The sequence below is a fragment of the Hyphomicrobium sp. LHD-15 genome (assembly GCF_031157355.1).
Classification (GTDB): Bacteria; Pseudomonadota; Alphaproteobacteria; order Rhizobiales; family Hyphomicrobiaceae; genus Hyphomicrobium_C.
On the sequence record NZ_JAVIFT010000002.1, the window covers coordinates 1 to 56,522 of the forward strand.

Sequence of the window (56,522 nt, forward strand, 5' to 3'; positions counted from 1 at the left end):
GGCAAGGTCGGCTCGGGCGCGGCGGCCGGCGCGGCCTGAGACGGCGCGGCGCTTTCGGTGGCGGCGGGCGGGGCGACTTCCTGCGCGGCCATCGGCGCTGCGTGGGCCGAAATCATCGCGGCAACCGTAATGATACGAAGAACAGTACCCGCCCGATTACGGCGCCAGACTGGAACCATTGTAGAATACATCGTCATGATCTCAGGTAACCCGCTTGTTCTCGTTCGTTGTGTCCGCGTGTCGGGCACATAAATAAAACTATACTACTCGCGTCAATATTAAGTCGCAATCTTGCCCACCGACCGGGAACTTCCCGCCTGCGCAATAGTGTCGCGCACGGCCTTATCCGTACTCCGGTCATTTCGCACCTGGCTCGCCGATCCGGCGGAACCTTAACGCCCAGTTGCGTATTCGGCTTCAGGTGCCCTTGAACGACATCGAACCTGAGCCCGAGCTGCCCATACCATGACAGCCCTGCACGATTGGCCCCGCAACAGGCTTCTTCTCGCGTTACCGAGCCGAATCCGTGGGCAGCTTCTTCCCAGTCTCGAACCGATCAAGTGCGAGCGCGAACAAGTGCTGATGGACGCGGATTCGGCCCTCGATCACGTGTACTTCCCGGATAGCGGAGTGATTTCGGTGGTCGCAGTCTATCCTGACGGCGCTATTATAGAAATGGCTACGATCGGACGGGAGGGCGGAACCGGTTTTCAGGCCGTGTTCGGCGCAAAAACCTCGTCCGCCCGGCTCCTTGTGCAGCTTCCCGGCACCGCCGCCAAGATGCCACGTTCAGTTTTCGTGAACGCGATGGATACGATCCCGGCGTTCCGCACGCTGATGTACTGCCATGTTCATGCCTTTCTCGAGCAGGTGATGATTTCGGCGGGTTGTAACGGAGCCCACAATCTCACTCAGCGGCTTGCGCGCTGGCTCCTGATGATGCGCGACCGGGCCGACGACGACACGATGCTGCTTACCCAGGATCTGCTGGCGGAAATGCTCGGCGTGCAGAGGCCTTCGATCACCAACGCCATGCATGGACTGCTGAAAGCCGGACTGATCGACAGCGGGCGCAAGCGGGTGACGATCCTCGATCGCGATGGCCTCATGCGCGTCTCGTGCGAGTGCTATTCGCTGACGCGCACGCGCATTGCTCAACACCTGCCGAAAACTTATCCGGAATGATCCATTCCGTCATATAGATGACCGACAGCGCATTGGTGCTTGCCGCATATCAATCGAGCACTTGATTGATCCCGCCGCGAGAAGTCTTCCCATGCCCGTTCGCAAACTCATCGAAAACGCGTCGTTCGCGCCTGAAGCCCTCGAAGTTCTCTATGCCGCGTTCGATTTGGCGTGGGAGGAAGTCGCGTCTCACGTCGGACCCGATCCGACCGCGATCACGTTCGCGCGTGAGCGGCTCGCCCAGGCCGTGCTGAGTGCTGCCAGGCTCAATGCGACGGACCCGACGCAGATCAAGACAGATGCGGTGGCGGCGTTTCTATCGTCCGATCCGACCGAACGTTAGCTTGGCCAAAGCACGTCGCGATCGATGTCATCGATCGTAGCGCAGCCGGTCATGGCCATCGCGGCCTCGAACTCGGCGCGGAGGATCGTCAGCAGATGCAGGACACCCACCGCGCCTGCGACGGCGAGGGCATGCATGATCGGCTGGCCGATCATGACGGCGCTGGCACCAACGGCGAGCGCCTTCAGAACATCGGTGCCACGCCGCACGCCGCCATCGAGCAGCAACGGGACACGCCCTTCGACACGCGCGGCCACCGCTTCGAGCGCATCGAGGCTCGCGGGCAGCGTGTCGAGCGTGCGGCCGCCGTGGTTCGAAACGATGATGCCGTTCATGCCGGCTGCGATGGCGAGCTCGGCGTCTTTCGGAGACACGACGCCTTTGATCAAGATCGGCAGGTCGGTCTCGCTGCGCAACCAATCGATATCTGCCCAGGTCGGCGCGCTATCGAGCAGGCCCTTGAACACCGGACTTTCGCCTGGCCCCGCGCGCGATACCGGCGCTTTAAATCCCTCGACGTTGACGGGGCGAACGTGCGGGGGCATCCGAAAGCCCGCGCGCTGCTCGTCATTGCGTACGCCATTGATCGACGCATCGACCGTCACGACGAGCGCCTTATATCCGGCTGCCTCGGCGCGCCGAACCAGACCCAGCGTCGCCGCTCTTTCGGCCTGCATGTAAAGCTGAAACCACAGCGTCGTTTGGGACGCCTCCGCGATGTCTTCGATGGTCGCGCTCGCGAGCGTGCTGACGGTCATCCAGGCGGCGCAGGCCGACGCAGCAATGACGGTGGCCAACTCACCGTCGGGATGAGCGAGCTTCTGATGCGCCACCGGCGCCAGAAGAATTGGAAACGGCAGGTGCGCGCCGAGCAGCGTGGTTGCGGTCGAAGCCCCCGACATATCCGCCAGCACGCGACCTGAAAGCCTGCGGCTGTCGAAGGCCTCCCGGTTCCACCGCCTGGTCAGTCCATCGGCGCCTGCTCCCGCAATGTACGCCCACACGTCAGCGGGAAGGCGCTGGCGCGCGTGGCGCTCATAGTCGAGCGCGGCGACGACGTCTTCGGGAACGGGGCTAGCTGCAGGATCGACCCTCACGGCGCCTCGCGCTTCAGCAGGCGAGCGGGGCGTGCGCCGCTCATACCTCGGACCATTGGCGGATCAGGTTGTGATAGTGCGCGGTCAAACCAACGACGGCTGCATCGTCATCCGGCAGCCGCTCGCGGATGCTCATGATCGAGCGGTCGAGATCATAGAGCATGTGACGCTGCCAGTCGTCCTTGATCATCGACTGGGTCCAGAAGAACGAAGCCCATCGGCTGCCACGCGTGACCGGCGTCACGCTGTGCATGCTGGTCGCCGGATAGACGACCATATGGCCAGCGGGCAGCTTCACGGCGTGCGTGCCGTAGGTGTCGTGCACCACGAGTTCGCCGCCGTCGTAATCCTCGGGCGGCGTGAGGAACAGCGTTGAGGACACATCGGTCCGCATCCGCTGGCCGCCCGGCAGCGCGCGGATCGACCCATCGACGTGGGCGCCGAAGGTCATGCCAACATCGTAGCGGTTGAACATCGGCGGCAGCACGCGCAGCGGCAACGCGGCGCTCATGAAGGTTGGATTGCTGCCGAGCGCCTTGAGCACGATCTGGCCAAGCTCCAGCGCGATTTGGCTCTCGATCGGCACCTGCAGGTTGTTCTTGACCTTGATCGCCTGATCGCCCGCGGTGACGCGTCCATCCACCCAGTCGGTGCTTTCGAGCACGCGGCGGATCTCCGCCACCTCCTCCGCATTCAGCACATCGGGGATCGTGACGAGCATTTTCGAGTTCCTCAAAAACGCCAATTGCCGGGGCGAGCCCGGCAACGGCGTGTTTAGGTGATTTACCGGCGGGGCGGAACCCGTCCCGCCGGATTTTCTATGCTTCGCTTGTCAGAAATCAAACTTGGTGCCGAGGCGGAATGTGCGCGGCGCACCAAGCGTTGCACGCGAGCCGTTCCAGTTGGTCGATAGCGCGTATTCCTCGTCGAAAAGGTTGTCGACGTTGAACTGCAAGGCAACGTTGTCGGTCAGATCGTAAGACGCCATAACGTTGACCAGGAAGTAGCTCGGAAGCTCACCCGGTACGCCGTTCTTGATGACGCGGAAGGCATCGTCCGGGCGGCCGAGGAAGGACTCGCCGGTGTACTGCACGCCGCCGCCGATCGTGAACGCGGTCGTCACGTCGTAGGTCATCCACAGCGTCGCCGAGAAGTTCGGCGTAAAGGCCAGTTCGTCGCCGTTGGTCGTAACGCCGGCCGTCGCACACTGGCCCGCCGCCCCTAGACCAAAATCGCCCGGCCGATCGCGGCACTGAAGATAATTGTACTCGGCGCTGTTCTTGCGCTCCGAGTCGAGCAACAGCAATCCGCCGAATACCTTCCAGCGGTCGGTCAGACTGCCTGCGACGCCCAACTCGATGCCCTGCACGACTTGATCTTCATAGAACACTCCGTCTTCAAAGAATGTCGCAGCATTGCTTCGTACCTTGTGCGGCACGTCATTCTTCACGGTGCGGAAAGCGGCAGCCGTCGTGGAGAGCTTGCCACCGAACCAATCCCATTTTACGCCGACCTCGTAGTTGTCGATCATCACAGGATCGGCCTCCGGCGCGAACCCAGGCAGAGCGTCGTCACCAGATCGCGAAATATCCGGGTTGGAAAGGTAGGAGCCAGGAGGCAGAGCCGAAGCGCCGTACGATGCGTAGAGCGTGCCGTTCGGAACCGGCTTGTATACCAGACCGATCTTGCCGCCGAGGGTGGTCTCGCTTCCCTCTACGCCATCGAACGTACCCGGCACCCCGCTCGGAAGCGCTTTGCTCGCGATTTCATATTTGTAATGCTCGACGCGGAGGCCGCCAACCAAGTCGAGTTTTTTCGTCAGTTCGATCGTATCGTAGAAATAGGCTGCGATGGTATCGATCTCGACGTCATTGCGACCGTCCGGGGCCGGCGACGCAGCGTTGTAGCGATCTGGATTGGGATCGAACAAGCTGGTGTTGCCGGGGTTCTGCGCAGCGAACTGATTGGCGCCGGATCTTTCATTGGTGTACTCGATGCCGGTCGAAATCGTGTGCTTGAAGCCGCTCGCGACGAATGTGCCGGCGAGATTGGTTTGGTTGCTCCATAGCTCGTTGACGCGGTCATAGAACTGTCTCTGCGTCGTTGCCTGCACCGGCGGGCCGGCGACGATCCCAGTCGGGACAGTATAGCGCGCGTCGCGATCGACCCGGTCCCAAACGGTCTGGTTGGTCAAAGTGAAATTGCTCGACAGATCGTGTTCGAAGCGAGCCGTCACACGATCACCAACGAGATCATCGTAATCGCTCTTCAAGCCATAGAAGCTATCGCGCGAAGCGCCAGCGGTGACAGGATTGAACGTTTTCAATCCGCTTATCGTTGCTCCCGGCACGCCCCAGTCAGGCAGATCGTTCCGCTGCAGGCGCTCATAGGAGAAGATTGCGCGCGTGTCCGTACCGAGGCCGAACGCGATCGACGGCGCAAGACCGTAGGCTTCTGCCTCGGCGACATCGCGGCCCATCACGCCGCCGTTCTCGTACATGCCGTTCATCCGGACCGCGACCGTGCCGATCCGCTGGTTGACGTCGATGGTGGACCGGAACAAAGGATCGGTTCCGTGCTCGTCGAAGGTGATGCTGGATTCGCTGCGAATGAAGTTTTCAGTGGTTGGCACCTTGGTCACAAGGTTGATGTAGCCGGCAGCAGCGCCACGGCCATTGTCCGCAGCTGCACCTTTGACGACTTCCACCTGCTCGATGTTGAACATGTCTCGCGCAAAACTTCCGGAATTGCGCACGCCGTCGACAAAGATGTTGCCGCTGGTGTCGAAGCCCCGGAGCTTGAAGTTGTTGGTCGACGTCGAGAATCCGTTTTCACCCGCATCGAAGGTGATGCCCGGGGTGTTGCGCAGCGCCTGCGTCAGGTTTGGCGCGCCGCGCTCGCTGAGAATGGTGCCGGGGATCACGGTCACGGTCTGCGGCGTGTTGAGCAGCGGTCCGGTGATCTTTGCCGACGTTACGTAGTCGGCCTTGTATTCGCCCGGTGCGACGGGGCCAGCCTGTCCCGGCAGCGGCGGCGCTTGGGGGCGCTCGGCCACAGGCTCGACAGCCGGCGGAGCAACGGGCGTGGGGCTCGAGGGTGCAGCCTTCTTCTTGGCGACCGCCTGCTTCTTCTTGCCTTTGGTCTCGACGACCAGCGGCGGCAGCTCGGCTGCCGGCGCGGCGGCCTGCTGGGCCAGAGCGGCGCCAGAGAACGGCGCGGAAAACGTCACGAGCGGCAGCAGTCCGAGCGTGGTTGCGATTGCGGCAGACGACCTTGGCTCCGCGCGATCCGGCGGGCACTCCGATGCCCCTACGGCCGACTTCTCGTTCTCACTCGCCCTCATTACGCATTCCCCCATCAGCATCGGCGCTTCGAAAAGCGCGCTCGAAATCCCCGTTCGGACGGCGAAAAACTCGGCGTCCGATCCAACCTTCATCGGGTGAGATGAGAGCAAGTTGCGAAATCTATACGCTGTGCGTCAACTATCGTGGCGCCGCTCGGCGGAGTGTTCCGAAAGGCGCCGTATTTATGACACCTTGAGTATTCTTTTCCCTTGACACACTTTGTTACAAATGGGAGCAATCGCTGTTGTGCCCATTGGCATCAATCCTTTTCAACAATCTGATTTTATTGAATTTTGTCGCTCTCCCCAACGAGAGCTGTGCGGCAGATATCGGCTTATCCGAAACGATCGACGACACCCTTCACGCTGCGGTTTTGCGCGACTGCCATCACGTCCTTCCGAGGCCGTGAAGCGGCTCCGGCCGGCTTGCATGATCATCCCGCGCCGGCGGTCAAGTTGCTGCTCCGATAGTGGTTGTTCCGCACTTGCGAGAAGGCGCGAAGCACTTTTGCATGGGGGTGCACAACAGCACGGAGCCTTCCATGTCCAAGAACACGGGCAGCTTCTATGTGTACGGCGCACCTGTCAGCTTTCTCGTCGCGTGTTACCGGCATCGGCTGAACCAGCGCCTGCTGGTTCTCTCTCTTCCCCAGGGGCACACCGCCGAGATCATCCAACTCGCGGATTGGAAAGCCTCAAGGGCCATGCCGAACTGACGAAGCGGCACCCGGGCAGGCTCAAGCCACCGGGAACGGCATCGACGCAATGGAAAGGCACGCGCTCGCGCGTTCCGGCCTTCGGCTCAATGTTTTTCTGATTTTGGTGGTACCGCCTCCCTGGCTTGAACAGGGGACCTCTAGATCCACAATCTAGCGCTCTAACCAACTGAGCTAAGGCGGCTTACCTGCGTCGACTGGAACGCAAGGTGACGGTTACTCCGTCACGGCGTCCGCTCTGTCAACTGCGAACTCTCGTCCCAGATTCAGCTCGAAACAAAATTAATCTGTTTCATCAACGCTTTAAACGGACCATCGGGTGCCCGAAAAAGCCGACCGATGGATACCGGGACGCGTATCGCTGGAGCTTATAGAAGGGGGGCGAACTTCCCGCAACATCAATGATCAAGGCGGCGATGTCGAATTGGCCGGCGCCGAGCGGCCTCCTGCTGTTCGCCGAACCGGCACCTGCGAGGGCCGTGCCGCGCCAAGGGGTGAGCGATCCCCCCTACGAAATCTTGCTTCTCATCATTACTTTAAGCCATGCTCCTCTGACCGCCTGACAAGACTTCGTACAACAGTGGTCCCGTGCTTCAGCCCATGAACCGCCGCGTGCTCGTGCTGTTCGGAGAAGATCTGCCCGCTGTCGCTCTCGCTCAGCTCGATGCGAGCGGATCGTCGGCGGCCTGGCTGATCGATGTCGACGCGGGACGCATCATCGCCGCCAACGGAAACGGCGCTGCTTTGCTCGGGCTCAACGGCGTCCGTGTGGTCGCCGACGCGGATCTCTCGCCACCTCTGCTCGACGCCTCGATGCCGGCGCTGGTCCGGTTGCGGGCGCTGGCGGCTTCATCAGACCAAGACACCAGCACCGAAGCCTTGGTTTTCTGGACCCGCAACGGCGCCCTGCGATTGCCGTGCCGTATTCATCTCTCACGCGCCCGTCTCCCACGCTCAGGCGCGCGTACGGTCGCAGCCATCATCGTTCAGGATCCGTCGCACGACCTCCACGATGCGTCCGACGCGGCAAATTCTTCCTTTGCCGGGAATGACGCGGCGAAGCTCAAGGAAATCGCGCGGCGCATCCACGAGGGGCAGGCCGCAAGAGGGCTCACTGAGGAGCGGGCCGGGCCGCGAACGCCGTCGGCTGCCGCTCTCTCAGACGGTGGCGCGTCTCCATCAGATCGCGAATTTTCGCCGACGCTTCGCGCGCGCCTTGCGCATGAACTCAAAACGCCGCTCAGCGCCATCGCGGCAGCTGCCGAAATCATGAAGGAACAACGCTTCGGCCCCCTCGGAAGCGCGCGCTATCTCGGATACGCCTCCGATATCTTCGGAAGTGCGCAGCATATGATCGGCGTTATCGAGCGTATGCTGGCGGAGGGGACCGACCACGATCCGCTCTCGCTCGTTGCCGCGCTCGAGTTTGCGGAGATCGACGCGGGCGCGGTGCTCGCGGCTTCTGTTTCGCAGGTGGCACCACTCGCCGAGCGCGCCGGCATCGCGCTTGCGTTCGAGCTTGCCCCTCGCCTTCCGCACATCGTGGCCGATGCCACAAGCCTCCGGCAAATCGTGTTCAACCTCCTGACCAATGCCATCAAGTTCACGGAAAGCGGCGGATCGGTGAGGGCGGTTGCGCACTACGAAGTCGACGGCCCGTTCACGATCGCAATCTCGGATACGGGGTCTGGAATGACGCCGCGCGAACTCAGCAATGTTTCGGATGCAATGAAGGCATCTCGTACGAAGCGCAAAGGCAAGGGGGCGGGACTTGGCCTCGGACTTCCGATGGTGCAAATGCTCGCCGAAGCGAACGGCGCCAGCCTCATCATCGAGAGCGTGCCAGGGCAGGGAACCTCGGCCTCGGTCGTGTTCCGGAAGGAGCGCGTGGTTCCGGTGTGATCCTGGGCTCGGCCTCTATCGTCGCCCTTGGACATTAGACAATTTCTAAACTGTCGGAATCGCCTTTTCTCTATCCTCATCCTCGGACATTGTTGACTTTCTTGACGCACTTCTCGGCCGCTGCTCTATGGTCGACGCGGCTTGCAGGCCCGTCGCGGCGCCATTTTCCATACGTCCGACGGTAAGCCGATAGCGGGACCTTGAACCCCGAATATTGGAGAGTTGACCAATGACGTTTTCACGACCCCATCTTCGTACGGCCGCACGCGCGCTCTCCGCGCCGATCCTCGCGCTGGCCGCACTTGCCGCCTACGGCACCGACGTGCGCGCCGAGGAAGAGGTGAACATCTATTCCTATCGCGAGCCGGGACTGATCGAACCGGTCCTCAAGGAATTCACGAAAGAGACCGGCATCAAGGCCAACGTCGTCTTCTCCAAAGATGGTCTCATCGAGCGCATGACCGCCGAGGGCCGCAACAGCCCGGCCGATGTCCTGCTCGTCAACGAGTCGGGCCTGCTGTTCAAAGCCAAGGAAGCGGGCGTCACGCAGCCACTCGACTCGAAGGTCATCTCAGAGAAGGTCGATGCAAAGCTGCGCGATCCCGAACGCCATTGGTTCGCCGTCACACAGCGCGCCCGCGTCGTCTATGCCTCGAAGGACCGCGTGAAGCAGGACGCGATCAGCTACGAAGAGCTTGCGGACCCGAAGTGGAAGGGCAAGATCTGCACGCGTTCCGGACAGCACACCTACAACATTGCGCTGATCGCTTCGATCATCGCGCACGACGGCGAGGAGAAGGCCGAAGCCTGGCTCACGGGCGTGCGTGACAACCTCGCGCGGAAGCCCGCAGGCGGCGACCGCGAGGGCGTACGCGACGTACAGGCTGGCCTGTGCGATCTCGCGATCGGCAACACCTATTACATGGTGGCGATGCTGAAGAACCCGGAGCAGAAGGCCTGGGCGGACTCGGTCAAGATCCTGTTCCCGAATGCCGCCGATCGCGGCACGCACGTCAACATCTCGGGCGCCGCGCTGGCCGCCAACGCGCCGCACAAGGACAACGCCGCCAAGCTTCTCGAATTCCTGGTTTCGCACAATGCGCAGGAACTCTACGCCGAGCAGACCGGCGAGTACCCGGTGGTCGCGGACGCGCACGCGTCGGATCTCGTGAAGAGCTGGGGTGAACTCAAGGCCGATCCGATCGCGCTTTCCGAGTTGGCGAAGCTGCGCAAGAAGGCATCCGAGCTGGTCGACAAGGTCCGCTTCGACGCCGGCCCGAGCTCCTGACGTCTGACACTTCGTTTGATCGTGCCGCGCGGGAGCTGCCTTTTCAGGGTCGCTCCCGCGCTCACTTTGGTAATCAGCAGGCTTCACGCCTCGCGTACGCAGGCCTTTGCCGATGAGCGTCACTCCATCTTCAGAGACCGAGCCTGGCGGCCCCCTGTCTGTCGCCCGCCGTGTCATTGAAGCGTGGCGCCTACGCTCGGCTTCGGCGCCCGGTTGGACGATGTGTGTGGGCGTGGTGCTGGCCGTAATCGCGCTGCCGGTCGCAGCGGTTCTTTATATCGCCGCGACGCCCGCCGATAACGACTGGCCGCATCTCCTGCAGTCCGTCTTGCCTCATGCGCTGCAGCAGACGCTGCTGCTCGCGTTCGGTACGGGGCTGGTCTCGTTGATCGTCGGCACGAGCACTGCGTGGCTCGTCACCATGTATCGGTTTCCCGGGCGGAGCCTGCTCGATCGCCTGCTGGTGCTGCCGCTCGCCATTCCGACTTACATCGTCGCGTACTGCTATGCGGACCTGCTCGACTATGCCGGGCCGGTTCAAACCGAGCTGCGCTCCCTCTTCGGGTGGGCGACGCCTCGGGACTACTGGTTTCCGCCCGTCCGCTCGCTGGGCGGCGCCGTGTTCGTGATGTCGGCGGTACTCTACCCTTATGTCTACCTTTCGGCGCGGGCGAGCTTCGTCCAGCAATCGGTCTGCGCACTGGAGGTGGCTCGCACGCTCGGGCGATCGCCGATGGGCACGTTCTGGTCGGTTGCATTGCCGCTGTCGCGGCCGGCACTCGCGGCCGGCGTTGCACTGGTGCTGATGGAGACGTTGAGTGACCTCGGCGCCGTGCAACATCTCGGCGTCGAAACGCTTTCGGCCAGCATTTACACGACATGGCTGCAGCGCTCCAACCTCGGCGGGGCGGCGCAGATCGCTACGGTGGCGCTCGGACTCATTCTGCTGCTGCTTGCCGTCGAGCGCATCGCGCGGGGCGATGCCAAAGTCCATCATACGACCGGCCGCTACCGCGCCATTCCGTTCCAGGACATCGAGGGGTGGCGCGGCTATGTCGCCGCCGCGCTCTGCTCGCTGCCGTTCGTGGCGGGTTTCATCGTGCCGTTCCTTCGGCTCGTCGATTTTGCCATCGGACACGCGTCCGTTGCGATCGAAGGCGGTTTTCTCAGCGCGGCATGGAACAGCGTATTCCTCGCGACCACCGCCGCCGCAGCGACCGTCGCGCTCGGTCTTTTGATCAGCTATGCGCCACGCGTCGCCAGAAATCGCTTCACACGGTTTGCGGCTCGCTCAGCGGGACTGGGCTATGCGCTGCCTGGAACGGTGCTCGCGATCGGCGTGCTGATGCCGGTGGCCGCACTCGACAACGGCATCGACGCCCTGTTCCGGAGCACCTTCGGCATCTCGACCGGCCTCATTCTATCCGGCACGGTCGCGGCGCTGGTTTATGCCTATGTCATAAGATTTCTCGCGGTCTCGCTTGGCGGCATCGAGGCCGGTCTCGAACGCATTTCGCCCAATCTCGATGCGGCGGCTCGCGCGCTCGGCGAAACCGCAACCACGGCGCTGTGGCGGATCCATCTTCCGCTGCTGGTGCCCGCGCTTGGCGCCGCAGGGCTTCTGGTATTCGTCGACGCTTTGAAGGAGCTGCCGGCCACGTTGCTCTTGCGACCCTTCAACTTCGAGACTCTGGCGACGCACGTCTATGCGTTTGCAGCGCTCGAGCAGATCGAGAGCGGCGCGCTCGGCGCGTTGACGATCGTGATGGCCGGGCTCGTGCCGCTCGTCGTGCTTCACCATGCGATCGCGGGCGGACGCGCCGGGCGCAGCGGGTCTTGATCTTGCCACGCGCGCATTCGGCTCATCGAAACGCGACGACCCCGGAACGCGCTGTTCCGGGGTCGTTTTGTTTGGCCGGTCTTTCTGTGAAGAACCGAAGCCGAGCCGTTACTGCTTGACGCCTTCGACTTCGAGCGCGAGTTCGACTTCCTTAGAGGCCGGACCGAGGTTGAAGTTGATGCCGTAGTCGGCGAGCGTAATCTTGGTGGTGCCGGTAAAGCCCACGCGCGTGCCGCCCCAGGGATCGGCGCCGCCGCCGACATAGGCCGCGTCGATCTTGACCTCCTTGGTTACGCCGCGAAGCGTCAGATCGCCCGTGATCGTCGCCTTGCCGTCGCCTGCGGGAGTTACGGACTTGCTGACGAAGGTGGCCTTCGGGAACTTCGTGACATCGAGGAAGTCGGCACCGCGCAGATGCTTGTCGCGCTCGGCGTGGTTGGAGTTCACGCTGTTGGTGTCGATCTCGACGTTCACCTTCGAGGCATCGGGTGCCTTATCGTCATAGCTGAAGGTGCCGGAGAACTGGTCGAAGCGCCCGGCGAGCCAGCTGAAGCCCAAATGCTGGATGCGGAAATTGATCGAAGCGTGTGCGCCCTTGGTGTCGATCGCGTAGTCCGCCGCCGAAGCCGCTCCCGGCAACACGAGCGCTGCCATCAGAGCGAGCGAAGTCAAACGAAGTGTCATTGACGTATTCCTTTCGAGGTGAATGAAAACTCAAGTCTTGGGCGGACCGGACCACATGCGGGTCAGCGTGGAATCGCGGTCGACAAAGTGATGCTTCAAAGCGGCGACGGCATGGACGACGGCGAACGCGATCACGACGTAAGCGAGATACGTGTGAACCACACCAGCCGGATCTTCGAGCCCCTTGTTTTCTCCAGGCGAGGGCACGCTGAACCATCCGAAGACATCGACGGCCCGTCCGTCTGCTGTCGAAATCAGATAACCGCTCACGATCAGCGCGAAGATCAGAACATAGAAGCCGGCGTGAGCGATGTGGGAGGACACCCGCTCGAACGGCGTGAAGTGGGCGTCGGACGGCTTCACGTTCGCTACGCGCCAAACGAAACGGGCGGCGAGTGCGATCAGCAGCAAAATGCCGATGGCTTTGTGAACGTAGGGCGCCGAATGGTAGTAGGGGCTGTAATAGTCGAGATCGACCATCCAGAGGCCGAGTCCGAACGTGCCGAATATGGCGAGCGCCATCAGCCAATGAAACAGACGGCTTACGACGCCATAGCCCGCCGTTGTATTTCGGATCAGCATACGAAACGTTCCCCTCCGGACACCCTCACCGCGTAGATAAAGAGCCGACGCGTCAATTCAATGGATGGGGAGACGTGCATGCGTGCTCAGCGGGAAACAATCCGTTGCTCGGCGGGCAACGATCGAGGCCAAACGAAAACGGCCGCGAGCGCTATGCTCGCGGCCGTTACTACCTACGTAAAAATAAATCACTAGAAACCGAAATAGAGCCGGACGCCCGGGCGGCGGTAATAGCGAGGATAATAATAATCCCCGTAGCCGCCGTAGTAGTACGGCCGATAGAAATGCCGATGGTGCCGGTGGCGGTGCCAATGGCGATGATGGCGATGACCGCGCCAATGGCGATGGCGATGACGGCGGCCGACTTCTTCGACGGCGCTATCCACGTTGGCAGCTTGCTTGACCACTCCAGCAGCAGCGTTTCCGGCAGGCATGGCCTGGGCAGGCGCGGTTGCGGAGAAAACGACCGCACCGACGCCGAGCAAGGCCATGGCGATCAGTTTGCGCATGGCAATTTTTTCCTTTCTGCAGTTGATCCCCAGCTACTTGCGGATCTCGAATTCACTAGGACACATCAAATACGCTCGTAGTTTGACAACACGCAACGATCCGACGACGTCCTATTGAACTCGCGTTCCGCATAACAGCACCGGCCCTTGACCGTGCCGGCCCCCTGCAGGCGTGAGTGCAGGATTATTGGCGACAATCTCCAGCCTATATGCCACTTAGTTTAGCCGCCGCTGCTCTTTATGCTTCTTGCTTCGCATCACGATGCAAAAAGGCAATGGCGACCTGCCTATGATGTAGAAATCTTTCGCCAGAGATCAATTCGTCCCGTGCTCACTATGACGTGTCCGCGTACGAATATTCATCCCGCAGTGCCGTTGAGCTACCTTCCGCACGTGGACGGATTACGTGCACTGGCGGTTGTGCTCGTCGTCATTTTTCACGCCTGGCCCGCTGCGGTGCCCGGCGGGTTCATCGGCGTCGACGTCTTTTTCGTCATCTCGGGTTTCATCATCACGCGCCAGCTCGCAGCGGAATTCGAGAGCGGGAGCTTTTCCTACTGGGCGTTTCTCGGCCGAAGAATTCGCAGGCTCGTGCCCGCGGCCTTCGTGTGCTGCCTGTTGGCCACGGTGGTTGCGTCCAAGCTGCTGATGCCGGAAGCGCTCACGGATTTTTCAGAGAGCCTGGCCGCCGTTTGGACGATGACGGCCAACATCTACTTCTATCTCAACACCGGCTACTTCGATGGCGCTTCCGCAGAAGCGCCGCTGCTGCACATGTGGTCTCTCGCCGTCGAGGACCAGTTCTATCTGACCTGGCCGCTTCTGCTCGCGTTGCTGTTCAGCCGACTTGCGACGCGCCGCCGGATCGTGGTGGCCGTGCTCGTGCTTGCCGCGCTCTCACTCGTTCATTCGGACTTCAGCGCCTCGCGTAATCCGAGCCTGGCGTTCTACCTGCCGCTCTCGCGCGCGTTCGAACTCCTGGCTGGATGCGCACTCGCGCTGGCGCTTCCGTTCCTGTCGCTGCCGAAGCGCTCGCTGGCGCCGCTCTCCTTGCTGGGGTTCGCCCTCGTTCTCGGCTCGGCTTTTGTCATCAACGCCGAAACGAAGTTTCCGGGCCTTACGGTCGTGCCGACCGTAGTCGGAACCGTTCTTCTGATAGGCACCGGCTTGTTCGGATCGACGCTCGTGACGCGGCTGTTGTCGCTCACGCCTTCCGTGCTCGTCGGCAAGATGAGCTATTCGATTTATCTCTATCACTGGCCCGTGCTCGCATTCGCCACGTATTGGCTGGGCCGTACGCCGGATGCCGCCGAAGCCGCGTATCTGGTCGCGTTGAGCCTGGCTTTGGCCGTCCTCTCCTGGCTGCTGGTCGAGCAGTGGGCGACGCGACGACTCCAACTCGCCGCACTGCCTGCAGGTACCCTGATGCGCTTGACGGTGGCGGGATCGATTCCGTTCTGCCTGTTCGCCGGCGCCATTGCAGCAACACGCGGCTGGCCACAGCGCCTCGATGCCCCCGCCTACGCGGTCTACAAGGCCGCCTCTTCCGGCAACCCGTTGCGCCCGAGCTGCGACGGCTATGATCTCGCCTTCCGCAACAACGGCACCTGCACATTCGGACGACCGCTCGCCGGACGCTCGTCCTACGACATCGCCATTTTCGGAGATTCCAACGCCGATCAGTTCGTGCCGATGATCGCCAAGCTTTCGCAGTCCGCCGGCCTTTCCGGGCGGCAGATCACGCAGAGTTCGTGCGGGCCGCTGATCGGTGCGTCCCGAGGCGGGGCGGCCTATCTCGAAGAGCAATGCGCGCGCTATCAGGAAACCATCATCAAGTTTCTCGATCGCAATCCCGATCTCAAGATCGCCGTGCTGTCGTCGGTCTGGAGCAACTACTGGACGGCGACACCCAACCGCATCTCGACTGACGCGGAGCCGCCGTCGTTCGGGCACTTTGCGTCCCGGACGATCGAGCTATTCCGCAAGCGCGGCATCAAAGTTCTGGTGATCGGGCAAATTCCGCACTTCACGACGTTCTCGCTGCGTTGCCTCGCGGACGCCCATCGAAAAGACACCGAAGACCGCGACTGCGCGCTCCCGCGTGATGAGGGAATTACGCCGGACATCATCGGCGCCCAGGCCATTCTCGAAGCGATCGACCGCGACGACGCGGGCGTCAGTTTCCTCAGCATGCTCGATCTGTTGTGCACGACGGCCAACTGCAGCGCCTTCAAGGACGATGTGCTGCTTTACCGTGACCGCGGTCATTTGAATGCATTGGGCGCGGAGTATCTGGCGCGCTTTGCGTCGCTGCCGCGGCTGGATCGTTGAGGTTCATGCGGCGGCGAGGCGTACGCATCGCCGCCACATGAATTTGCTAGGCGGCAGCCGCCTGCGGCTTCTTCAGCTCGACGATCAGGTTGTCGTCGAACAGAGACATCCAGTTCATCCAGTGGAACTCGTAGCCGACGCTCTCGGCCAAAGCCTTGAGTGAGCGCGGCGTGAAATAGTTGACATGATCCGGGAAGCGGAAGCCGCACCACTCGGAGCCGCGGATGAAACGGTTCGCCGAGTTGTAGTTCGGCGAGCGCAACAGGATCTTGCCGCCGGGCTTCAGGCGCTTGAAGGCGCGCTCAAGGATGAGGCGCGGCTGCGCTTCGTGCTCGAGGTAGCTGCGCATCAGGATGCTGTCGAAGAAGTTGTCCTCGAAGCGCTCGATGCCGTCGGTCGCCGGCTCGTGATAGACGGCGCCGCCTCGTCCTTCGAAAATCGGTTGCGCCCGCTTGCTCAGGGCCTCGCTGATCTCGATGCCGTAGGGCGTCGGGCCTTCCGGAATGCGCGTCGATGGCCCACAGCCGATTTCAAGCACGCGGCCTGTGGCGGGCACAGCGCGCGTGTGGCGGGCACGGTCGACAAGTTTTCCGAACTTCAGGCGAAAGCGGGTCAGCGCGTCGAAACGCGCAAGCTTGTTCTTCTTACGCCGCTGCTTCTCCTCGGCGGCCTGCTTTTCCCACGCGAGGTTGACGGAGAGATCTTCATAGTCCGGCACGCGGCCCAGATAGACGAACCCGCAGGAATTGCAGGCGACAACCGGCCAGGGGCTACGGGTGTATTTGTCGACGACGGTCGCACCAGTCTTGCTACAGACCTCGCACACCGGCCGCTCATGCGACCTCACTTCGGACATGCGTCCTCCCTCGAAAGAGCGCGCACCGCCCCTTACCGCGGCACACGGCTCTAATGCTCCTGATCGGGCTGAACCTATCGAGGCTCCGGGCTGGCGGCAAGGAGGGGGCTTGGGCAAGAAAGTCGCGCTCGCGGGTAGGCCGATCCCAAAAAGCGGGTAAGCCGAGGGCCTATGATGAGGCCGATGATTCACGCTCCGGGCTTTTCCTGCGCTGCCGATTCACGCCGCGTCCGATAGGGGCCGCGACGATCGGAGCGCGGGGGTCCGAAACGATCATGGCCTAGCCCAACGGGCCACTTCTGAGAGCGGCGATCTCGGCATTCAGCGCATCGCGCAGAAACGTCATGGCGGCCGTGCGCAGGCCATCTTCATCCATCGTTCCCTTAACGGGAATTTCGACGGTGGCTTCCAGCCACTGCCTGGATGCAGACGGATCAGGCTCGTCGCCAATCACCAAATGAACAAGCATGGCACGGCCAACGCCATGCATTTCGAATTGATGCAGCTTCACAGCCCACCCTCCGACAGCCCCGCATGGTCCTTCGCACACGCCCGTCATATGGCGAGGATTGGGCTAACTTGAGGCAAAGCAAAACTTGGCCGCAAATGCGCGGAAGGGGCGAACCGACGGTCCGCCCCCTCCTCATTCCTTTACCCTACAACGCTCAAACGATTTGAGCGGCAACGCCCTTACAGCGGGATGTTGTCGTGCTTCTTCCAGGGGTTCTCGAGGGTCTTGTTGCGCAGCATGTTGAGCGCGCGGCAGATGCGCCGACGCGTGCCATGCGGCAGGATCACCTCGTCGATGTAGCCGCGCTCGGCGGCGACGAACGGGTTGGCGAAGCGGCGCTTATATTCGTCGATGCGCGCCGCGATCTTTTCCGGATCGGCCAACTCGGCGCGGTACAAAATCTCAGCTGCACCCTTAGCACCCATGACGGCGATCTCGGCCGACGGCCAAGCGTAGTTCACGTCGCCGCGAATGTGCTTCGAGCTCATGACGTCGTAAGCGCCGCCGTAGGCCTTGCGCGTGATGAGCGTGACCTTCGGAACGGTCGCCTCGGCATATGCGAAGAGCAGCTTGGCGCCGTGCTTGATCAGGCCGCCGTATTCCTGCGCAGTACCCGGCAGGAAGCCCGGAACGTCGACGAACGTGACGATCGGGATTTCGAAGCAGTCGCAGAAGCGCACGAAGCGCGCTGCCTTGCGCGAGGCATCGCTGTCGAGCACGCCGGCCAGCACCATAGGCTGGTTGGCCACGATGCCGATGGTGCGGCCTTCCATGCGGGCAAAGCCGGTGACGATGTTCTTGGCGTAGGCTTCCTGGATCTCGAAGAAGTCCGCCTCATCGACGACCTTCAGGATCAGCTCCTTGATGTCGTAGGGCTTGTTCGGGTTGTCCGGGATCAGCGTATCGAGCGAATAATCGTGCCGGTCGGGGCTGTCGGACGTCGGCAGGCTGGGAACGCCGGCCTGATTGTTGGAGGGCAGGAAGTCCAACAGGCGGCGCATCTGAAGCAGCGCCTCGACGTCGTTCTCGTAGGCGCGATCGGCGATCGACGACTTGGTGGTGTGAACCTTGGCGCCACCGAGCTCTTCGGCCGTCACGGTTTCGTTGGTCACGGTCTTCACAACGTCCGGGCCGGTCACGAACATGTAGCTCGTGTCCTTCACCATGAAGATGAAGTCGGTCATGGCAGGCGAGTAAACGTCGCCGCCGGCGCAGGGACCCATGATGACGGAGATCTGCGGGATGACGCCAGAAGCCAACACGTTGCGCTGGAACACCTCGCCGTAGCCGCCGAGCGCGTCGACGCCTTCCTGAATGCGGGCGCCGCCAGCGTCGAACACGCCGATGATGGGCGCGCGGTTCTTCAGCGCCATGTCCTGGATCTTGGTAATCTTGCGGGCGTGCGTCTCAGACAGCGAGCCGCCCATTACCGTGAAGTCCTTGGCGAAGACATAGACGACGCGGCCGTTGATGGTGCCCCAGCCGGTGACGACGCCGTCGCCCGGTACCTTGGTCTTCTCCATCCCGAACTCGGTGCAGCGATGCTCGACGAAGGTGTCGAACTCCTCGAACGAGTTCTCGTCCATCAAAAGCTCGATGCGCTCGCGGGCGGTCAGCTTGCCGCGCTTGTGCTGCGCGTCGATGCGGGCAATGCCGCCGCCCAGACGGGCATTATCGCGCCGGCGCTCGAGCTCCTCGATGACTTCCTTCATAAGACCCCATCCCGTATGTAAATGATCGGTGACACAACATGCTCTGCCGTGGGATAGCACAGCCCTCGGCGGCCAGCCAATGGAGCGTGAAGCGGTCGCCATGCGACCTCGCGGCGCCCACGGCCCCAGCGGGGTCATCCCCGTTCACGCCCATACAGTCAACCGAGGAGAGAGACCCCGTGGCAAAGGCAATCCATATGATGGTGCGGGTGCTGGACGAGGCGCGGAGCGTTGCGTTCTATTCCCAGGCCTTCGGGCTCTCGATCGCCGATCGCGTCGATTTCGCCGACTTCACTCTTATTTACCTTCGCAACGCGGAGGCCGATTTCGAGGTGGAACTGACGGTTAACAAGGGCCGCGCCGAGCCCTATGACCTCGGCAACGGGTACGGGCATGTGGCGTTCGTGGTGGACGACCTCGAGGCGGAGCGGGCCAGGATCGCTGCGCTCGGCTATTCCCCTAAAGATATCAAACAGATGACCCACGACGGCAAACCGTTCGGCCGGTTCTTCTTTATCGAGGATCCGGACGGCTACAAGATCGAGGTGCTCGAGAAGGGTGGCCGGTTCAAGTAGCGGCAACAGGTAGGCGGAAGCGGACAGGTGGCGCCTTCCTCTCCCCTTTCGCTTCCATCCCCTGCGTGTCTAGACTCCGACCGTTCATGCGGAGCATGCAGCGGCAGGCTGTGGCCGGGCCCAGATGCGTCTCCGAAGTAAGCCCGCTCTAGGGGGCTCGCAAAGCGCCCTTTCAGAGCGCAAGCTTCGCATCAGCAAATGCCTCTAACCCTTTGACTCTCAGCATCGTTTCATGTCCGGCACTTGCTGATGCAGCTCGCCTGCATCGTCTGGCGCCGAAACCTGGAACGTCTCGTGCCGCGGAAGCGGCTGTCAGAGGGTTCCGTGCATCAAATCGTGCCAAAGGCATCGAACGTTGCAGGCTTGGCGCAGCATCTTGTGCCAGAAGCCGCCGAGGCTCCGCGCGCGGCCGCATCGACGCTCATCTGCGAGCAAACCGGGACACCATGCCCGGCGCTGACCGCCCTTTTCGGCCCGCTCGCGCCGGCCGGAGACCAGGCTCACGCCTGGGTCATGTCGCTGGCGCCCTGCAGCGTGTGCCGCGTCGCCTTCGAAAGTGGGCGCAACAACCTTCGTAAATTGCGCCTCGGGCAGCGGGAGCGGGAAATCCTGATCGCGGCCTCGGCCGCCGGGGTATTCGTCGTGACGGAACCCGGTATGTCGCGGTCTCTCAGCGCGGCCCGGCGGCGGGCGGCGCTTTCGCTCGGCAAGGCCGGGCTCGTCGCCCCGGTCACGATGCCGAAAGGGGAGGGACCGCCCGGCGTCCTGCGTCCGCCGCGGGCGACCATCGCGCTCACCGACCTCGGCCGCTATGTGATGGCGGCCTACGGGCGCTATCTCAAGGCCGGGAAGCCGATCCGCTGGACACGGCCATCACGCGGGATCACGTTTCCGGGACGCGACCCATCGCTACTCCGGGACGAAGCGCTTTGCCGCACGCAATCGGCGCTGCGCGACACGCTTAACGAGCTCAAAGGCGTGCTGGTTGCGGCAATCACCAAGCCCCAGAACGATCCCGGCCGGCTCGATGCCGTCACGCGCCATCTCGAACACAAGGCCACCCTCCTCAAGGCGGTTCTGGATCCTCAGCGCGCCAATCCCACAAGCGCCTGATCCTGCTCGCGGCATTGCCGCCGCACGTATAAGCCCCGCTTGAACGAAAGCGCGATCACCCCATATCTGTTGCATGTCAGAAATCCGGAGCCTGCAAGGGGCCGGAGAGCGGAGATCCAAACGGATGCCGCTGCGTAAAAGAAGTCATGAAGGTCGCTTATCGAAAGGGCTTTCGCGTCCATGAGCAGGTTATCTGTGCTGTCCAATCCGCTACTGCTGGGGTTCGAAGAGATCGAGCGTCTGATCGATCGAACTGGTAAAGGCGGAAATGAGGGCTACCCCCCGTACAACATCGAACGTATCGGCGGCTCGGACGGAGCGCGTGAGAAGCTCCGCATCACGATCGCGCTCGCCGGTTTTACGCGTGATCAGCTCGAAATCCTCGTTGAGGATAATCAGCTAACCGTGCGCGGCCGCCAACAAGATGACAAATCCCGGGAGTATCTCTATCGCGGGATCGCGACGCGGCAGTTTACGCGAACGTTTGTGCTGGCCGACGGCATCGAAGTGCAGTCGGCTGACCTTTCGAACGGGCTTTTGGCGATCGACCTCGTGCGACATGAGCCGCATCGGCTCGTACGAAAAATCGAGATCGGGTCGGCTGCGAAATAGTGCGTCGTTTGGACGCGAAGCCGATGCCGCGGCGAAATGATTCGCTTCGGCCAGGTGACCCATCCGCTACAGCCAAACGTATCGAATCGTAGGAAAGTGGTGAGAGGTGGCGAAGGAAATTTAGCGCCTGCCTCGTTACCATGACGTTGGAATACCTCGAGAGAGGAGGAGTTGCGTCATGAAGGAGAATACCTCTAAGCGGCGCCGCAATCCGCGGCCTGCAGTTGCCCCGGTGATGAGCGAGATCGAGCTGGCTAGGCTCGGTGGCGGGCAAGTGGCTTACATCAAAACCTTGTCCTCCGACGAAGCGCTTCGGATGTTTCCGGCGATCGAAGATCTGCCGCGCGGCATCAATCTCTTTGCGCTACACGCCGCGGACGGAACTCCGATCGCACTGACCGATACGCGTCAGGCGGCGCTCAGCCACGCCATGGATGGCGAGCTCGAGATCGCGAGCGTGCATTGACGCACCAGAATCGGCGCGTCGGGTCGTAGCCGGCCCGGCGCGCTTAGAACGCTGCAATGCTTGAATGTTCGGCGCGCGCTACAGATTTTCTTCGGCACAAATTTCGTCTGCTCGCCTCGCTTAGCAGTGAGGGCAGGTCGTTCAAAACAATCAGGGCGGTTCCTGGATTAGGAGCCGCCCTTTTCATTTTCAGATTTGGTTCGGGTGCTATTTCGCCTTGCAGGCGTCGAGCTGCTGCTTGCGCGTCTGCAGCTGAACCTTCCACTGATCAGGGCCGACGGTGCCGCACCAGGCGACATGCGCTTTGAGATCGGGGCTCCATTCCGGCCCCGTGAAACCGCATTTCGCCGTCACGTTCTCCTGCTGCTGCTGCAAAGCGAGCTTGCCGTAGGTGTCGCAGTTGGCCTGGGCGTTCGCCCCGGATGCGAGCCCTGCCGCGCCCACGAGCGCCGTAAGGCAACCTGCAGCGTACAAACGCCATGGCGGGGTTTGGCGCGGTGTCAGCATCTTCCTACCTCAATCCCTTCTTGCCGATCCTCGGCCTGAGGATCCGGTCTTATTGGGGCGCCAAGACGGCTCCCTCGATCCATGCCCCCAATCTAGAGGCAGCCGCATGAACCGCCTGTGAATGTGGACCAAGGCCGGCCGGCAATTCAACTGGTTTGGGACGTTGACAGAGCAACAGGCGGGCGGCGCTTAGCGGGCCGCCGTCATGCGGGCGGTGATCTCGGCCATGATCTCGCGGTTTGCCGGCGACCAGTCGGCGGCGTTGGACGAGATCAAATTGGCTTCCGAGCGCAGTACGACGCCGTCATCCAAGACGCGCAGGCCGTTCGCGGCGAGCGTGGTGCCGGTGGTGGTGATGTCGACGATCAGCTCGGCCGTACCGGCCGCGGGCGTGCCTTCGGTCGCGCCCAAGCTCTCGACGATCCGATAGTCGGTGAGCCCCTTGGCGGCGAAGAAGCGCCGCGTGATGTTGAGATACTTGGTCGCGACGCGATACCAGCGGCCGTGCGCGCGCCGGAACGGAAGCGCGATTTCGGCAAGCTCTGCCATCGTGCGCACGTCGATCCAGCAGTCCGGCACCGCGACGACCACGTCGGCGCGGCCGAAGCCGAGCTTCTTCAGGAACGTGACGCGGGACGCCGCGTCCGACATCTGCTCGCTGACCAGATCCTCGCCGGTGACGCCAACGTGCACGCGTCCGGTTTTCAGATACCAGGCGATCTCGGACGCGGAAATGAACGCGACGTCGATATCGGGATAGCCCACGACCTCGCCGCGATAGCCGCGCTCGTTGCCGGTTTTGCGCAGCGTGAGACCGGCGGCGGCAAAGGCTTCCGCCGTCTGCTCCATGAGCCGGCCTTTCGAGGGAACGCCGAGGATCATCTTGTCAGACATTGGCGCTGCCCCCGTTCCCGTTGTTGACGGCCGCGAGAAGACGATCGGTGTGCACGGCGGCACCGACCGCTGGGACATCCTGCTCGGCACCAACCGCCTTCAACAGATGATCGTAACGGCCGCCGCCCGCGACGGGGCTCTTGCGACCGAGGCCCGGGTTTATGACCTCGAACACGAAGCCGGTGTAGTATTCGAGAGCGCGGCCGAACTCGGCCGAGAATTCCGCGCGTTCGAGATCGATGCCGGCGCGTGCGAGCAATTCGAGGCGCCATTCGTGTGCGCCGACGGCCGACTCGATGTTGACGCCCATCAGCGTGGCGAGTTCGCGGATGCGCCGGGCCGACGCGCGGGCGGGCGAGACGATCGCAAGGTAGCTCGCGATCAATTGCGCGGTTTTCTCCGACAGCGGTTCCGAGCGTGCATCTTCCACACGACCGAGCAGGTTCTCGGCGATCTCGGCCGTCGAGCGCAGGCCGACCGCCTCGATGCCGTTGCGTTCGAGATAGTTGGCGACGGCTGCTTCGGCGGCCGCGGGATCGTTGGGATCGAGGGCTTCGCGAAGCGCCTTCGGAATCTGCGCGTAGGCCGAGCCCGGCTCCAGCGTGAGGCGACGCAGCTCAGCCTTGAAGGCTGCCGGATGCCAGAAAAGATGCATCAGGCGCTGGCGCCAATGCGACGGCATCTCGGCGGCACGCAGGATCGCGCGCAACAGGCCGAGGTCGCCGAAGCGAAGCGTATAGGACGAGAGCCCGGCCGCTTCGATCCCCGCGACGATGGTCGCTACGATCTCGACTTCCGCACGCTCGCGGTTGGCCTCGCCAAAGGCTTCGATGCCGGTCTGGCGGAATTCGCGCGTGTGGGCGAGGTCGCTGCCCTGGGGTTGAAAGCGGAAAGCGGGTCCGTTGTAGCTGTACTTGGCGGTGACGTTGGCGGGCGAATGGCGCTCGATGTGGAGGCGGCAGGTCGGCACCGTGAGGTCCGGGCGCATGCACAGCTCGTCGCCGTCGGGATCGGTGAACACGTAGGTCCGGGCGCGCAGCGTCTCTCCGACCACATCGAGAAACACGCCCGCCGGCTGGATGATGGCCGGAGACACGGCTTCGTAACCCGCCCGCGTGAACACGGAGAGCAGCGTTTGCGCGTTCGCTTCCAGCGCCTCGAAATGTTTCGCCGTCTCAGCGGGCATCGGATCCTCGGTAGCACCCTCCCTCCAGGATGAGACGCGAGGAGAGGGGTCGGGGGAAAGGGTACGTTTACGCTATGGCCTGGGTTCTGGCTCTCAGCTTAACCTCTCCCCTCGGTACGGGGGAGGAAGCCGTTCATAGGGGTGAAGGCGCGGGAGAGCAAGGACATGGGCTACGCTTGGTTCATGGCCTTCCCGTAAGCGCGGAAAGCTCCGCCTCAGGAATGGCGGGCCAGGATCTCGCGGACGGCCGAAACCAGCTCGGCCTCAGGAACTGTTACCTGGGCGGCGCGGGTTTCTTTCCATTCCTTGTTGTCCTTGATGGCGGCGGCGGCTTGGGCGCCCTCGACCAGGTCTTTCAGGATGACCTGGCCTGCTTCGCGCTCGTTCGAGCCCTGGATCACGACCACGGGCGAGCCGCGCTTGTCGGCGTATTCGAGCTGGCGGCCAAACTTCTTGGGGTTGCCGAGATAGAGTTCAGCGCGGATGCCGGCTTCGCGCAGCGTTTGCACGAACTTCTGGTAGGATGCGATCTGGTCCTTATCCATGACGGTCACGACGACGGGGCCGAGTGTCGGCGCAGGCGCGCGGCCGATTAAGTTCAACGCGGCCTGCAGACGCGAGACGCCGATCGAGAAACCTGTGGCCGGCACCTTCTGGCCGGTGAAGCGGGCGACGAGATCGTCGTAGCGTCCGCCGCCGCCGACCGAGCCGAAGCGGACGGGATTGCCTTTCTCGTCGGTCGCGGGGATTAGCAGCTCGGCCTCGAAGACGGGGCCGGTGTAGTATTCGAGGCCACGGACGACGGAGGGATCGATGCGAATGCGATCCTGTCCGTATCCAGCTTTTCGTATCAGCTCCTCCAAAAATCCGAGTTCATTCCATCCATCTATCGAAGCGTCACCGTAGAAAGATCCTTTCGAAGGGATCAAAAAAGCTTCGTTCACGCCACCTGAAGACCCTACAGCCATCTCTAAAAACTCGGCCAGCCGCGTAATTTGCTCTGTCGAGAGATCTGCTCCTTTAGTGACGTCGCCGCTCTCGTCCTTACGCCCTGGGCCTAGTAGAGCTTTGACTCCGTCAAGCCCCAAGCGATCGAATTTATCGAGCGCTCTGAGCACAGTGGTTCGTTTCGAAGCGTTTTCTTCACCTCCGAGTTCAACTGCCTCCATTATGCCATCAAGCACTTTGCGGTTGTTGACCTTGATGACGTACTGGCCGCGCGGGATGCCGAGGGCTTCCAGCGTATCGGCCGCGAGCATGCACATCTCGGCGTCCGCCGCGACGCTCTCGGCGCCGACTGTATCGGCATCGAACTGCGTGAACTGGCGGAAGCGGCCGGGGCCGGGCTTCTCATTGCGGAACACCGAGCCCGTCGCATAGCGGCGGAACGGCTTCGGCATGTCCTGGAAATTCTCCGCCACGTAGCGGGCGAGCGGTGCAGTCAGATCATAGCGCAGAGAGAGCCACTGTTCGTCTTCGTCTTGAAAACTGAACACGCCCTCGTTCGGGCGGTCGCTATCGGGGAGAAACTTGCCCAGCGCATCGGTGTACTCGAAGGCCGGCGTTTCCAGCGGCTCGAAGCCGTAGCGCTCGTAGACGGCGCGGATCTTGTCGAGCATGGCCTGGGTCTGGCGCAACTCGTCCGGGCCGATGTCGCGCATGCCCTTCGGGAGGCGCGCATCTGGGCGCCTGGGAGCGTTCTTGTCGGGCTTGGCCATGAGAGACGGATCTTCCGGTGAGAAGTTGCTGATGCGGCTAAAATCGCTCGAAAATCGTGCCGCCTTATAGCTGATGACGCCGATGGGTAAAAGATTACCACTTTGCCGCTTAGGCACGGCCTTTCGCGAGGGGCCGGAAATCGTTAGAAGATGCCAGAATGACAGTGGTACTCGATCAGACGCAGCCTCGACCAGCTGCCCCGGCGAACGCAGCCCCAGCCTTCAAGCCGACGCTTGCGGGTATGAGCCGCGATCGCCTGCGCGAAGCGATGGCCGCCGCCGGAGTTCCCGAAAAGCAGCTCCGCATGCGCGTGATCCAGCTGTGGCGCTGGCTCTATATCACCGGCGCGACGTCATTCGACCAGATGACGGACGTCTCGAAGGAGCTGCGCACGGAACTCGAAGCCCGCTACACGCTCGACCGGCCCGAGATCGTGGCCGAGCAGGTGTCGGTGGACGGAACGCGCAAATGGTTGCTGAGGCTGCCGAAGCGCGGCCACGAGGCACGAGCACCCGAGGTCGAGGCCGTCTACATCCCGGAAGCCGATCGCGGCACGCTGTGCATTTCCTCGCAGGTCGGCTGCACGCTCAATTGCAGCTTCTGCCACACCGGCACCCAGCGCCTCGTGCGCAACCTCGAAGCGTCCGAGATCGTCGGGCAGATTCTGCTGGCGCGCGATCGCATCGGCGATTGGCCGGGCGCGAAGCGGCCGGACGACACCGGTCTGCTGCCCTCCGGTGAGCGTAAGATCACCAACGTCGTGCTGATGGGCATGGGCGAGCCGCTCTACAATTTCGACAACGTGCGCGAGGCGATGGACATCGCCTCCGACGGCGAGGGCATCTCGCTTTCGAAGCGCCGCATCACGCTCTCGACCTCGGGCGTGGTGCCGGAGATCGCCCGCTGGGGCGAGCTTTCGGGAACCATGCTCGCGATCTCGCTGCACGCAACCAACGATGCGCTGCGCGACGAGCTGGTTCCGATCAACAAGAAGTATCCGATCAAGGAGCTGCTGGACGCGTGCCGCAGCTATCCCGGCGCGTCCAACGCGAAGCGGATCACCTTCGAATACGTGATGCTCAAGGGCGTCAACGACAGCCCGGCCGACGCCAAGGCGCTGGTTCGTCTGCTCGCCGGAATTCCCGCCAAAATCAATCTCATTCCGTTCAATCCGTGGCCGGGCTCCAAGTACGAGTGCTCGGACTGGGAGACCATCGAAAAGTTCGCGGATGTCGTGAACAAGGCGGGCTACGCGAGCCCGGTGCGCACGCCGCGCGGACGCGACATTCTCGCGGCCTGCGGGCAGCTCAAGAGCGAGAGCGTCAAGCTGCGCGCACGCGAGCGGCAGAGCACAGACGGCGCTTCCGATCCGGCCCCTGCCGCTGAGACGGGAGCCTAGCCGTATGGTTCTCCGCACGCTCGGGCGCCTGATCTGGATTCCGATCGCGTTTCTCTTTGCCGCGGCTGCCGCGATGTTCGTGCTGGTTACTCTTGGGCTCGAGACGGTGACGCATGCGGTTCACAACCTCGACGAAGCCGATACCATCTCGGCCGCCTATGACGTCATCTGGCAGGGCACGATCATCGCCTCGGGTGCGACGCTGATCCCGGCGCTGCTGGTCGTCATCGTGGGGGAAGTCGCGCGGATCAGATCCTGGCTCTACTATCTGATCGGCGGCGGCATCGCGCTCGCCGTCATTCCGCTGCTCGCGAGGATCGACGCCAGTACGATGACCTATTCGCTGCCCGCTCTCTGGCACGTGTTCGCGACGGCGGGTTTCGCCGGCGGCTTCGTGTATTGGCTGCTTGCCGGCCGGAACGCTTGAGCGCGCGCTCAGCCTAGCCTAATTTATCAATCCGTTCCGGGGGCAAGCGTCGGGGAGTGGCCGGATGTTGGTCGCGATCGTCAGGGTCATCTTCGGCTTCATCGCCGCCGTGCTGGTCGCTGGCGCCGTGCAGGTCCTGTTCGTCGCCGGTGCGGGCGATATCCTCTCCGGGATCAACGCGTCCCGCCTCCAGGATCTCGGGTTGCTGACGCTTCTGGCCGCGACGCAATCGGCGGTGTTTTCCGCTCCTTTCGTGTTCCTTGCAGCAGCCGTCGCAGCGTGGCTGCCGATCCGGTCGGGGCTGTTTTTCGTGCTGGTCGGGATCGTGGTCGCGCTTGCCGGATTTTTCGCGCAGTACGTCGGGGAAGGCGGCACCCAGACCATCCTCAACCGCTACGCGCTTGCCGCCTATGTAGCCTCGGGCTTGGCGGCAGGCCTCGTCTATTGGATCGTGGCGGTGCCAAAACCCAAGCTTTCTCAAGCCGGAACACAGGTCTGATCGGGGGCCTGATCGGGTCCGGACCGCTCGTCCTTTAGGTTAATGGCGGCGAATTCGATTGCCAGCCGCAGCCCCTAGGGGTATCTTGCTGCGATGCACAATCGCACATGCGAGATCCGGGAGCGCTTTCCGATTCGATTGCATCGGGTCGACGCTCCAGATTTTTGTTTTCTCGCATTTTCTTGCGACGAACCGGTCTCCACTTCGTCGGAAAATGCTCCAGAGGAGGGCCGGCAATGACCCCCGTCGACACCGAACTCACCACGCGCTTCGCCAAGAGCTACACCACGGCGGCTTTCGGCTATGCGCGCGCGGCCTCGGCCGCCTATGCCGCGTTGGCCGATCAGACGTTGGATTTCTGGGCTCAGGCTACGAAAACGCCGAATCGCCCGAACGACGATTTCCGGCCGTCCAAGCCTTACCTCGTCACCGGACCGCGCCCTTACCGCTCGGCCTATGCGCCGACGCCCGCACCGGTCTCGACACCGCTCGACCTGTTCCGGGTCTCCAACGCGTGGGCGTCGTCGCCGATGTTCGCACCGATGCGCGCGTGGTGGGGGCTTTTTCCGCTGGAAGGAAATCCTTCCAGCTGGCCAATGGCTTACGCGATGATGACCGCGGGAGTTCCGCGCGCCGTTGCGCTTCCGGCCGCAGAAGCCAACCTTGCCGCCATCGATGCAGCCGAAGCGGCTTCCGCCTCCATCGACCGGGCGTTCTCGACCTATCGCTCGGAAAGCGGGTTCGCGGTGGCGCAGATCGTGTCGCCCAAGGCCCTCTACAGCGCTTTGATGCTGGCGCCGTTCACGACCTCGTTCAAACTGCCCTGGGCGTAGGCGCTGGCTTCTATTCCGACGAGCCCGACGGCGGGACCGTAACAACTACGGCGCTGCCACCACCCGGCATGATCGGGGAAACCGAGCCGAACGACGGCATCGGCGCATGGGTGGGCTGCTGCGGCGGCTTGACGACGATCGGAGCCTGGGCGGCTTCCTTTGCCGGCTTTTCTTCCTCGGCAGCCGCTTCTTCCTGTTTCGGGGCTTCTGCGACAGGCGCCTCGACGGGCGCGGCCTTGGCTTCGACGTTCTGAGCCGGAGCCTTCTTCTTGGCCGGCTTTTCCGCCTCTTCGTCCCCAACTCGCGTCACGGAGGCCTTCACGGCCGGAGCAGCGGGGGCTTGCGGCGCGGCGGCGGTGGTCTTTTTCGGCTTGTTCGCGGCAGGCGCCTTGTTAGCGGCTTTCGGAGGCGCTGGCGGGCGGACGGCGCAGCGGGCCGGAACCAACGTTCCATCCTGAAGCGCGATATCGCCAACCCAGGCACAGGTCTTGAGATCCCGGCAAGCAGCTTCGAATAGGCCCGAGCATTGGGCCGCAGCCGCTTGCGCAGCGGCCGGATCTCCGCCGACGGGGGCTTCGGCTATGGGCGCGTTGGGTCTGTTGGTCCAGGGCAGGACTTCTGTCGTCGCCTTTTTGGCACCCGCGGATGGCGTTGCCGGCGCTGCGGCCGCAGGCGGCGGGCTCTGAGCCGGAACCACGACGATCGGCGGCACGGCGCTCTTCGGGCCGCCCCACTCCTCGGACTGTGCAGCGGTCGGGCCAGCTCCGGCGGCGAACCCCGCCAGGGTGAAACCGGCGATCAGCAGCGAGGCCGTTGTTCGTTTCAAGCTCATTCCCCCCGAATGGCGGCTTCTGGATGGCACTTTTCGTTGAGACTAGAGCGTTTGGGGCAAAAAAACACGGCGAGATGATGGAGATTTCCTCAGCTCTGCCCTAAAGCATCGGCGCGGCCGGGCGCGATTGCGCCCTAGCCATTTGATCGGCCGATGTTTCACGCGTTGGGCTTACGGGATCCGACGCGATCACGGTCCGGTTGATTAACTGTGGGAACGTGAGACGGAGTGCGCCTTGCGGAGCCGGTTGCGGCCCCTATAGTGCCGCGCGACTCAACAGCTAAAGCAGAAAAAGGTCGGGCCATGAGCACGAAAGACGGAAAGCCGAACATCAAGAAAGTGGTGCTCGCCTACTCGGGTGGCCTCGATACCTCGATCATTCTCAAGTGGTTGCAGGAAACCTACGGCTGCGAGGTGGTGACCTTCACCGCCGACCTCGGACAGGGCGAGGAGCTCGAGCCTGCGCGCAAGAAGGCCGAGATGCTCGGCATCAAGAAAGAAAACATCTTCATCGAAGACCTGCGCGAGGAGTTCGTCTCCGAGTACGTGTTCCCGATGTTCCGCGCCAACGCACTCTACGAAGGCATCTATCTGCTCGGCACCTCGATCGCGCGACCGCTGATCGGCAAGAAGCAGATCGAGATCGCGCGCAAGACCGGCGCCGACGCCGTCTGCCATGGCGCCACCGGCAAGGGCAACGACCAAGTGCGCTTCGAGCTCACCTATTACGCGCTCGAACCCTCCATCAAGATCATCGCGCCGTGGCGCGAGTGGGCGTTCAAGGGTCGCGAAGACCTGATCGAATTCGCGCGCAAGAACCAGATCCCGGTCGCCAAGGACAAAGAGGGCGAGTCGCCGTTCTCGGTCGACGCCAACCTGCTGCACTCGTCCTCCGAGGGCAAGGTGCTGGAAGATCCGGCGATCAAGGCGCCGGAGATCGTCTACCAGCGCACGATCTCGCCGATGGATGCGCCCGACAAGGTCACAACGATCAAGATCGGCTTCGAGAAGGGCGATGCCGTTTCGCTCAACGGCAAGCGGCTTTCGCCGGCAACGCTGCTCAAGGCCTTGAACGACCTCGGCCGCGACAACGGCATCGGACGCCTCGACCTCGTCGAGAACCGCTTCGTCGGCATGAAGAGCCGCGGCGTGTACGAGACCCCGGGTGGCACCATTCTGCTGCAGGCGCATCGCGCTATCGAGAGCCTGACGCTCGACCGCGGAGCCGCTCACCTCAAGGACGAGCTGATGCCGCGTTATGCGGAACTCGTCTACTTCGGCTTCTGGTTCAGCCCCGAGCGCGAGATGCTGCAGGCGGCGATCGACAAGAGCCAGGAGCACGTGGAAGGCGAAGTGACGCTCGAACTCTACAAGGGTAACGTCATCGTCGTCGGCCGCGAGAGCCCGAAATCTCTCTATGCCCCCAATCTCGTCACCTTCGAAGACGACAAGGGCGCCTACGACCAGAAGGACGCGGCTGGCTTCATCAAGCTCAACGCGCTCAGGCTTCGTACGCTCGGAGCACGGAACAAGGGCAAGTAGTCAACAGTTAGCGGACAGCACGCCGTAACAGGAGTAGACCGGTCATGGACAAGACGAAAATCATCGCAGCGATTGCCATCGGTTTCGGCGTGCTCGCGGCCTCTGGCGCCGCCAACGCCTACAGCGGCCGCGTTAAGTCGGCGTGCAAGACCGATTTCTACAAATTCTGTCCGTCCTACAAGCCGGAAACCCCCGAGCTTCGCGCCTGCATGCGAGCCGTGGGCGGCAACATCTCTCAGCGCTGCCTCGACGCGTTGGCCGATTCAGGAGAAATTCCGCGCAAGTATCACAGCAGCCAGCGCAAGCGGTAAGGCGTCTGAGACATCGTTTCGCGCAAGATCGGGAGCCGGGGCTCGATAGCCTCGGCTTCTTTTTTGCGCGCATCGCTAAGTGCGGTTAGCTTTTCTGGACCGCGGCCGGGTCCATCCAGAAAACCTCCCAGACGTGACCATCTAGGTCCTGGAAGCTTTCGAGATACATGAAGCCGTGATCCTGGGCCGGCATCCATGGCGTGGCGCCGGCCGCCTTCGCCTTGGCCGCGATCTCCTCCACCTCGGCGCGGCTCGCGGCTGACAGCGCGTTCAGCACCTGGGTGGCCTTGAACGCGTCGCCGATCTCTCCGGTGATGAAATCCTTGAAGCGCGCGTGGGTGTGGAGCTGGAAAAAGATCGTCTCATCCACGACGATGCTCGCGGAGGTTTCGTTCGAGAATTGCGGATTGATGCTGAAGCCAAGCGCGGTGAAGAAAGCCTTCGATCTTTCGAGATCTCTGACCGGCAGGTTGACGAAGATCATACGCATAGGCGGCTCCTGTTTTTTATCCTGTGATCAAAGGACGAACCAGGTGCGGTTCCGACAGCGGTGTCGGGAGCCCGCCAGGACGGGCATCGCGCGGAACGCACCGAACATTTTCGGCAAGGCGGCATTAAGACCGATGGGCGTTGTGCGCATTGGCGTTGTTGATATGGATTTCGGATTTGGCTATCGAGCGTAGTATCCAAATCGATAGTCGATGTATGCGGATTACCCGTCGATGCTTTCAGAAGATGATGCACGAGGACTTATAGATCGAGCACACGCGACGTGGTCATCCAGAAATGTAGATAAACTTCTTACCCTTTACGATGACGACTTAACCTATTGGTGCAACGTAGGTGGACCCGGCGGCGGGCCCCATATCCTGCGAGGCAAGGCGGAGTTCAAAGCCGCACTGGACGCTTTTCTTGTCAGCACGGAAAGTGTCTCGAAGGTACAATCGTTCGCCTTGCACGACCCCTTCAGCATCGATCCGGTCGGAAAAGGCACCGTATTCTTCCGCGTGGTGCACCTTCCGACCAAGAATGTCCTAGAGGGGACTTTCCGGCAGATCGTTACGTTTCGGCGCGGCAAAATCCTGCGCCTCGACGAATTCCACGACGAGGCGCGGATGAAGGCATTTTGGCAGCTGGTGGCAGACGCGAACCCGCCGCAGCAGGATCTTTGGAATTTTCCTGCCGGTGCCAAGCGCCCCCGCAACGTGAAATGATTTTGCGGGCGCATCGGGGGCAATTCCCATGCATCGGATAGCCGTAAATCGCCGATCAAGTATTTTCGTGTCCCCGGGACTATCCCGCGATAGCCTGGTGGCGGGTGACATCCTGGTCGTGGGCACCGCAGTCTTCGGCCGCTGCGACAAGCCCGGCGACCGAAGCCGAGGATGAATTTAGCACCTGGACGGTGCAAGACATTCGGTCAGCGGCTTTCTCTTCCGTGGACGCTTGCTCGACGTCACTCGGAAAATATCCGCGCAGCTCGGACGCCGGTTTTGGTTTGCTGAAAAGGAAGCCCTGCATCTCGGTGCAGCCCTCCTTGCGGATGACGTCGAGCTGCTCCTGGGTTTCAACCCCTTCCGCGGTAATGGAGAGATCCAATGCGCGGCCGAGACCACTGATGGCGCGCACGATGGCCAAGCTGCTGTCGCCATCGAACAGGCCAGAGATGAAGCTTTTGTCGATCTTGATTTTGTCGAATGGAAAGCTTCGTAGGTACCTCAGTGAAGAGTAGCCCGTACCGAAATCATCCATCGCAATTCGAACGCCGAAGTCGCTGAGCTTCCGCAATATCGCGAGCGTGTCCTCGCTATCGCTCAACAAAGCAGACTCGGTGATTTCCAACTCCAGCCGGTTCGGGGAAATCCCCGCCGCCGCGACCGCGCTGAAGACAGATTGTACAAGGGTTCGCCCATTAAACTGTACAGGCGAGAGATTGACGGCGACCTTGATGTGATCAGGCCAGGCCGCCGCATCGGAACAGGCTTGCCGCAGGACCCACTCGCCGATGGGAATGATCAGACCGCATTCTTCGGCGACCGGAATGAAATCTGCCGGCGAAACCAAGCCACGCTCGCTATGGCGCCAGCGCAAAAGAGCTTCGAAGCCTGCTATCTCATCTCGCTCGAGGTTCACGAGGGGCTGATAATTGATTTCGAATTCGCCGTTGAGCAGAGCAGACCGCAAGTCTTGCTCCATGCCGCGCCGGCGCCGCGCACTGGTGTCCATTTCCTCTTCGAAAAAGCGATAGGTTCCACGTCCATCGCTCTTGGAGCGGTACAACGCCAGATCAGCCTGAACCACGAGCGCATCGTTGTCGATCTCGCCATTGGAGATCGCGATGCCGACGCTTGTGCCGATCGAACACTTCTGCCCTTCGATTTCGTAGGGTTCGCTCACGGCCTCGATGATGCGCGCCGCAAGGTTTGCGGGCTCGGCTTCCGGATCGGCGGCGCTCAACATCACCACGAATTCGTCGCCGCCCACACGCGCCACCGTGTCTGATTTCCGGACGCAGTTACGCAACCGCTGCGCAACCTCCTTGAGCAAGGCGTCGCCGACGCTATGCCCGAGGGTGTCGTTCACTTCCTTGAACCGGTCGAGATCAAGAAACAGCAGCGCTGTTTTTTCCGTCTCGTTCTCGCATTGGAGAGCCTGCGCAAGCCGCTCGTGCAAAAAGGTTCGGTTGGGCAAACCAGTCAGCATATCGTGCCGCGCCATATGGGCGATCTTGGCGTCCTGCCTGCTTCGCTCGGTGATGTCTTCGTGGACGTCGACCCAGCCGCCGCCCGCGACCGGACCGACGCGTACGAAAATCGTTCTCCCGTCGCTGAGCTGAATCGGATCCGTAAACGCCTTCCCATCGCTCAAGCGGCCCCTAAGCCCCTCGATCCAATCGCTAACGCCTTCCTGGGCATTCTCGACAACAGAATTGGAATCGTTTGCCGCATGATTGCGCATAATACTGTCGAATGACGTGCCAGGACGGGTGGCTTCTTCCGTCAGGCCATACATGGACCTGTAGGAGTCGTTGCACATGATCAGGCGATGTCCGGCGTCGAACATGGACAGCCCGACCGGCAGGTAGTGCACGGCCGCTTCAAAACGGCTGTTCTGTTCACGCAATGCTTTCTCGCAGCGCATATTCGTCCGTTGGATTACGGCTGCCGAGATGGCGGAGAGCAACACCACAAACGTGACGCCCGCCGTCGCCATGGCCAGCAGCGGCCGATCCAACGCGGAAGCCTGAAAGGCAACTGCCGGATCTGGAAGGATGCTCACTGCCCCCATGGACGTGAAATGCATGCCGCAGATCGCGAGGGTCAGAAGCGCGGAGGCCGATACGATCCCAGCTACGCCACGCTGACGATGGAAGGCGTGCAACGACGCGAACCCGGCCGCGATGCCAAGCATCCATGACACGGCGACGAGTGGAGCATCCCAGCCAAGGGTTCCGGGAACCATGAGAGCGCCCATGCCGACGTAGTGCATGCACCCGATCGCGGCGCCAAGCACGGCACCGCCGGCTGCAACCATCCACCGTTCACCTTGCGCAGCCAGCGCAACGCCTGTCGTGGAAAGGACGATCGCAACGAGAAGCGACGCCAGCGTCGCTGCTGGATCGTAAGCCGTGGGAAAGCCGCCGTCGTAGGCGAGCATGGCGACAAAATGGGTCGACCAGATCCCTGTACCGGCGCACACGCCGGTGAGGATCGACCAGCCGACCTTGCGAAGGTCCCTGCTGGCGACCGCCAAAGAATAGGCCACGAATGTCGTCAGCGTCGTGCTGACGCAAACCACCGCTGCGAGGGCGACAAGCCAAAGATCATGTTCCGTCGCAAGGCAGGAGAGAACACGATACATGTTTCTCGCTCCGATATCGGACTAACATAAAAATACGCGTATTTTCCAAAGGAACCATTAAGCCATCAGCTGACGGATCGTTAGTAATCATCGTTTATTTTCAGACGGCTGGCCGGCATTGCTGATGCGAAAATTTCAACGCGCGGCGCTTGGGCCTTTGACGCGGGAGAGTCAATTGGCGGGTGCCGAAGGTGCTGCCAGTCGGCTGCTCGCACTGCGGCGAATACCTCGCCTTTCAGGTCGCGGTTCTACAGGACGGAGCGCCCGAGCAGGCTCGCGATCCTCCGCGCTTGATCACGGTCTCGATAGTTGCCAATGCTAGCGCGGTCTCAAGCAGCTTGTTGAGAGACGGGCTGCGGACGCCTCGATCGACCTGATCAATCAGCCATGGAACTCGCAGACCATATCGTCGATGCCTTCCGGGCCTTCGGTCCGATCCAACTGAAACGCATGTTTTCCGGCTACGGGTTGTTTCGGGGCGGCGTGATGTTCGGCTTGCTCCATGACGACGTTCTGTATCTCAAGGCCGATCTCGATAACGTCGCCGACTTCGTAAGCTTGGGGCTCGCGCAATTCACCTATGTCCGCAACGGAAAAACCGTCGGTCTGTCCTACTATCAAGCCCCGGACTCTGTGATGGACGACGGCGCGGAAGCGGCCAAATGGGCGCAGCGTTCTTTCGAAGCGGCCCTGCGCGGGGGCGCATCCAAAGCGAAGGCCGTCAGGAAACGCACGGCTAAGAGCCGAGACGTCATGCGAAACCGGAAACGCGCGCCTTAACTCCCAAGGAGCGACGCCAGACACTGACGCCAGACACTCCGGCAGATTCCGAAGGAATCTACGCCATCTCTGGGAACCCAGCTTGGCTCATTGCCGTTTCTCCCGAAAACAGGAGGAGAAAACGCCCATGAAACGCGCAATCGGATCTTTGCTGCTTCTGTCGCTGGCGACAGCCGGCGCCATCGCTCAAGACAAAGGCTCGGTCACGGTCGGCAAGCACCCCGGCATGAAGCTGGCGCAGGCCGAGTGCCAGGCGGCTTGGGCTAAGCTGAACCCGACCAAGAAAGAAAAAATCAGTCTCGGGCAGGCGGGGCCTTTCCTTGCCGATGCTAAAGCTGCCAATAGCAACAGCGACGGCTACATCGATCAGGCGGAATTCACCGCAGCCTGCGACAAGGGCCTGATGAAGGACATGTCGGGCGCGAGCACGGGCAGCAGCACGGGTGCCGGTGGCGCCGCTGGCACCGACGGCGCCGGGGCACCTCACCCCGCGGCCCCATAAAAAAGTAAATTAGTGGGCGCGTTCCGCCGCGCTGGTCTTCTGCAGGCCAGCGCGGCGCTTTCGCGCGCGAATTGTCGTCCGTTTGGCAGACGCTGCTCAGCGCCGATACTGCTCGTCGCTGACGTGCTCAAGCCAATCGACGGTTTTGCCGCCGTCGGCTTCCTGGATCGCGATGTGCGTCATGGCGGTCGTCGGTGTGGCGCCGTGCCAATGCCTTTCACCCGGCGGAAACCAGACGACGTCGCCGGGTCGGATCTCCTCGACGGGACCGCCCTCACGCTGGGCCCAGCCGCAGCCGGCGATGACGATCAAAGTCTGTCCCAGCGGATGCGTGTGCCAGGCGGTGCGGGCGCCCGGCTCGAACGTTACGCTGGCGCCGACCGCGCGTGCGGGACCCGGCGCCTGGAACAGAGGATCGATACGCACGGCACCAGAGAAATAGTCCGGAGAGCCTTTGCCAGAAGGCTGCGAGCCGCCTCGCTTGATGTCCATCGTGTTCTCCTTCGTGTTTGCGGGTAGCTCGTTCGCCAAGGCTCGAGGCGGCGCGCGCCCGTCGACTCAGGATCTGAATCAGAGCCGCATCCTCCGCGCGAAAATTTCGGAATTACTCAGATGTGAGAGCAAAAATTGTCTGCGCACGGATTGATCGCACGCAAGGCGAGGTTGACGAAGTCACCCCCAAATCGGATCGGGCCAATTCAAACATTACATTACGAATAGCTCCATCCACGAGCGACGGAAAACGATGCGAGCCACGTTCTCATCATATCAGGGCTGGAACTCCGGCCCTCCGTAAATCGTTCAAGACGCCCGATACTCATAAAGGAGACTCGCTTTGAAAATTGCTGCGTTCGCATGTTCCGCCGCTTTGCTCGGACTTATGAGCATCACGCCGGCCAATGCATTGCCGGCCTCTGCCGCAAACCAGGCGACTGCTACTGCGCCGCAGAGCATTCAGCTCGTCAACCACAAGCCCGGCCATAAAAAGTATGGCAACAAGTACGGGAAGAAGAACTATTTCGGTCCCAAGCCCCATTATCGTTCGGGCGGACGCTACTCGCATGCGCCCAAGGGCTGGCACCGCCATTCCAAGCGTCCGGCTTATTGGCAGACGCGCGGCTGTATCGCAGTCGGCCCGGTCTGGTTCTGCCCGTAACAGATCCAGCGCTTACGCGGGACATTTCGACGTGCCGGAGACACGCTCTCCGGCACGTTTGTTTTGGGCGCCATCTTTGCCCTTGAAATGCCGCGGTCTGCCGATCACGGTTGGGGCCCAGTCGCTCATAGTTGCAGTGCTTGCCCCATGACCCGCGCTTCCCTCAACCGTACGCTCCGCCATGCCTACTTCTGGCTGGGCTTCGTATTGGTGCTTTCGCTCGCCTCGAAGTTTGCCGATCGTATCCCGGGAATTGCCGGAACGGCGATCGAAACCGCGGCGGCGGACCTCTACGAATACTTGAAGGACATGACGCTGGTGTTCGTGACGGTGGTGGCCGCCTATCTCGCCAACGTGTTCCAGAAGCGCTCCAAGTTCGTCGAGAGCCTTGAAGAGGAATGGCGCGGCATCGTGCGCACGAAGTCTGCGCTCTATACCTATTGCGAGAAGCCCTACGTCTCGACCGACGACTACCTCGCCGCGTTCGGGCGCATTTCCGAGACGATCGACAATATGCGGATCGTCTATGCGAACGCCGGCGAAACCGAAAGTCTGGTGGGGCTCTACCCATATGCGCCGCTGCACGACATGCGCCGCGCGCTGCAATCGCTCGATCCCCGAAAGCGGCCGGACATTCCGCCCGAGGACAAGAAGCTCGCGTGCGAGGCGATCCTGCAATCGTTCTTCGCGCTGCGCGAAACCATGCTCGAGGAATTGGACCTCGACGAGCCGACACACCCGCTCCTGATCTCTGGCGGGCGACGGCTCAAGGAGCCAGGCGCCACTTGGCGGGCGCGGTCCCGGCAGGAGCGCCAGCGGAAACGGCAAGATCAGCTGACGGCCACAAAGCCGGAGGTCGATGCGTTTTTGGCCCAGCTCTATGCGGCGGAGCAGACGAGCCCCGGCCCTGGAAGCAACGGGACCAGCCCCCCGCGCGTTTAACCATCCTGGCGCCTGGAAAACAGGCATTTGCGATCGATCCAGCCCTGGGGCGCCGCGGCCGCTGGCGATCAGGCTCGGGGTGTGCTACCTCCGCGCCAGAATTATTGCGGCGCACACGCTCCACAATCTCAGGTTGCGCCCACACCCTTCAGGACACCCATGGACATTCGCAATATCGCGATCATCGCGCACGTCGACCACGGCAAAACGACCCTCGTCGACGAACTTCTGAAACAATCGGGCTCTTTCCGCGAAAACCAAAAGGTTGCGGAACGGGCGATGGACTCGAACGACCTCGAGCGCGAGCGCGGCATCACCATTCTGGCGAAGTGCACCAGCGTCGTCTGGAAAGACACGCGCATCAACATCATCGATACGCCGGGCCACGCCGACTTCGGCGGCGAGGTGGAGCGCATCCTGAACATGGTCGATGGCGTCGTGGTGCTGGTCGACGCTTCGGAAGGTCCGCTGCCGCAGACCAAGTTCGTGGTGTCGAAGGCGCTGAAGCGTGGCATCCGCCCGATCGTCGCCATCAACAAGATCGACCGCCCCGACGAGCGGCATCTCGACGTCCTGAATGAGATCTTCGATCTCTTCGCCAATCTCGACGCAACCGACGAGCAGCTCGATTTCCCGGTTCTCTACGGTTCCGGCCGCAACGGCTGGATGGCGCTCGATCCGGCAGGTCCGCAGGAAAACCTGGCGCCGATGTTCGATCTCATCGTGCGCCACGTGCCGCCGCCGACCGTCGAGCCGGGACCGGTGCGTCTGCTTGCGACCACGCTCGAAGCCGATAACTTCCTGGGCCGCATTCTTACGGGCCGCATCTCATCCGGCACGCTGAAATCAAACCAGCAGCTCAAGGCGCTGGACCGCAACGGCAAGCTGGTCGAAACGTTCCGTGTCACCAAAGTGCTGGCATTCCGCGGGCTCGAACGCGTGCCGGTCGAGGAAGCGCACGCGGGCGAGATCGTGGCGCTTGCCGGCATGAGCGAGGCAACGGTGGCCGATACGCTTTGCGATCCCGCCGTCGAGAAGCCGATCGAAGCGCAGCCCGTCGATCCGCCGACGCTGTCGATGACGTTCCGCATCAACGACGGACCGTTCGCCGGGCAGGAAGGCGACAAAGTTCAGAGCCGCGTCATTCGCGACCGGTTGTTCAAGGAAGCGGAACGCAACATCGCGATCAAAGTGACGCCGTCGCTCGAAGGCGGCGACTCCTTCGACGTCGCAGGCCGCGGCGAGTTGCAGCTCGCCATTCTCCTCGAAAACATGCGCCGCGAAGGATTCGAGCTGACCGTCTCGCGCCCGAAGGTCGTGTTCAAGGCCGACGAGGCGTCCGGCGCCAAGCTCGAACCGATCGAGGAAGTCATCATCGACGTCGACGACGGCCACACCGGTATCATCGTGCAGAAGCTCTCGGAACGTAAAGGCGAGCTGCGGGAAATGCGCCCCTCGGGCGGCGGACGTACGCGCATGGTGTTCTATGTTCCGACCCGCAGCCTGCTCGGCTATCAGGCGGAACTGCTTTCGGACACGCGCGGCACGGCCGTCATGAACAAGCTGTTCCATGCCTACGAGCCATTCCGCGGTGAAATCGCCGGGCGCCACACCGGCGTTCTGATCTCGAACTCCGACGGCGAAGCGGCGGCCTACGCGATCTTCAACCTGCAGGATCGCGGACCCTTCTTCATCGGCGCGCAGACCCGCGTCTACGTCGGCATGATCGTCGGCGAACACACGCGCGACAACGATCTCGAGGTCAACGTCGTCAAGGGCAAAAAGCTCACCAACGTGCGCGCCTCGGGCAAGGACGACGCGGTGCTGCTGACGCCGCCGATCAAGCTCACGCTCGAACGCGCGATGAGCTACATCACCGACGAAGAGCTTGTCGAGGTCACACCAAAGACGATCAGGCTCCGCAAGCGCTGGCTCGATCCGAACGAGCGCAAGAAGCAGGAGCGCAAGCGTGAGGCGGACAGCGAGGCCGTCGCTTAAATAGAGAACAGCGTTCGATTCCTCGCTTTCAGGTGGTGGTCGCTCGCTTTTCTCGCTTCTAATTGTGTTTCACGCGCTTTACAGTGGTCGCAAGGATGCGTTGGTGTCCGTGTGTAAGCTTTTATGAATTTTATCTGATATTTCATTGCAGACGAATGCCCGTCGAAAGGGGGGTTTGCAGTTGAAGAAATTTGACTCGTACATGGCACGTGAAGTGCTCGACTCTCTGCACAATGCTTGGTCGCAGGGCGAGATCGAGCTGATGCTCAGCTATTATGCCGACGACGTGATCTATTGGTGCAATGCGGGCTTGGACGGTGCGCCCTACACGATCGAGGGGAAGCCGGGCCTCCGGACATTCCTCCGATCTATCGTTTCCGTCGCAGAAAGCGCGACCGCAACCGAGTATTTCCAGTTCGAAGATGGAGTCGGGCGCGCCAAAGTCGAGGCGTATGTCCGGCATCGCCGCACCGGGCATGTGCTGTCCGGCTCATTCCGGCAGATCGTGACCTATCGAGGCCGGAAGATCGCCAAAGTCGAGGAGTTTCACGACGCGGCCAAGATGGCGGCGTTCTGGCGTCTCGTCACGTGCGACGAGACCATCGAGGACGCGAAGTAGCTCACACACAGCGAAGCGCGAATTCATCCCGAAGCGGCAGGCGTCCCGACGCGACAGGTTTCGCGAGGTGATAGGCCGCTTCGGTCAGCGGCCACGTGAGCGCATCTTCAGAACGGCCGGCGCACCTTCGAGAAACTTGGCCACCGTCAGCGCGACAAAGCCCTCGACATCGGTCGTCACCTTCACCCCGTACACCCAGCGCCGAATGGCGAGATAGAAAACCTCGCCATGTAACCCCCACGACAGCTCCAGCGCCTCTTCGCTCGGAACCGCGCCGCCGTGGCCAGTTCCGCCAAGCTTTCCGAGCTCGACAGCGACCGGCGCAATCACCTTGCGTTTGATCAGGCTCAGATAGCGCTGATTGATATTGATGCCGGCAAGGCCGCCGTAGATGAACGTTCTCACCCACTCCGGGCGATCGATGGCGCGCAGGTAGCCGGAATAGAAGCGCTTCAGCCGCTCGGCGAGCGGCAAAGTTCCGTCGTCCAGCAAGCCGTCCCAAGTCGGATCCCAACGAGACAGAAAGATGCGGTCGTAGACGCGATCGATCAGCGCGTCCTTGGTCGGGAAATAGCGAAACAGCAGCGCGTGGGAAATACCGAGGCGCGCCGCCAGATCTCTCATGCTGCCGTCGAAACCGACCTCCGCGAAGTAGAGGCTCGCCCCTTCGACGATCTCCTCCTCGCGCGTCTGGGGATCGAGGCGCTTCCGTTTCGGCTTCCGGGAACCGGCGCTTTCATCTGACATCGGCGCGTCCCTCCGGGTCATTCCGGTGCGACCTGTTGACCACTTGGTTATCAGCCAGGGAGCGTGCGATTACACGCACGCGATATTGACCACTTGGTCATTATAAGACTTTGCGCCTGCAAACAAGGAGGCATTCATGTCCAACGACCCGATCGTCGTCACGCTTCGTTTGACGCCCACAGACGCGAACGCGTTTCAGGCCTTTCTCGCCGAGATTTTGCCCGACACACGCAAAGCCAAGGGCTGCCGATTCTGCAAGACGTACGTCGGCCGCGACAACGCGGGAGATTTCCTGCTGCTTCAGGAGTGGGATTCTCCCGCCGATCAACAAGCGTACATGGCCTGGCGCGAGTCCACCGGCGTGCTTCAGAAGTTTCTCGGCCATCTGGCGAAGCCGGCCGACGTTTCAATCTGGACGCTCGACCCGGCCTAGTTCGCCGGTCGCTCAAAGGCGGCGGAGACAGTCTCTCTCCGCCGCCTCCAACGCGTCTATTCGATCACGATCGTCGCCACGTAGTCCATGGTCCGGTTGACGTTGTTGGCCGGCAGCAGCGTGTTCAACAGATACGATGTCGGCGAATAGTTCTCCGGCACGGCGCGGTTGAAGGCACTCCGGATCAGCCGCGCCCTCAGGCGCTGCACAACGGTGCCGCCGCTGACACCCAGATAGTAATCCTTCAGGGTCTCGAATTTCGGCTGCATGGTCTCCGCGACCTTGCGGTGGCCTTCCGACATCTTCGAGAGCTTGCTCGGATTCTCGACGAACACGGATTGCAGCAACGTATCGCGCTCCGACTTCGGGATCTTCAATCCGTCGATCACCGTAAGAGGACCATCCGCAAGCCCGACGCGGGACGTGCGCCCCGCGCTCGTAATCGTGTTGCCGGCCGCATCCAACGGCGTCATCGGCGGCTTCACGCACGAAGGAACGCGGCTCCCCTTGAAATCATCGGCGGTCTTGGCCGGATCACACCCCTTCAGCGCGAGCAGGGACCACGCGAACTCGGAACAATAGAGATCCAGCGTACCCGGCGGGTTCTGGCCGAGTGCGATCTGCCCCAGGTGCTTCACGAACTCCACCGGCTTGCCGGGCTTGTACTTCGGCGCGTTATAGTCGTCGTTGAATTTGATCTGGCTCGGATAGATGCGCTTGGCGTTGCTGTTCAAGCGCGACGCCCACGCGACGATGTTGGCCCGATCGGCGTCGCTGAGATCGCGCGGCCGCACGACATGGATGAAGTTCAGCGTCTTGTAGTGCTCGCTCGTCAACTCCGCGGTCATGCCCTTGCCGAGGTATTCCTCGTTCAACGGGTTGTCGACATTCCGCAGCTTGCCGTCCTTGATGTAGGCGATGCCGGTATGGCTGATGCCCATCTGCACATTCGGATAAGCGCCGGCTCCTCCCCATTCTGCCCGGAACGTCAGCAGAAGATCTCCGGTTTGAAAGATGCCGCTCTTGGCCAGGCGCGCGGCCATTCCGGAGCGCGGCGTGACGACGAGGCGAAGACCTGCGTCGCTGCGCGTCTTTAGAGCGTCCGGATGCTTGAAATCGACCAGGACGTCGGTCGTGTTGAATGGACCCTTCAAGGGCGCCCATGTGCTGGCAGGAAGCGTGAAGTAGATCGGAATGTTCAGCTTCTTCGCGAGGCGCTCGTTCGCTTTCTCGCTAAACGTGAAATCCTTCGCCGCCATGGCCGGTGAGGCGGCGAGCACCAACGCGGCCGAAGCGGCAAGCGATATGGCTACGGAAAGTGTCTTTGATCTCGACATTCGCATTGCGTTCCACTCTGGTAGCCGAACAAGTCCCCTCAGTATTGTCTCCCGGCAGACAGGGACTAGGCAAGAGATTGCTCGTTCGCTCTCATACTCCGCCTCCGCACAAAACGCTTCGGTGACGGCAAAATGATGCCCGGAGACCTGATTTTGATTGCCCAACGGCGGCAACCCCCGATACTTTCGGGAACGATCCGCTATCGGCATGCAAGGGATGCTGCTCGCGCCAGACTGAAATGAGACCCGACAACGGCCGGGCTCAGCGGTTGGTCATGCGTATAAAGAAAATACATCCCTGCACCGAGAGGCCCAATGCCCCGACATTTCGAGATCGAGAGAGCTGCCCGTGCGCGGCGTTTGTCGAATAGGGCCATCACTGCAGAAGCCCAAGACGCCCTGATGCGCGAAGCCTGAGGCTCGCGAATTCTACGGCTGGCGGTGCGCAACCCTGTCGAATTTTTCCGTGCCCTACGCGAAATTCGTTCTGCCGGCGTCACGTCGGACGGTTAACACGGCGACGAAGAGACCCCATATTTGTACTCGTTGCGTCTCCCGCCTCCGATCCCGCGTCTCGCTGACGATCCATCCGAAAACCTCTTGTCCGAACAGATTGGGCGAAACAGACCTGGAGCCTTATGGAACACGACATCTCGCTGATTGCCACGATCTCGATGGGCCTCGTGCTCGCTTTCATTGGCGGGCTCATTGCCCAAAAGGTGAGCCTCCCTCCGCTCGTGGGCTATCTCCTTGCGGGTGTCGCGCTCGGTCCCTACACGCCCGGCTTCGTCGGAGACGCGCACATCGCGGGGCAGCTCGCCGAGATCGGCGTTATGCTCTTGATGTTCGGCGTCGGCCTCCACTTTTCCATTAACGACCTGCTCGAGGTGCGGGGTATCGCGCTTCCCGGCGCCATCGTGCAAATCGCGGTCGCGACCGGTGCCGGTCTCGGGCTTGCGCTGCTGTGGGGATGGACCGTAGGTGCGGGCTTGGTGTTCGGGCTTGCGCTTTCGGTCGCGAGCACCGTGGTGCTTTTGCGGGCGCTCGAACAACGCAATGCACTCGATTCTCTCAACGGGCAGATCGCGGTCGGCTGGCTGATCGTCGAGGATTTGGCGATGGTGCTTGCGCTCGTGCTGCTGCCGGCGCTCGCCGGCGCGCTTGGAGGCGAGGGTGAAGCGCGCGGCGTCGCGAGCCAGCTCTCCGGCGGCAGCGTGGTCGTCACACTTCTTCTCACGCTCGGCAAGGTCGCGATCTTTACGGCTCTGGTGTTCGTGGTCGGAACGCGGGCGGTGCCGTGGTTGCTGCAGCTCGTTGCACGAACCGGGTCGCGCGAGTTGTTCACGCTCGCGGTGCTCGCGATCGCGCTCGGCATCGCCTACGGCTCGGCGGAGCTGTTCGGCGTCTCGTTCGCGCTCGGCGCCTTCTTCGCCGGCGTGGTGCTCAGCGAATCCGATTTCAGCCACAAGGCGGCCGCCGACTCGCTGCCGCTGCAAGACGCATTCGCCGTGCTGTTCTTCGTTTCGGTCGGCATGCTGTTCGACCCGAGTATCCTGGTGCGCGAGCCGCTCGCGGTGATCGCGACCGTGCTCCTGATCGTGTTCGGAAAGTCGATCGCGGCGTTCGCGATCGTGCTCGCACGCGGCTATCCGATCGTGACGGCGCTCACGGTGTCGGCGAGCCTCGCGCAGATCGGCGAATTCTCGTTCATCCTGGCCGCGCTCGGCGTGTCGCTCGGACTTCTGCCGCCGGAAGGGCGCGACCTCATTCTGGCGGGCGCCATTCTGTCGATCACGCTCAACCCGCTGGTGTTCGCCGGAATCGATCCGGCGGCGAACTGGATCAAGGCACGGCCGAAACTGCTTTCCTGGCTCGAACGGCCGACCGGCTTCGAGACGCTGCCCGACCGCGACAAGAGCCCTTCCCTCAAGGACCACGCGATCATCGTCGGCTACGGGCGCGTCGGTAGCGACATCGTCGATGTGCTCAAGGAGCAGGGGCTTGCGTTCGTCGTCATCGACCAGGATCGGCGGCGGGTGGAAGATCTGCGCAAACGGGGGATTTCGGCGGTCTACGGAGACGCGACGGCCCCAGGCGTGCTGGAAGCGGCCGGAGTCGCCTCCGCGCGCCTGCTCATTCTCGCGCTGCCGCCCAGTTATCAGAAGCGCCAGATCCTGACCCTGGCGCGGGATCTCAATCCCCGCATCGACACCGCCGTACGTACGCACCGCGCTTCCGAGCTCGCCTACCTCAAGACGCAAGGCATCGGGTTCGCGATCATGGGCACGCGCGAGGTGTCACTCGGGCTGCTCGGCTACACGCTGACCAGTCTCGGGCTCACGCCGGAGCGGGCCGAAGCCATCGTGAAGACGGCGCGGCTCTCCGGCGACGGCGCGGCGTTCGAGCCATCAGAAGATGCGGACTTGCCGGAAGCCCCCGAGCTGCGGGAACACCGGGAGAGCGAGGGCTCGTCCTAGACCGCGTTCACAGGCCGGCCTGGCGCGGGCGGGGTGACCTCCGCGCCACACCTGGCCCTCTCGTGCCAAGCTTGCGCCCCCGTGACTCGACCGGGTGGACCGGGATAGGATACGAGGAGAGCAGACGGACGGGTCGGGGAGTAGAGCATGGCTGAGGCAGCGGCTGGCGGGGCAGCGATCCCGGAGGTCAAGCACGAGCGAACCGTCTATGCCGCTAGTGGCGGCCGCAAGACGTTCTTCTCGTTCGTCTTTCTCATCCTTCTCCCGTTTTTCGCCAGCTTGCCCGCCATGATCTACATGCGGCTCAAGCATGGGCTGTTCTTCGACGCGGTCGGCCTCGGCATCATGGCGACGGCGTTCGCGATTCTGATGTTCCTGATCGTCATCGAGCTCCTGTTCTCGCTCCGTGCGCGCGTCGAACTCGGCGAAACGTCGGTCAAGATGACGTTGCCATCGGGCCGCGGTCCGACGCCGATGCTGCGCTATAAAACCTATGAGGTTCCCTACGATCAGGTGCAGACGGTCGAGACGCGGCGCGAGATCTATGGCGGTTCGCTGGTGCCGGTGCTGCTCAAGGGCGCCCGCCTGATCACCAAGGACGAGAAATCCGTGCCGATCGGCTACGTCAGCGAAGCCAACGTCGATCCGTGCTTTCCCTATACGGAGATCGCCAAGAAAATCGCGGAGCGGGCTAGGCTTCCATTGATCGACCGGGGCAATGTGCGCCGCTCGTTCCGCCGCAAATTCTTCGGCATCAAAGGTAGCCGGGTGAACGAGGTGGACGCCGTCGATGAGGCGCAGATCACCGATCTCAACAGGTCTCACCACAACGTGGTGATGGGGCTGGTGGGCGCGCTCGTGGTTCTGATCGTGATTGGTATCGTCGATGATTTTGCGAGTGAGACGCCAATCGGCCAGACAGCTTCGGCCGCGGTTTCGGGCCAGCTTGCTCCGACCGCCACGCTGCCAGCCAAAGCGCAAAAGAAGTAGCAACGCCGGGGCGACCAGAGCCCGCCTCTGCTAGCAGGGAGGGGTAAGCGCGCCTTCAGTTGCGCGCTTGGCCGCTCGCAGGTCAGTTGGAGAAGCCGGTCAGTTGGCGAAAATGCGCACGGTCTTTCGCCGCCGACCCGCGTAACCAGCGAGAAGGGCGAGCCCGCCGAACGCCACGAACGTCGGGATGGTGAGGATCGGCGCGATCACATCCCCCCATAGCCACGGTGCGAGGCCCGAGACCGCGCTTCTGGCTGCGTCGTATGATTTCGGGGCCAGCTCCATCCAGTCGTTGCTCAAGGCCGAGGGCTTGAAGCTTCCGGCGCCGTAGACCGTGGGAGTGGCGTCTACGACCAGGGCGACGGTAGCGACCAGCAGGAACACTGCGGCAAGGAAGCGGAAGACGGCCATTTTAAGCTCTCGTGTGTCCTAAGCTCTTGGTCAGGGCCAGAAATTACGACGCGACAGGCCTCGCGCGGACAGGCCTAGGGAGAGGGAGCACCCATCCCTTTCGTGCCCCAGAAGGCGGTGCCAGGGCTCTTCGCCACCTGCTGCCGAACCGCTCGGCTCTTACTCTAACATGTTGGGGCAAAAAAGAAGATGCATCGCGCCGGTTCGCGTGTTGCCTCGAAGACGGTTCTGGGTATAGTGCGCCGCTTCGGGTCGGTTCTCAGCGGAATCCTGCGGTTTCGGACGAACGAAAACCTGATGCCCCCTGTCCTTTCCACACAGGGCGGACATGCGCTTATGCGCGTCGGAGAGATGGCCGAGTGGTTGAAGGCGCACGCCTGGAACGCGTGTAGGCGGGCAACCGTCTCGTGGGTTCGAATCCCACTCTCTCCGCCACTATATCGCTCACGCGCCAGTGGGCGCTCCGCGGGGGCGGGCCACTTGGCCCGGGTCGCCTTGCTCCCGAGCCCTTCGGGCTGGAACGAGAATTCGAACTCAGTCCCTCCAGGCCCGCCACTATATCGCTCACGCGCCCGTGGGCGCTCCGCTTTGCTCCCTGCCACCGCGACCAGCAGTCGGGCTGCACCTCTCGACGATGCACAGCCCGACCCTCTGTCACTCCCGCTGGTTCAGACCGAACGCCGGATGATGAATCAGTTCCCCGCGCGGCTCTATTCCGTCGAACGGCAAGGCCTGAACCACCTCGGGGGGACAGCCAGCTACGCCTAGGCCGGGGAAGGACCGGAAGCCGAACCGGCCGTAGTAGGTGGGGTCGCCCACCAACGCCGCACCCCGGCTTGTCGCCTGCAGTCGGCTGAGGGCTTCTTCCATCAGAGCCGTGCCGATACCCTGGCGATGCCTTGACGGCAAAACCACAAGCGGACCGATCAGACCCCAGCCACCCTCACTGCCGATCCGTGCCGCCGAAGCGGCCAGATAACCGATCACCTCGCCCTCCTCTTCTGCCACAAGGGAGAGAGCAAGGGCGCCCTCTGCCCGCAGCCTCTCAACGATGCTCGCTTCTGTTCCACTTGATTGCGCAAGCATCAGGAGAGCTTCCGTGACAAGACGGCTGATCGCCGGGATGTCACCCATCGTTTCGTTGCGGATCAGCATGTCATGCCCCCCGATTGTCGAGTTGAGCGCGAACGAAAGTGCGGCCGCGTTTCGAAATCCGATATGGGCTCCCCGACCGGGATTCGATAAGCCGTTTCTGCCGCAACCGGTTGAAGACAGTCAGGTCGAAGTCAGCGAGGGCCATCCCGTCGCGGGTGACGCATGTCACGGCCGTGATTTTTGGACCGTCGACCCGCTCGTGGAGGATTCGGCCACCAAGGGCCAGCACGTGCAGGGCACGTTGCTCATTTCGTGAGATGTTCATGGAAGTCTCGTGTGATAGGCGCGAAAAGACGCCCCGCGTGCGCGTGCACGCGGCGGCTATGAATTCACGAGGCTCTCTGAGGTTCAGAGAGCCTTCTCACACAAGCTCTGACATCCAGTCTCCAGCTATCGCGAAGCGAACAGTGTCGCCGCGCGCTTTGCCAATATAGGGGGCGCGTGCTCCTGACAAATGGAAAAGCGGCTGGCCGACGAAACGGAGACCTATGTCTTACGCAATCGCGCTCCATAACCCTCACAAGACGACGCTGACGCCATCACGATACCGGCTTATGGAGCGCCAAATTTCGCGTCTGAGATTGGCAAGCAGACGTTGGTCGTAGGTCCCTTTACAGAGCGTTCTTGAAGACCTTGCCGTCCTTCATGATGACGACGAGGTTCTTGGCCGGATCCTGGAGCAACTTGATGTCGGCGATGGGATCACCGTCGACCAGCAGAAGATCCGCGAAAGCGCCTTCCTCGACGACACCGAGCTTGCCGGGATATGGATTGCGCTCCCCAGACATCGCCAAGAGTTCGGCGTTGGTTCCGGTTGCCATGACGAGCGTTTCAGCCGGGGTGTACCACCGCGTAAACTTGACCAGCAATTCGCCCTGACGCTGGGCCAGCCGCTGCGAAAACAGGACGTCGGTGCCCCAAGCCGTCTTGAGCTTATATTTTTTGGCCAGTTCGATGGTCTTGTTCGTCCCCGCGAACACCGTGAACGCCTTGGCGCGCTCTTTCGAGCCCGGTGGAAACGCGTCGGCCATCTCGTCCGGAAACGCCTGGGTGCTAAGCCAAACGCCTCGCTCGGCGATCAACTTCGCTGTCGCCTCATCCATAAGGTGGCCGTGCTCGATGCACTTTACGCCGGCGGCGATTGCGCGCTGGATAGAAACCGGCGTGTAGGCGTGCACCGTCACGTAGGTGCCCCAGTTTTCCGCCGCTTCGACAGCGGCGCGCAACTCAGCTTCGGTGAACGTGGAAGCATCAAGGGGGCTGTTCGGCGACGCCACGCCACCGCCTGCCGTGAGCTTGATTTGCGACGCCCCCTTCAGAAGCTGTTCGCGCACGCGCACGCGGACTTCATCCGGACTGTCGGCGACCATCGAGGCTCCAGTCCGCTCCTGGCGCGACAAGGGGGCGCCGACGACGCGGGGCAGCTCATTGGCATTGCGGAAGTCGCCGTGGCCGCTCGTGACTGTGATGATGGCGCCGGAAGGAAAGATGCGTGGCCCCACGACGATACCCTCGTCGATCGCGCGCTTGAGGCCGAACGATGGCCCACCGACGTCGCGAACGGTGGTGAACCCACGCATCAGCGTATCCGTCGCCTCGGCTCCGGCGACCAAATTCAGATAGCCAAGGTCGTCCGTGAGCAACGCTGCCGGCGTGGGCCGAACAAGCATCGCGTGCCAATGCGCATCGATGAGGCCCGGCATGAGCGTGCGCCCACCCCCAGCTATGATCTTTGCCGAGGGGCTGCCATCGACCGGAATAGGATCTTTTGAGATTTTTTCGATCGCGTTGCCGCGGATCAGGACATTCATGTTCCCGCTGAGCGTATCGCTCTTGCCGTCGAAGATGCGGACGTTCTCAAACAGCGTGAGCGCGGGTGGCTCGGCGGCATGCGCGGCCTGTGCGAAGCAAAGCACAGCGGCGGCGATAGAAGTCCGGCAAAGCATTGGAACCTCCTGTGAAGTTCCCCCCGTTGCGCCCAACTTTCTAGAAGCTTGCCATCCTAACTGAGAGTCCGCTGTCCGCCCACCGCCTCGTGGTTAAGATTTACCTCGGTCGTGCGATTTTGACTCGCAACGGCGCGGAAATGTCCGGCCGATGTCATTGGTTCAGCCTGGAAGCTCGTCGATCTTGGAAATGTCTTCGATCTGCCGGTCCCACGTTGCCCGGCTCGCGAAACAGATGTGCGCATTGGGCCGGATGTCCACCGCGCTGTCGAGGCTTCCAGCGGGCACGACGAGCAAGGCGCCTCCCAACTGGAGGCTCGGGACTGCCGAACCACAGCTGCTGCAGAAGCTCCTCTGATGGCGCGTAGATGGCAGTTGGAACGTCCTCACGAGGTCTTGCCCGGAGCGCCACGTGATCGTGGCCGTCGTCGAGAACAGGTTCGCCGCGTAAGCCGATCCCGTATCCTTGCGGCAGCGCGAGCAATGGCAAAGGAAGAAGCTCTCGAACGGTCCAGACACTTCGAAGGTGATGCTTCCGCATAGGCAAGAGCCGACGGTCTTGTTATCCATTTTGTCCCTCATTCCGGCCTGCGATTGTCCACCCTTAACAGGCAGCGCCGGTTCGGGCCAAAGGTGGAACTCCCGGCGACGGGTCGCTCGCCCGAGCTTTGCGGTGGCCTTCGTGACCGAGAAGCAACAGAGACTGCGCTTTCGGCTGGGCCACAGAAAGCCAGAGTTGCTATCGCAGGCTGCTCATTCCAACTTCCCAACGAGTTATTGCCTCGGGCAAGGATGCCGTGATCCTAAAGCGTGTGCTCCATCTCCTGTGTTTGGCGGCGTTTGCCATCCATTCCCTGCTGCCGGCCGGATTCATGCTTGCGCCCTCAGTTGAGACGGGCTCCGCCACGGTCGTCATCTGCACAGGCTACGGCCCTCGCACAATTGCCCTTGAAACCGGCGACGAGCAGTCTCCCCTCCATAAACAGCAGCGCACCGCGAAAGCCTGCGATTTTGCTACGATGGGAACCGTTGCTCTGCTGTCTGACGCGCCGTTTCAAGTTGCATCCGAGGCGGAATTCTCAGCCGTCACTTATCGGATCGTCCGTGATCGTTTCTGGGCGACGCCTAAGGCCGGCGCCGTTTCGGCGCGAGGTCCGCCAGCTGCGGCTTTCCTGACCGCGTAAGCCGGTCCCCGCCTTTCCATCACATGATAGCTGACATTTCGGCTGCAGTTGCAGTGCGCGCTCTCGCGCACGCAGCGCTGACCGAACTCCTATGAGTTCCTGCAATGAACAAACACTTTCACCGCCTCGCAAAGAAGAGCCACGCGGTCGGGCTCTTCTCCTTTTCCTGCCTGTTGACGGCGATGCCGTTCTCCTCCGCCCGTGCGCAAGAGGCGAACAGCCAGCCCGTAGCCCTTCCGCCGCTGGTCGTAGAGACCCCAAAAGCGGCGAAGGCCAAGAAAGCGACTGCAGGCAAGAAGGCGCCGACCACAGTTTCGGCTCAACCGCAGCAGCCAGTCGCTCCGGAAAAGTCTCCCGAACAGATTGCCAATGATCCGACGGCGGGCGCCGCCGATGCAGCCGCTGCGAAACTCCAGATCAAAAACAACACGGGAAGTGCTCTCGGACTGACACCTGAGGAGACGCCGGCCACCGTCAACATCGTCACGCAGCGGGACATCGAGGAGAAAGGCGCGCGTGGCCTCGTTGAAACGTTCCGGACAATTCCTGGCGTCGTCGTCGGCAACAATCCGGGCGAGCCGGGCACCACGGTGACCCGCGGCTTCTACAAGGCCACCGGATTTTCCATCGACGGTTCACGCACCGCCGATCCGGTGTTCCTGCCCCGCGACTACAGCTCATTTCATTTCGACCGCGTCGAAGTTCTCAAAGGCCCTGCGTCGGTCGTGTCCGGCACCAGTGGCCTGGCAGGCTCGTTCAACATCGTGACCAAGCAGGCGACCACCGACCGGAATTTCTCCGAAGCCATGGTGAGCTATGGAAGTTTCGACACGGTCCAAACGGGCGTTGGCACGAACATCGTGCTCAGCCCGGATGCCGCCTTGAGGTCGACATTCAGTTTTTCGGGTTCCAACGGGTTCATCGACGATACCGAGTCCGAAAAATTCGGATTCACGAACAACCTTCTCCTGAAGCCGACCGACCGGCTGAAAATCACTGCGTCAGTGGACTACTTCAAGGACGATTTCTCGACCGCCTACTACGGCACGCCGCTCATCGACCGCAGCGTGGCGCGGAATCCGACGGGGGTGGTCTCGAGCTCAAACGGGCTCGTGCTCGATAAGAGCATCCGCGACAAGAACTATGATTTCGAAGACGGCAAGATGGAATCGGAGAGCGTCTGGATGCGCGGCGCCGCCGATTACAAGCTCTCAGAGAATTGGACGCTGAGAAACGAGCTCAACTACTACAGTGCGGATCGTCTCTGGCGCGATGCGGACTACTATTCCTATTCGGCGGGGCTGATCACGCGCGGTACCACGTTGATCTCGCATGATCATGAGTTCTGGTCGGATCGGATGGTGCTGAGCTTTGACGGACTCGTCGGTGGGGTTCGCAATCGCTTTGCAGCCGGCGCCGAGTATATGGAAACCTCTTTCGGCACCACGCGGCGATTTGGTAGCACACCCGGCGTCGACATCTTCGACCCTGATCGCGGGACTTATCCCTTTGGTACATTGGGGACGCAGCAGTCTGCTGACCACGTGACCAAGGCAGTGTTTGCGGAGAACGCCGTAAACCTGACCCCGTCCTGGCTTGTCTCGGCCGGTATCCGCTATGAGACGATCGATCTGGATCGCACGATCGTAAACGAGATGTCGGGTGCCGCGGTGAGCTTCGGAAACGAGTTCGAAAGCACGACCTGGCGGATCGGAACAACGTACGAAATTCTCAAGGGCACTTCGGTTTTTGCTCAGTACGCCGAGGCGGTCGTCCCCATCACCGCCTTGATGACCTCGAGCTTGAGCAACGCCCAATTCGAGCTCTCGACCGGCAACTCCGTGGAGCTTGGTATCAAGTCGACGCTCTTCGGGGGGCGCGTGACGACGACCACCTCGATCTACGAAATCAATCAGGACGACATCATCACGCGCACTTCCGCCTCCGTTTCCATTCAGGGCGGAAGCCAACGGAGCCGCGGCATCGAAGCCGAGGCGGCGATCGATCTCACGAGTCGATGGAACCTCAGCCTCTCCGGTACGCTCATCGACGCGGAATTCACCGAGCTGCGCGCAGCTTCCGGTACGGATCTGACAGGCAATCGTCCAGTGAACTCGGTGCCGTGGGCTTGGTCGGCGCTGACGACCTATCGGCTCGAGAGCGTTCCGGCCACCCTTGGTGCACAACTGACGGGCGTCGGCCCATTCTACACCAGCAATGCCAATCTCTATGAGGCGCAGGACCGTACGGTGCTGGATGCTTGGATCGCCTTCGATGTCGGCCAAGGCACGCTGACGCTGCGTGGTCGGAATCTTACCGACGAATTCTATGCGGAATGGGCGGATTACAACGAGACATCCCTTTACGTCGGTGCTCCCCGGAGCTTCGACGTGACCTACAGCGTCAAATGGTGATCACGTGCCGGCAGCTCCTCGCCGTGGTGACGAGCTGCCGGCCGCATCCCCCGAGTAACGGACGCTACTCGCTCACCAGGCGAAGCGAACGGCGCCCTTGCCGGCATAACCCGACGTGTTCTCTGAGAACTCGCCCTCGAAGGTGCCGAAAACGGAGAGGTTATTCTGCCATTTCACCTCGGCGCCGGCAGAGACGAGTGCGAGATCCTTCGACGGAACCGCGCCGTTCACCGTGAATGCGGAACCAGGGAGGGAGAGGAAACTCGCCGACACTAAACTGTCGTTGCCTTCGTCATGCGCCCAGGCGATGCGACTGCGCAGAGTCAGCAGGGCGTCGTCGAGCTTGAATTCGCGATCGAAGCGCGCGCCGAGTTCGGTGCGCGTGATGGTCGTGTGATTGGACTCGTAGTCGAGCGAAAATGCATCCGAGCCGGAGCCCGCGCTTTCCTCGTAGCCGGGCAGGTTGATCTGCGTGACCTGCAACGCCGCGTAGGGCGTGATGCCGACGAACGGAGTGGCATAGCGATAGCCGCCTTCGACGCGTCCGCCGAATGTGTTGGCATCGAACTTTGCTTTGAGGTCATCGACTCCCGACACCGTCACGGTGCGGTTGGTGGTGACATCCTGGAAGGTGTAGGCGAGGCCGGCGAAAACATAACCAGCGCCCATCGTTTGCTTGCCGAATACGCCGGTCTGGAGCATGTCGGCCTCGCCGCTGCCGAGCCCGCTCGACACCCCGAACGATGACTGACCGCCGCCGAGTGCGAAGCCGAACAGCGTATCGCGGGAGAGCGCGTAGTCGGCGCCCGCAACAATGCCGTAGGTGCGGCTCGACGTGTCGCCTGCTCCGCCGCTGCCGTTCGTGTCGCTGTTGCCGCCGTAGACCGTACCCCAGTAGTGCCGCTTCGGATCGGAGAAGGCGGCGCGCGACGCCTCGTGGGAAACTGCGCCGAGCGAACTGCGGCCGGCAGGTGCGGGCTTCGGCGCGTCTGCCGTTGCGGAACTTCCGGCAAGGCCGCGTCCGTAGGCGAACGGATCGAACACCGCGTTCATGAACTGGTTACTGGCGTCGTAGGCTGCCTGCTTTCCGGCAGCTGAAAGCTGGCCCGAGACCTGGGTCGTCGCATCCGTGAGCGCGGCGCCGCTGAGACTCATGAGGCCAACCATCTGCGAACTCGGCGTGGCGCCGGCCGAGAGGCTATTGTCGATCGCATCCACGATGGTTTTCGCGCTGCGCGAGGCGTTTTCCGGCAGTGCATTTGCTAGGTAGCCGCGATCGAGTGTCACGATCACGTCGTTGCCGACGATATCCCAGCCCGTCAGCGTCGCCAGACCCAACCGGGTGACAGAGGCAGTATCGAAATCACCGGTCGTGCCGCCAACGGCGGTCAGAACTGTGTATGTCGACGTCGCGCCTATCCAGGTCGTGGGGGTAATGCTCAACGCGCCGCCGAGATTAGCAACGCCGGTCACGACGGTACTGTCGGATATGCCTGCACTGCCGGTCTTTACGGCATAGGTGCTGCAATTGCACAGCATGAGAACGCCATCGATCGTCAACGTGCCGATGCTGTCCGGTGTGCCGGGCGCCAGTGTCGCGCCATCGTCGACGAACACAGAGCCGACCGTGCCTGTGCCACCGAGCGTTCCACCCGGATTGACGAACACGATGCCGGACGAATTCGTCGAGCCGTTCACCAGCAGCGTGCCGCCGTTGATGATCGTGTCGCCCGTGTACGTGTTTGCGGCGGAAAGG

General features: G+C 62.1%; 53 protein-coding genes, 2 tRNA genes and 1 pseudogene (1 of these 56 running past the window's edge). 29 read left to right on the forward strand and 27 right to left on the reverse strand.

Going from position 1 to position 56,522, the window contains the following annotated elements; genetic code table 11:
* Nucleotides 1–191 (reverse strand): annotated as a pseudogene (locus RCO24_RS06705) (tonB-system energizer ExbB); the annotation flags it as partial.
* A gap of 274 nt (nt 192–465) precedes the next feature.
* On the opposite strand from RCO24_RS06705, the gene RCO24_RS06710 reads away from it, so the two are divergent.
* Nucleotides 466–1,185 (forward strand): Crp/Fnr family transcriptional regulator, encoded by a 720-nt coding sequence (locus tag RCO24_RS06710; protein WP_308960926.1) that lies wholly within the window; start codon nt 466–468, stop codon nt 1,183–1,185.
* A 91-nt stretch (nt 1,186–1,276) separates the two neighbouring features.
* The gene (locus tag RCO24_RS06715; protein ID WP_308960927.1) at nt 1,277–1,528 is read left to right on the forward strand and encodes a hypothetical protein; all 252 of its coding nucleotides are present in this window, start codon (nt 1,277–1,279) and stop codon (nt 1,526–1,528) included.
* Here the strand turns inward: RCO24_RS06715 and RCO24_RS06720 are convergent.
* From RCO24_RS06720 to RCO24_RS06730, 3 genes are all read right to left on the reverse strand, one after another.
* A complete protein-coding gene (locus tag RCO24_RS06720) occupies nt 1,525–2,625 on the reverse strand; it encodes an alpha-hydroxy acid oxidase (protein WP_308960928.1) in 1,101 nt (366 codons plus the stop codon). The two genes, RCO24_RS06715 and RCO24_RS06720, sit on opposite strands and share 4 nt — an antisense overlap.
* Nucleotides 2,626–2,665: 40 nt before the next feature.
* Nucleotides 2,666–3,346: a Fe2+-dependent dioxygenase gene (locus tag RCO24_RS06725; protein ID WP_308960929.1), complete on the reverse strand. Its 681-nt coding sequence runs from the start codon at nt 3,344–3,346 to the stop codon at nt 2,666–2,668.
* A gap of 111 nt (nt 3,347–3,457) precedes the next feature.
* Entirely contained in the window at nt 3,458–5,968 is a 2,511-nt protein-coding gene (locus RCO24_RS06730) for a TonB-dependent receptor domain-containing protein (protein WP_308960930.1), read from the reverse strand.
* A 542-nt stretch (nt 5,969–6,510) separates the two neighbouring features.
* On the opposite strand from RCO24_RS06730, the gene RCO24_RS06735 reads away from it, so the two are divergent.
* Nucleotides 6,511–6,684, forward strand: a complete 174-nt coding sequence (locus RCO24_RS06735; protein ID WP_308960932.1) for a hypothetical protein — start codon at nt 6,511–6,513, stop codon at nt 6,682–6,684.
* A gap of 107 nt (nt 6,685–6,791) precedes the next feature.
* Here the strand turns inward: RCO24_RS06735 and RCO24_RS06740 are convergent.
* Nucleotides 6,792–6,868: transfer RNA gene (locus RCO24_RS06740), tRNA-His, on the reverse strand.
* Nucleotides 6,869–7,272: 404 nt separating this feature from the next.
* On the opposite strand from RCO24_RS06740, the gene RCO24_RS06745 reads away from it, so the two are divergent.
* From RCO24_RS06745 to RCO24_RS06755, 3 genes are all read left to right on the forward strand, one after another.
* On the forward strand, nt 7,273–8,586 hold the full coding sequence (locus RCO24_RS06745; RefSeq protein ID WP_308960934.1) for a HAMP domain-containing sensor histidine kinase: 1,314 nt from the start codon (nt 7,273–7,275) through the stop codon (nt 8,584–8,586).
* Nucleotides 8,587–8,815: 229 nt separating this feature from the next.
* Entirely contained in the window at nt 8,816–9,874 is a 1,059-nt protein-coding gene (locus RCO24_RS06750) for a Fe(3+) ABC transporter substrate-binding protein (protein ID WP_308960935.1), read from the forward strand.
* Nucleotides 9,875–9,986: 112 nt separating this feature from the next.
* Complete coding sequence (locus tag RCO24_RS06755; protein WP_308960936.1) at nt 9,987–11,714, forward strand: iron ABC transporter permease; 1,728 nt, start codon at nt 9,987–9,989, stop codon at nt 11,712–11,714.
* Nucleotides 11,715–11,822: 108 nt separating this feature from the next.
* Here the strand turns inward: RCO24_RS06755 and RCO24_RS06760 are convergent, their stop codons facing one another.
* From RCO24_RS06760 to RCO24_RS06770, 3 genes are all read right to left on the reverse strand, one after another.
* A complete protein-coding gene (locus RCO24_RS06760) occupies nt 11,823–12,398 on the reverse strand; it encodes a YceI family protein (RefSeq protein ID WP_308960937.1) in 576 nt (191 codons plus the stop codon).
* 30 nt (nt 12,399–12,428) lie between these two features.
* On the reverse strand, nt 12,429–12,980 hold the full coding sequence (locus RCO24_RS06765; RefSeq protein WP_308960938.1) for a cytochrome b: 552 nt from the start codon (nt 12,978–12,980) through the stop codon (nt 12,429–12,431).
* Between the two features lie 191 nt (nt 12,981–13,171).
* Entirely contained in the window at nt 13,172–13,489 is a 318-nt protein-coding gene (locus tag RCO24_RS06770) for a hypothetical protein (RefSeq protein ID WP_308960939.1), read from the reverse strand.
* Nucleotides 13,490–13,882: 393 nt separating this feature from the next.
* On the opposite strand from RCO24_RS06770, the gene RCO24_RS06775 reads away from it, so the two are divergent.
* On the forward strand, nt 13,883–15,820 hold the full coding sequence (locus tag RCO24_RS06775; RefSeq protein WP_308960941.1) for an acyltransferase family protein: 1,938 nt from the start codon (nt 13,883–13,885) through the stop codon (nt 15,818–15,820).
* 46 nt (nt 15,821–15,866) lie between these two features.
* Here the strand turns inward: RCO24_RS06775 and RCO24_RS06780 are convergent, their stop codons facing one another.
* The 3 genes from RCO24_RS06780 to RCO24_RS06790 all read right to left on the reverse strand — a co-directional run bounded on the left by RCO24_RS06780 (nt 15,867) and on the right by RCO24_RS06790 (nt 18,899).
* Nucleotides 15,867–16,676 (reverse strand): class I SAM-dependent methyltransferase, encoded by an 810-nt coding sequence (locus tag RCO24_RS06780; RefSeq protein WP_308960942.1) that lies wholly within the window; start codon nt 16,674–16,676, stop codon nt 15,867–15,869.
* Nucleotides 16,677–16,956: 280 nt separating this feature from the next.
* On the reverse strand, nt 16,957–17,187 hold the full coding sequence (locus RCO24_RS06785; protein ID WP_308960943.1) for a hypothetical protein: 231 nt from the start codon (nt 17,185–17,187) through the stop codon (nt 16,957–16,959).
* Between the two features lie 179 nt (nt 17,188–17,366).
* Nucleotides 17,367–18,899, reverse strand: coding sequence for an acyl-CoA carboxylase subunit beta (locus RCO24_RS06790; protein ID WP_308960944.1), 1,533 nt, complete (start codon nt 18,897–18,899; stop codon nt 17,367–17,369).
* 179 nt (nt 18,900–19,078) lie between these two features.
* Here RCO24_RS06790 and RCO24_RS06795 point away from each other — a divergent pair, with 179 nt between their 5' ends.
* From RCO24_RS06795 to RCO24_RS06810, 4 genes are all read left to right on the forward strand, one after another.
* On the forward strand, nt 19,079–19,474 hold the full coding sequence (locus tag RCO24_RS06795; protein WP_308960946.1) for a VOC family protein: 396 nt from the start codon (nt 19,079–19,081) through the stop codon (nt 19,472–19,474).
* Nucleotides 19,475–19,810: 336 nt separating this feature from the next.
* Nucleotides 19,811–20,587, forward strand: coding sequence for a hypothetical protein (locus RCO24_RS06800; protein WP_308960948.1), 777 nt, complete (start codon nt 19,811–19,813; stop codon nt 20,585–20,587).
* A gap of 180 nt (nt 20,588–20,767) precedes the next feature.
* On the forward strand, nt 20,768–21,199 hold the full coding sequence (locus RCO24_RS06805; protein ID WP_308960950.1) for an Hsp20 family protein: 432 nt from the start codon (nt 20,768–20,770) through the stop codon (nt 21,197–21,199).
* A gap of 178 nt (nt 21,200–21,377) precedes the next feature.
* A complete protein-coding gene (locus tag RCO24_RS06810) occupies nt 21,378–21,665 on the forward strand; it encodes a DUF1150 domain-containing protein (RefSeq protein WP_308960951.1) in 288 nt (95 codons plus the stop codon).
* A gap of 207 nt (nt 21,666–21,872) precedes the next feature.
* Here the strand turns inward: RCO24_RS06810 and RCO24_RS06815 are convergent, their stop codons facing one another.
* The 4 genes from RCO24_RS06815 to hisS form a co-directional block, all read right to left on the reverse strand.
* On the reverse strand, nt 21,873–22,172 hold the full coding sequence (locus RCO24_RS06815; protein ID WP_308960952.1) for a hypothetical protein: 300 nt from the start codon (nt 22,170–22,172) through the stop codon (nt 21,873–21,875).
* Nucleotides 22,173–22,361: 189 nt separating this feature from the next.
* Nucleotides 22,362–23,066, reverse strand: coding sequence for an ATP phosphoribosyltransferase (gene hisG / locus RCO24_RS06820; protein ID WP_308960953.1), 705 nt, complete (start codon nt 23,064–23,066; stop codon nt 22,362–22,364).
* Nucleotides 23,059–24,252, reverse strand: a complete 1,194-nt coding sequence (locus tag RCO24_RS06825) for an ATP phosphoribosyltransferase regulatory subunit (RefSeq protein WP_308960954.1) — start codon at nt 24,250–24,252, stop codon at nt 23,059–23,061. Before RCO24_RS06825 ends, hisG begins: the two co-directional genes overlap by 8 nt.
* Nucleotides 24,253–24,467: 215 nt before the next feature.
* Nucleotides 24,468–25,970 carry a histidine--tRNA ligase gene (gene hisS, locus RCO24_RS06830; RefSeq protein WP_308960955.1) on the reverse strand — a complete coding sequence of 501 codons (1,503 nt, stop codon included), beginning with the start codon at nt 25,968–25,970 and terminating at the stop codon, nt 24,468–24,470.
* Between the two features lie 158 nt (nt 25,971–26,128).
* On the opposite strand from hisS, the gene rlmN reads away from it, so the two are divergent.
* The 4 genes from rlmN (at nt 26,129) to RCO24_RS06850 (ending at nt 29,129) form a co-directional block, all read left to right on the forward strand.
* Complete coding sequence (rlmN, locus tag RCO24_RS06835; RefSeq protein ID WP_308960956.1) at nt 26,129–27,370, forward strand: 23S rRNA (adenine(2503)-C(2))-methyltransferase RlmN; 1,242 nt, start codon at nt 26,129–26,131, stop codon at nt 27,368–27,370.
* A 4-nt stretch (nt 27,371–27,374) separates the two neighbouring features.
* Nucleotides 27,375–27,797 (forward strand): hypothetical protein, encoded by a 423-nt coding sequence (locus RCO24_RS06840; protein WP_308960957.1) that lies wholly within the window; start codon nt 27,375–27,377, stop codon nt 27,795–27,797.
* 64 nt (nt 27,798–27,861) lie between these two features.
* Entirely contained in the window at nt 27,862–28,296 is a 435-nt protein-coding gene (locus tag RCO24_RS06845; protein WP_308960959.1) for a hypothetical protein, read from the forward strand.
* A 236-nt stretch (nt 28,297–28,532) separates the two neighbouring features.
* Nucleotides 28,533–29,129 carry a hypothetical protein gene (locus RCO24_RS06850; RefSeq protein ID WP_308960960.1) on the forward strand — a complete coding sequence of 199 codons (597 nt, stop codon included), beginning with the start codon at nt 28,533–28,535 and terminating at the stop codon, nt 29,127–29,129.
* A gap of 10 nt (nt 29,130–29,139) precedes the next feature.
* On the opposite strand, the gene RCO24_RS06855 is transcribed toward RCO24_RS06850, so the two are convergent.
* Complete coding sequence (locus tag RCO24_RS06855) at nt 29,140–29,955, reverse strand: hypothetical protein (RefSeq protein WP_308960961.1); 816 nt, start codon at nt 29,953–29,955, stop codon at nt 29,140–29,142.
* Between the two features lie 309 nt (nt 29,956–30,264).
* Here RCO24_RS06855 and RCO24_RS06860 point away from each other — a divergent pair, with 309 nt between their 5' ends.
* Together RCO24_RS06860 and RCO24_RS06865 are read left to right on the forward strand one after the other, a co-directional pair.
* Nucleotides 30,265–31,503, forward strand: a complete 1,239-nt coding sequence (locus tag RCO24_RS06860; protein WP_308960962.1) for an argininosuccinate synthase — start codon at nt 30,265–30,267, stop codon at nt 31,501–31,503.
* Between the two features lie 44 nt (nt 31,504–31,547).
* Nucleotides 31,548–31,814: a hypothetical protein gene (locus RCO24_RS06865; protein WP_308960963.1), complete on the forward strand. Its 267-nt coding sequence runs from the start codon at nt 31,548–31,550 to the stop codon at nt 31,812–31,814.
* Between the two features lie 85 nt (nt 31,815–31,899).
* On the opposite strand, the gene RCO24_RS06870 is transcribed toward RCO24_RS06865, so the two are convergent.
* A complete protein-coding gene (locus RCO24_RS06870; RefSeq protein ID WP_308960964.1) occupies nt 31,900–32,304 on the reverse strand; it encodes a VOC family protein in 405 nt (134 codons plus the stop codon).
* A gap of 232 nt (nt 32,305–32,536) precedes the next feature.
* Here RCO24_RS06870 and RCO24_RS06875 point away from each other — a divergent pair, with 232 nt between their 5' ends.
* Nucleotides 32,537–33,028: a nuclear transport factor 2 family protein gene (locus RCO24_RS06875; RefSeq protein ID WP_308960966.1), complete on the forward strand. Its 492-nt coding sequence runs from the start codon at nt 32,537–32,539 to the stop codon at nt 33,026–33,028.
* 79 nt (nt 33,029–33,107) lie between these two features.
* On the opposite strand, the gene RCO24_RS06880 is transcribed toward RCO24_RS06875, so the two are convergent.
* Complete coding sequence (locus RCO24_RS06880; RefSeq protein ID WP_308960968.1) at nt 33,108–35,567, reverse strand: EAL domain-containing protein; 2,460 nt, start codon at nt 35,565–35,567, stop codon at nt 33,108–33,110.
* A 495-nt stretch (nt 35,568–36,062) separates the two neighbouring features.
* Between RCO24_RS06880 and RCO24_RS06885 the strand changes: the two genes are divergently transcribed.
* Together RCO24_RS06885 and RCO24_RS06890 are read left to right on the forward strand one after the other, a co-directional pair.
* The gene (locus RCO24_RS06885) at nt 36,063–36,455 is read left to right on the forward strand and encodes a TfoX/Sxy family protein (RefSeq protein WP_308960969.1); all 393 of its coding nucleotides are present in this window, start codon (nt 36,063–36,065) and stop codon (nt 36,453–36,455) included.
* 127 nt (nt 36,456–36,582) lie between these two features.
* Nucleotides 36,583–36,957 (forward strand): hypothetical protein, encoded by a 375-nt coding sequence (locus RCO24_RS06890; protein WP_308960971.1) that lies wholly within the window; start codon nt 36,583–36,585, stop codon nt 36,955–36,957.
* Between the two features lie 96 nt (nt 36,958–37,053).
* On the opposite strand, the gene RCO24_RS06895 is transcribed toward RCO24_RS06890, so the two are convergent.
* On the reverse strand, nt 37,054–37,449 hold the full coding sequence (locus tag RCO24_RS06895; RefSeq protein WP_308960972.1) for a cupin domain-containing protein: 396 nt from the start codon (nt 37,447–37,449) through the stop codon (nt 37,054–37,056).
* Nucleotides 37,450–37,837: 388 nt separating this feature from the next.
* Here RCO24_RS06895 and RCO24_RS06900 point away from each other — a divergent pair, with 388 nt between their 5' ends.
* The 4 genes from RCO24_RS06900 (at nt 37,838) to RCO24_RS06915 (ending at nt 41,672) form a co-directional block, all read left to right on the forward strand.
* Nucleotides 37,838–38,113 (forward strand): hypothetical protein, encoded by a 276-nt coding sequence (locus RCO24_RS06900; protein ID WP_308960973.1) that lies wholly within the window; start codon nt 37,838–37,840, stop codon nt 38,111–38,113.
* A gap of 147 nt (nt 38,114–38,260) precedes the next feature.
* On the forward strand, nt 38,261–39,055 hold the full coding sequence (locus RCO24_RS06905; protein WP_308960974.1) for a hypothetical protein: 795 nt from the start codon (nt 38,261–38,263) through the stop codon (nt 39,053–39,055).
* 159 nt (nt 39,056–39,214) lie between these two features.
* On the forward strand, nt 39,215–41,053 hold the full coding sequence (typA, locus tag RCO24_RS06910) for a translational GTPase TypA (protein WP_308960976.1): 1,839 nt from the start codon (nt 39,215–39,217) through the stop codon (nt 41,051–41,053).
* A gap of 181 nt (nt 41,054–41,234) precedes the next feature.
* Nucleotides 41,235–41,672, forward strand: a complete 438-nt coding sequence (locus tag RCO24_RS06915) for a hypothetical protein (RefSeq protein WP_308960977.1) — start codon at nt 41,235–41,237, stop codon at nt 41,670–41,672.
* An 84-nt stretch (nt 41,673–41,756) separates the two neighbouring features.
* Here RCO24_RS06915 and RCO24_RS06920 read toward each other — a convergent pair whose 3' ends face one another.
* A complete protein-coding gene (locus RCO24_RS06920; protein WP_308960978.1) occupies nt 41,757–42,419 on the reverse strand; it encodes a TetR/AcrR family transcriptional regulator in 663 nt (220 codons plus the stop codon).
* A 136-nt stretch (nt 42,420–42,555) separates the two neighbouring features.
* Between RCO24_RS06920 and RCO24_RS06925 the strand changes: the two genes are divergently transcribed.
* A complete protein-coding gene (locus RCO24_RS06925; RefSeq protein WP_308960979.1) occupies nt 42,556–42,852 on the forward strand; it encodes an antibiotic biosynthesis monooxygenase family protein in 297 nt (98 codons plus the stop codon).
* Nucleotides 42,853–42,908: 56 nt separating this feature from the next.
* On the opposite strand, the gene RCO24_RS06930 is transcribed toward RCO24_RS06925, so the two are convergent.
* Nucleotides 42,909–44,189: a hypothetical protein gene (locus tag RCO24_RS06930; protein WP_308960981.1), complete on the reverse strand. Its 1,281-nt coding sequence runs from the start codon at nt 44,187–44,189 to the stop codon at nt 42,909–42,911.
* 638 nt (nt 44,190–44,827) lie between these two features.
* Between RCO24_RS06930 and ybaL the strand changes: the two genes are divergently transcribed.
* A complete protein-coding gene (gene ybaL, locus RCO24_RS06935; protein WP_308960983.1) occupies nt 44,828–46,666 on the forward strand; it encodes a YbaL family putative K(+) efflux transporter in 1,839 nt (612 codons plus the stop codon).
* A gap of 147 nt (nt 46,667–46,813) precedes the next feature.
* On the forward strand, nt 46,814–47,656 hold the full coding sequence (locus RCO24_RS06940) for a hypothetical protein (protein ID WP_308960985.1): 843 nt from the start codon (nt 46,814–46,816) through the stop codon (nt 47,654–47,656).
* A 99-nt stretch (nt 47,657–47,755) separates the two neighbouring features.
* On the opposite strand, the gene RCO24_RS06945 is transcribed toward RCO24_RS06940, so the two are convergent.
* Nucleotides 47,756–48,067: a hypothetical protein gene (locus RCO24_RS06945; protein WP_308960987.1), complete on the reverse strand. Its 312-nt coding sequence runs from the start codon at nt 48,065–48,067 to the stop codon at nt 47,756–47,758.
* A gap of 345 nt (nt 48,068–48,412) precedes the next feature.
* On the opposite strand from RCO24_RS06945, the gene RCO24_RS06950 reads away from it, so the two are divergent.
* Nucleotides 48,413–48,502 (forward strand) — tRNA-Ser (locus tag RCO24_RS06950).
* A gap of 219 nt (nt 48,503–48,721) precedes the next feature.
* Here RCO24_RS06950 and RCO24_RS06955 read toward each other — a convergent pair.
* From RCO24_RS06955 to RCO24_RS06970, 4 genes are all read right to left on the reverse strand, one after another.
* On the reverse strand, nt 48,722–49,222 hold the full coding sequence (locus tag RCO24_RS06955; RefSeq protein ID WP_308960989.1) for an N-acetyltransferase: 501 nt from the start codon (nt 49,220–49,222) through the stop codon (nt 48,722–48,724).
* Between the two features lies 1 nt (nt 49,223).
* Nucleotides 49,224–49,487, reverse strand: coding sequence for a YjhX family toxin (locus RCO24_RS06960; protein ID WP_308960991.1), 264 nt, complete (start codon nt 49,485–49,487; stop codon nt 49,224–49,226).
* A gap of 346 nt (nt 49,488–49,833) precedes the next feature.
* Nucleotides 49,834–51,168, reverse strand: coding sequence for an amidohydrolase family protein (locus RCO24_RS06965; protein ID WP_308960992.1), 1,335 nt, complete (start codon nt 51,166–51,168; stop codon nt 49,834–49,836).
* 162 nt (nt 51,169–51,330) lie between these two features.
* Complete coding sequence (locus RCO24_RS06970; protein ID WP_308960994.1) at nt 51,331–51,738, reverse strand: GFA family protein; 408 nt, start codon at nt 51,736–51,738, stop codon at nt 51,331–51,333.
* Nucleotides 51,739–52,456: 718 nt separating this feature from the next.
* On the opposite strand from RCO24_RS06970, the gene RCO24_RS06975 reads away from it, so the two are divergent.
* Nucleotides 52,457–54,766 carry a TonB-dependent receptor gene (locus tag RCO24_RS06975; protein WP_308960996.1) on the forward strand — a complete coding sequence of 770 codons (2,310 nt, stop codon included), beginning with the start codon at nt 52,457–52,459 and terminating at the stop codon, nt 54,764–54,766.
* 72 nt (nt 54,767–54,838) lie between these two features.
* Here RCO24_RS06975 and RCO24_RS06980 read toward each other — a convergent pair whose 3' ends face one another.
* Nucleotides 54,839–56,522, reverse strand: the 3' portion of a protein-coding gene (locus RCO24_RS06980) for an autotransporter domain-containing protein (RefSeq protein WP_308960998.1). The gene runs 1,310 nt beyond the window's last position; only the last 1,684 of its 2,994 coding nucleotides appear in the window; its start codon lies off the right edge, out of view — the gene reads right to left on this strand; its stop codon occupies nt 54,839–54,841.

Coding starts and splice junctions, on each gene's coding strand:
- RCO24_RS06710 (WP_308960926.1), top strand. CDS start 466: ATGACAGCCCTGCACGATTGGCCCCGCAACAGGCTTCTTCTCGCGTTA.
- RCO24_RS06715 (WP_308960927.1), top strand. CDS start 1,277: ATGCCCGTTCGCAAACTCATCGAAAACGCGTCGTTCGCGCCTGAAGCC.
- RCO24_RS06725 (WP_308960929.1), bottom strand. CDS start 3,346: ATGCTCGTCACGATCCCCGATGTGCTGAATGCGGAGGAGGTGGCGGAG.
- RCO24_RS06730 (WP_308960930.1), bottom strand. CDS start 5,968: ATGAGGGCGAGTGAGAACGAGAAGTCGGCCGTAGGGGCATCGGAGTGC.
- RCO24_RS06735 (WP_308960932.1), top strand. CDS start 6,511: ATGTCCAAGAACACGGGCAGCTTCTATGTGTACGGCGCACCTGTCAGC.
- RCO24_RS06750 (WP_308960935.1), top strand. CDS start 8,816: ATGACGTTTTCACGACCCCATCTTCGTACGGCCGCACGCGCGCTCTCC.
- RCO24_RS06755 (WP_308960936.1), top strand. CDS start 9,987: ATGAGCGTCACTCCATCTTCAGAGACCGAGCCTGGCGGCCCCCTGTCT.
- RCO24_RS06760 (WP_308960937.1), bottom strand. CDS start 12,398: ATGACACTTCGTTTGACTTCGCTCGCTCTGATGGCAGCGCTCGTGTTG.
- RCO24_RS06765 (WP_308960938.1), bottom strand. CDS start 12,980: ATGCTGATCCGAAATACAACGGCGGGCTATGGCGTCGTAAGCCGTCTG.
- RCO24_RS06770 (WP_308960939.1), bottom strand. CDS start 13,489: ATGCGCAAACTGATCGCCATGGCCTTGCTCGGCGTCGGTGCGGTCGTT.
- RCO24_RS06780 (WP_308960942.1), bottom strand. CDS start 16,676: ATGTCCGAAGTGAGGTCGCATGAGCGGCCGGTGTGCGAGGTCTGTAGC.
- RCO24_RS06790 (WP_308960944.1), bottom strand. CDS start 18,899: ATGAAGGAAGTCATCGAGGAGCTCGAGCGCCGGCGCGATAATGCCCGT.
- RCO24_RS06805 (WP_308960950.1), top strand. CDS start 20,768: ATGAGCAGGTTATCTGTGCTGTCCAATCCGCTACTGCTGGGGTTCGAA.
- RCO24_RS06810 (WP_308960951.1), top strand. CDS start 21,378: ATGAAGGAGAATACCTCTAAGCGGCGCCGCAATCCGCGGCCTGCAGTT.
- RCO24_RS06815 (WP_308960952.1), bottom strand. CDS start 22,172: ATGCTGACACCGCGCCAAACCCCGCCATGGCGTTTGTACGCTGCAGGT.
- hisG (WP_308960953.1), bottom strand. CDS start 23,066: ATGTCTGACAAGATGATCCTCGGCGTTCCCTCGAAAGGCCGGCTCATG.
- RCO24_RS06825 (WP_308960954.1), bottom strand. CDS start 24,252: ATGCCCGCTGAGACGGCGAAACATTTCGAGGCGCTGGAAGCGAACGCG.
- hisS (WP_308960955.1), bottom strand. CDS start 25,970: ATGGCCAAGCCCGACAAGAACGCTCCCAGGCGCCCAGATGCGCGCCTC.
- rlmN (WP_308960956.1), top strand. CDS start 26,129: ATGACAGTGGTACTCGATCAGACGCAGCCTCGACCAGCTGCCCCGGCG.
- RCO24_RS06840 (WP_308960957.1), top strand. CDS start 27,375: ATGGTTCTCCGCACGCTCGGGCGCCTGATCTGGATTCCGATCGCGTTT.
- RCO24_RS06845 (WP_308960959.1), top strand. CDS start 27,862: ATGTTGGTCGCGATCGTCAGGGTCATCTTCGGCTTCATCGCCGCCGTG.
- RCO24_RS06850 (WP_308960960.1), top strand. CDS start 28,533: ATGACCCCCGTCGACACCGAACTCACCACGCGCTTCGCCAAGAGCTAC.
- RCO24_RS06860 (WP_308960962.1), top strand. CDS start 30,265: ATGAGCACGAAAGACGGAAAGCCGAACATCAAGAAAGTGGTGCTCGCC.
- RCO24_RS06865 (WP_308960963.1), top strand. CDS start 31,548: ATGGACAAGACGAAAATCATCGCAGCGATTGCCATCGGTTTCGGCGTG.
- RCO24_RS06870 (WP_308960964.1), bottom strand. CDS start 32,304: ATGCGTATGATCTTCGTCAACCTGCCGGTCAGAGATCTCGAAAGATCG.
- RCO24_RS06875 (WP_308960966.1), top strand. CDS start 32,537: ATGCTTTCAGAAGATGATGCACGAGGACTTATAGATCGAGCACACGCG.
- RCO24_RS06885 (WP_308960969.1), top strand. CDS start 36,063: ATGGAACTCGCAGACCATATCGTCGATGCCTTCCGGGCCTTCGGTCCG.
- RCO24_RS06890 (WP_308960971.1), top strand. CDS start 36,583: ATGAAACGCGCAATCGGATCTTTGCTGCTTCTGTCGCTGGCGACAGCC.
- RCO24_RS06895 (WP_308960972.1), bottom strand. CDS start 37,449: ATGGACATCAAGCGAGGCGGCTCGCAGCCTTCTGGCAAAGGCTCTCCG.
- RCO24_RS06900 (WP_308960973.1), top strand. CDS start 37,838: ATGAGCATCACGCCGGCCAATGCATTGCCGGCCTCTGCCGCAAACCAG.
- RCO24_RS06905 (WP_308960974.1), top strand. CDS start 38,261: ATGACCCGCGCTTCCCTCAACCGTACGCTCCGCCATGCCTACTTCTGG.
- typA (WP_308960976.1), top strand. CDS start 39,215: ATGGACATTCGCAATATCGCGATCATCGCGCACGTCGACCACGGCAAA.
- RCO24_RS06920 (WP_308960978.1), bottom strand. CDS start 42,419: ATGTCAGATGAAAGCGCCGGTTCCCGGAAGCCGAAACGGAAGCGCCTC.
- RCO24_RS06925 (WP_308960979.1), top strand. CDS start 42,556: ATGTCCAACGACCCGATCGTCGTCACGCTTCGTTTGACGCCCACAGAC.
- RCO24_RS06930 (WP_308960981.1), bottom strand. CDS start 44,189: ATGTCGAGATCAAAGACACTTTCCGTAGCCATATCGCTTGCCGCTTCG.
- ybaL (WP_308960983.1), top strand. CDS start 44,828: ATGGAACACGACATCTCGCTGATTGCCACGATCTCGATGGGCCTCGTG.
- RCO24_RS06940 (WP_308960985.1), top strand. CDS start 46,814: ATGGCTGAGGCAGCGGCTGGCGGGGCAGCGATCCCGGAGGTCAAGCAC.
- RCO24_RS06945 (WP_308960987.1), bottom strand. CDS start 48,067: ATGGCCGTCTTCCGCTTCCTTGCCGCAGTGTTCCTGCTGGTCGCTACC.
- RCO24_RS06955 (WP_308960989.1), bottom strand. CDS start 49,222: ATGCTGATCCGCAACGAAACGATGGGTGACATCCCGGCGATCAGCCGT.
- RCO24_RS06960 (WP_308960991.1), bottom strand. CDS start 49,487: ATGAACATCTCACGAAATGAGCAACGTGCCCTGCACGTGCTGGCCCTT.
- RCO24_RS06965 (WP_308960992.1), bottom strand. CDS start 51,168: ATGCTTTGCCGGACTTCTATCGCCGCCGCTGTGCTTTGCTTCGCACAG.
- RCO24_RS06970 (WP_308960994.1), bottom strand. CDS start 51,738: ATGGATAACAAGACCGTCGGCTCTTGCCTATGCGGAAGCATCACCTTC.
- RCO24_RS06975 (WP_308960996.1), top strand. CDS start 52,457: ATGAACAAACACTTTCACCGCCTCGCAAAGAAGAGCCACGCGGTCGGG.